Origin of the sequence: Pseudomonas sp. 58(2021) (assembly GCF_017491585.1) — a bacterium.
Lineage (GTDB): Bacteria > Pseudomonadota > Gammaproteobacteria > Pseudomonadales > Pseudomonadaceae > Aquipseudomonas > Aquipseudomonas fluorescens_BT.
Genome location: NZ_JAFGYZ010000006.1, coordinates 171,346 through 228,022 on the forward strand (window position 1 = coordinate 171,346; position 56,677 = coordinate 228,022).

53 protein-coding genes and 1 pseudogene (2 of these 54 running past the window's edge) are annotated in these 56,677 nt (G+C 60.6%); 30 read left to right on the plus strand and 24 right to left on the minus strand.

What is annotated here, in order from left to right; translation table 11 throughout:
• Together J5M72_RS09100 and J5M72_RS09105 are read left to right on the plus strand one after the other, a co-directional pair.
• A protein-coding gene (locus J5M72_RS09100) for a glutathione peroxidase (RefSeq protein ID WP_007959082.1) crosses the window boundary here: on the plus strand, window positions 1–449 show its 3' portion. The gene continues 34 nt to the left of window position 1, outside the view; the window shows 449 of its 483 coding nt (coding positions 35–483); its start codon lies beyond the left edge, outside the window; its stop codon occupies window positions 447–449.
• Between the two features lie 157 nt (window positions 450–606).
• A complete protein-coding gene (locus tag J5M72_RS09105; RefSeq protein WP_207865250.1) occupies window positions 607–1,710 on the plus strand; it encodes an NADH:flavin oxidoreductase in 1,104 nt (367 codons plus the stop codon).
• Here J5M72_RS09105 and J5M72_RS09110 read toward each other — a convergent pair.
• Together J5M72_RS09110 and cysZ are read right to left on the minus strand one after the other, a co-directional pair.
• Complete coding sequence (locus J5M72_RS09110; RefSeq protein WP_207865252.1) at window positions 1,679–2,899, minus strand: glycosyltransferase family 1 protein; 1,221 nt, start codon at window positions 2,897–2,899, stop codon at window positions 1,679–1,681. The two genes, J5M72_RS09105 and J5M72_RS09110, sit on opposite strands and share 32 nt — an antisense overlap.
• Before the next feature lie 42 nt (window positions 2,900–2,941).
• On the minus strand, window positions 2,942–3,694 hold the full coding sequence (cysZ, locus tag J5M72_RS09115; protein WP_169428893.1) for a sulfate transporter CysZ: 753 nt from the start codon (window positions 3,692–3,694) through the stop codon (window positions 2,942–2,944).
• Between the two features lie 312 nt (window positions 3,695–4,006).
• Between cysZ and trxB the strand changes: the two genes are divergently transcribed.
• Entirely contained in the window at window positions 4,007–4,969 is a 963-nt protein-coding gene (trxB, locus tag J5M72_RS09120; protein ID WP_039769336.1) for a thioredoxin-disulfide reductase, read from the plus strand.
• A 63-nt stretch (window positions 4,970–5,032) separates the two neighbouring features.
• Here trxB and J5M72_RS09125 read toward each other — a convergent pair whose 3' ends face one another.
• The 6 genes from J5M72_RS09125 to J5M72_RS09150 form a co-directional block, all read right to left on the minus strand.
• On the minus strand, window positions 5,033–5,371 hold the full coding sequence (locus tag J5M72_RS09125) for a HopJ type III effector protein (RefSeq protein WP_207865254.1): 339 nt from the start codon (window positions 5,369–5,371) through the stop codon (window positions 5,033–5,035).
• Window positions 5,364–5,660, minus strand: coding sequence for a DUF1244 domain-containing protein (locus tag J5M72_RS09130; protein WP_207865256.1), 297 nt, complete (start codon window positions 5,658–5,660; stop codon window positions 5,364–5,366). Before J5M72_RS09130 ends, J5M72_RS09125 begins: the two co-directional genes overlap by 8 nt.
• Before the next feature lie 68 nt (window positions 5,661–5,728).
• Window positions 5,729–6,100 carry a dihydroneopterin triphosphate 2'-epimerase gene (gene folX / locus J5M72_RS09135; RefSeq protein WP_007957207.1) on the minus strand — a complete coding sequence of 124 codons (372 nt, stop codon included), beginning with the start codon at window positions 6,098–6,100 and terminating at the stop codon, window positions 5,729–5,731.
• Window positions 6,101–6,661 carry a GTP cyclohydrolase I FolE gene (gene folE / locus J5M72_RS09140; RefSeq protein ID WP_207865258.1) on the minus strand — a complete coding sequence of 187 codons (561 nt, stop codon included), beginning with the start codon at window positions 6,659–6,661 and terminating at the stop codon, window positions 6,101–6,103.
• Window positions 6,662–6,683: 22 nt separating this feature from the next.
• Window positions 6,684–7,394 (minus strand): dihydromonapterin reductase, encoded by a 711-nt coding sequence (gene folM, locus J5M72_RS09145; protein ID WP_207865260.1) that lies wholly within the window; start codon window positions 7,392–7,394, stop codon window positions 6,684–6,686.
• 56 nt (window positions 7,395–7,450) lie between these two features.
• Window positions 7,451–8,020, minus strand: coding sequence for an antibiotic biosynthesis monooxygenase (locus J5M72_RS09150; RefSeq protein WP_207865261.1), 570 nt, complete (start codon window positions 8,018–8,020; stop codon window positions 7,451–7,453).
• A gap of 213 nt (window positions 8,021–8,233) precedes the next feature.
• Here J5M72_RS09150 and J5M72_RS09155 point away from each other — a divergent pair, with 213 nt between their 5' ends.
• Window positions 8,234–9,193: a MerR family transcriptional regulator gene (locus J5M72_RS09155; protein ID WP_207865263.1), complete on the plus strand. Its 960-nt coding sequence runs from the start codon at window positions 8,234–8,236 to the stop codon at window positions 9,191–9,193.
• Window positions 9,194–9,196: 3 nt separating this feature from the next.
• On the opposite strand, the gene J5M72_RS09160 is transcribed toward J5M72_RS09155, so the two are convergent.
• Both J5M72_RS09160 and J5M72_RS09165 read right to left on the minus strand, forming a co-directional pair.
• On the minus strand, window positions 9,197–9,802 hold the full coding sequence (locus J5M72_RS09160) for a hypothetical protein (RefSeq protein ID WP_207865265.1): 606 nt from the start codon (window positions 9,800–9,802) through the stop codon (window positions 9,197–9,199).
• A gap of 54 nt (window positions 9,803–9,856) precedes the next feature.
• Window positions 9,857–10,333, minus strand: a complete 477-nt coding sequence (locus tag J5M72_RS09165; protein WP_207865267.1) for a PAS domain-containing protein — start codon at window positions 10,331–10,333, stop codon at window positions 9,857–9,859.
• 152 nt (window positions 10,334–10,485) lie between these two features.
• On the opposite strand from J5M72_RS09165, the gene J5M72_RS09170 reads away from it, so the two are divergent.
• Entirely contained in the window at window positions 10,486–10,941 is a 456-nt protein-coding gene (locus J5M72_RS09170) for a flavodoxin (RefSeq protein ID WP_169428902.1), read from the plus strand.
• Here J5M72_RS09170 and J5M72_RS09175 read toward each other — a convergent pair.
• A complete protein-coding gene (locus J5M72_RS09175; protein WP_207865269.1) occupies window positions 10,931–11,818 on the minus strand; it encodes a LysR family transcriptional regulator in 888 nt (295 codons plus the stop codon). The two genes, J5M72_RS09170 and J5M72_RS09175, sit on opposite strands and share 11 nt — an antisense overlap.
• A 96-nt stretch (window positions 11,819–11,914) precedes the next feature.
• Here J5M72_RS09175 and J5M72_RS09180 point away from each other — a divergent pair, with 96 nt between their 5' ends.
• From J5M72_RS09180 to J5M72_RS09225, 10 genes are all read left to right on the plus strand, one after another.
• Complete coding sequence (locus tag J5M72_RS09180) at window positions 11,915–12,301, plus strand: CidA/LrgA family protein (RefSeq protein WP_169428904.1); 387 nt, start codon at window positions 11,915–11,917, stop codon at window positions 12,299–12,301.
• Complete coding sequence (locus J5M72_RS09185) at window positions 12,291–12,977, plus strand: LrgB family protein (RefSeq protein WP_207865271.1); 687 nt, start codon at window positions 12,291–12,293, stop codon at window positions 12,975–12,977. Before J5M72_RS09180 ends, J5M72_RS09185 begins: the two co-directional genes overlap by 11 nt.
• A gap of 131 nt (window positions 12,978–13,108) precedes the next feature.
• A complete protein-coding gene (locus J5M72_RS09190; RefSeq protein ID WP_169428906.1) occupies window positions 13,109–13,891 on the plus strand; it encodes a class II aldolase/adducin family protein in 783 nt (260 codons plus the stop codon).
• Window positions 13,891–14,793, plus strand: coding sequence for an alpha/beta hydrolase (locus tag J5M72_RS09195; protein WP_207865273.1), 903 nt, complete (start codon window positions 13,891–13,893; stop codon window positions 14,791–14,793). Before J5M72_RS09190 ends, J5M72_RS09195 begins: the two co-directional genes overlap by 1 nt.
• Window positions 14,794–14,945: 152 nt before the next feature.
• Complete coding sequence (locus J5M72_RS09200) at window positions 14,946–15,857, plus strand: SDR family oxidoreductase (RefSeq protein WP_169428908.1); 912 nt, start codon at window positions 14,946–14,948, stop codon at window positions 15,855–15,857.
• 62 nt (window positions 15,858–15,919) lie between these two features.
• Window positions 15,920–16,159 carry a hypothetical protein gene (locus J5M72_RS09205; RefSeq protein ID WP_207865275.1) on the plus strand — a complete coding sequence of 80 codons (240 nt, stop codon included), beginning with the start codon at window positions 15,920–15,922 and terminating at the stop codon, window positions 16,157–16,159.
• A 231-nt stretch (window positions 16,160–16,390) separates the two neighbouring features.
• The gene (locus J5M72_RS09210; protein ID WP_207865277.1) at window positions 16,391–18,184 is read left to right on the plus strand and encodes a DUF1302 domain-containing protein; all 1,794 of its coding nucleotides are present in this window, start codon (window positions 16,391–16,393) and stop codon (window positions 18,182–18,184) included.
• Between the two features lie 14 nt (window positions 18,185–18,198).
• A complete protein-coding gene (locus J5M72_RS09215) occupies window positions 18,199–19,575 on the plus strand; it encodes a DUF1329 domain-containing protein (RefSeq protein WP_169428911.1) in 1,377 nt (458 codons plus the stop codon).
• 139 nt (window positions 19,576–19,714) lie between these two features.
• The gene (locus tag J5M72_RS09220; protein WP_207865279.1) at window positions 19,715–22,267 is read left to right on the plus strand and encodes a LuxR C-terminal-related transcriptional regulator; all 2,553 of its coding nucleotides are present in this window, start codon (window positions 19,715–19,717) and stop codon (window positions 22,265–22,267) included.
• Window positions 22,268–22,409: 142 nt separating this feature from the next.
• Window positions 22,410–25,841, plus strand: coding sequence for a hypothetical protein (locus J5M72_RS09225; RefSeq protein WP_207865281.1), 3,432 nt, complete (start codon window positions 22,410–22,412; stop codon window positions 25,839–25,841).
• Window positions 25,842–25,864: 23 nt separating this feature from the next.
• Here the strand turns inward: J5M72_RS09225 and J5M72_RS09230 are convergent, their stop codons facing one another.
• On the minus strand, window positions 25,865–26,650 hold the full coding sequence (locus tag J5M72_RS09230) for an IclR family transcriptional regulator (RefSeq protein ID WP_207865283.1): 786 nt from the start codon (window positions 26,648–26,650) through the stop codon (window positions 25,865–25,867).
• A gap of 163 nt (window positions 26,651–26,813) precedes the next feature.
• On the opposite strand from J5M72_RS09230, the gene hmgA reads away from it, so the two are divergent.
• The 4 genes from hmgA (at window position 26,814) to J5M72_RS09250 (ending at window position 31,607) form a co-directional block, all read left to right on the plus strand.
• Window positions 26,814–28,109 carry a homogentisate 1,2-dioxygenase gene (hmgA, locus tag J5M72_RS09235; RefSeq protein WP_207865285.1) on the plus strand — a complete coding sequence of 432 codons (1,296 nt, stop codon included), beginning with the start codon at window positions 26,814–26,816 and terminating at the stop codon, window positions 28,107–28,109.
• Window positions 28,110–28,112: 3 nt separating this feature from the next.
• A complete protein-coding gene (gene fahA, locus J5M72_RS09240) occupies window positions 28,113–29,417 on the plus strand; it encodes a fumarylacetoacetase (RefSeq protein WP_207865287.1) in 1,305 nt (434 codons plus the stop codon).
• A gap of 12 nt (window positions 29,418–29,429) precedes the next feature.
• Entirely contained in the window at window positions 29,430–30,065 is a 636-nt protein-coding gene (gene maiA / locus J5M72_RS09245) for a maleylacetoacetate isomerase (RefSeq protein ID WP_207865289.1), read from the plus strand.
• Window positions 30,066–30,209: 144 nt separating this feature from the next.
• Window positions 30,210–31,607, plus strand: a complete 1,398-nt coding sequence (locus tag J5M72_RS09250) for an aromatic acid/H+ symport family MFS transporter (RefSeq protein WP_207865291.1) — start codon at window positions 30,210–30,212, stop codon at window positions 31,605–31,607.
• On the opposite strand, the gene J5M72_RS09255 is transcribed toward J5M72_RS09250, so the two are convergent.
• A complete protein-coding gene (locus J5M72_RS09255; protein ID WP_207865293.1) occupies window positions 31,531–32,334 on the minus strand; it encodes a transglutaminase family protein in 804 nt (267 codons plus the stop codon). The two genes, J5M72_RS09250 and J5M72_RS09255, sit on opposite strands and share 77 nt — an antisense overlap.
• 184 nt (window positions 32,335–32,518) lie before the next feature.
• On the opposite strand from J5M72_RS09255, the gene J5M72_RS09260 reads away from it, so the two are divergent.
• Window positions 32,519–33,538 carry a Glu/Leu/Phe/Val dehydrogenase gene (locus J5M72_RS09260; RefSeq protein WP_169428922.1) on the plus strand — a complete coding sequence of 340 codons (1,020 nt, stop codon included), beginning with the start codon at window positions 32,519–32,521 and terminating at the stop codon, window positions 33,536–33,538.
• A gap of 185 nt (window positions 33,539–33,723) precedes the next feature.
• Here J5M72_RS09260 and J5M72_RS09265 read toward each other — a convergent pair.
• Window positions 33,724–33,963 (minus strand): annotated as a pseudogene (locus J5M72_RS09265) (YebG family protein); the annotation flags it as partial.
• 293 nt (window positions 33,964–34,256) lie between these two features.
• Between J5M72_RS09265 and J5M72_RS09270 the strand changes: the two are divergent.
• A complete protein-coding gene (locus tag J5M72_RS09270) occupies window positions 34,257–34,757 on the plus strand; it encodes a phosphate-starvation-inducible PsiE family protein (RefSeq protein ID WP_003221775.1) in 501 nt (166 codons plus the stop codon).
• Here J5M72_RS09270 and J5M72_RS09275 read toward each other — a convergent pair.
• The 3 genes from J5M72_RS09275 to J5M72_RS09285 form a co-directional block, all read right to left on the minus strand.
• Window positions 34,754–35,071 (minus strand): DUF3509 domain-containing protein, encoded by a 318-nt coding sequence (locus J5M72_RS09275; protein WP_169428924.1) that lies wholly within the window; start codon window positions 35,069–35,071, stop codon window positions 34,754–34,756. The two genes, J5M72_RS09270 and J5M72_RS09275, sit on opposite strands and share 4 nt — an antisense overlap.
• A 199-nt stretch (window positions 35,072–35,270) precedes the next feature.
• Entirely contained in the window at window positions 35,271–36,572 is a 1,302-nt protein-coding gene (locus tag J5M72_RS09280) for a serine/threonine transporter (RefSeq protein ID WP_207865297.1), read from the minus strand.
• 63 nt (window positions 36,573–36,635) lie between these two features.
• Window positions 36,636–38,012, minus strand: a complete 1,377-nt coding sequence (locus J5M72_RS09285) for an L-serine ammonia-lyase (RefSeq protein WP_207865299.1) — start codon at window positions 38,010–38,012, stop codon at window positions 36,636–36,638.
• A 135-nt stretch (window positions 38,013–38,147) separates the two neighbouring features.
• Between J5M72_RS09285 and J5M72_RS09290 the strand changes: the two genes are divergently transcribed.
• Together J5M72_RS09290 and J5M72_RS09295 are read left to right on the plus strand one after the other, a co-directional pair.
• Window positions 38,148–39,095 carry a LysR substrate-binding domain-containing protein gene (locus J5M72_RS09290; RefSeq protein ID WP_169428927.1) on the plus strand — a complete coding sequence of 316 codons (948 nt, stop codon included), beginning with the start codon at window positions 38,148–38,150 and terminating at the stop codon, window positions 39,093–39,095.
• Between the two features lie 200 nt (window positions 39,096–39,295).
• Window positions 39,296–39,703 carry an HPF/RaiA family ribosome-associated protein gene (locus J5M72_RS09295; RefSeq protein WP_011332524.1) on the plus strand — a complete coding sequence of 136 codons (408 nt, stop codon included), beginning with the start codon at window positions 39,296–39,298 and terminating at the stop codon, window positions 39,701–39,703.
• 70 nt (window positions 39,704–39,773) lie between these two features.
• On the opposite strand, the gene fecA is transcribed toward J5M72_RS09295, so the two are convergent.
• The 3 genes from fecA to J5M72_RS09310 form a co-directional block, all read right to left on the minus strand.
• Entirely contained in the window at window positions 39,774–42,107 is a 2,334-nt protein-coding gene (gene fecA / locus J5M72_RS09300; RefSeq protein WP_207865301.1) for a TonB-dependent Fe(3+) dicitrate receptor FecA, read from the minus strand.
• 134 nt (window positions 42,108–42,241) lie between these two features.
• A complete protein-coding gene (locus J5M72_RS09305; protein ID WP_207865302.1) occupies window positions 42,242–43,171 on the minus strand; it encodes a FecR family protein in 930 nt (309 codons plus the stop codon).
• Window positions 43,168–43,656, minus strand: coding sequence for a sigma-70 family RNA polymerase sigma factor (locus J5M72_RS09310; protein WP_169432595.1), 489 nt, complete (start codon window positions 43,654–43,656; stop codon window positions 43,168–43,170). Before J5M72_RS09310 ends, J5M72_RS09305 begins: the two co-directional genes overlap by 4 nt.
• Before the next feature lie 175 nt (window positions 43,657–43,831).
• Here J5M72_RS09310 and J5M72_RS09315 point away from each other — a divergent pair, with 175 nt between their 5' ends.
• From J5M72_RS09315 to J5M72_RS09330, 4 genes are all read left to right on the plus strand, one after another.
• Window positions 43,832–44,137: a DUF3649 domain-containing protein gene (locus tag J5M72_RS09315; RefSeq protein ID WP_169428931.1), complete on the plus strand. Its 306-nt coding sequence runs from the start codon at window positions 43,832–43,834 to the stop codon at window positions 44,135–44,137.
• Between the two features lie 66 nt (window positions 44,138–44,203).
• A complete protein-coding gene (locus J5M72_RS09320; RefSeq protein WP_119426751.1) occupies window positions 44,204–44,770 on the plus strand; it encodes an RNA polymerase sigma factor in 567 nt (188 codons plus the stop codon).
• Window positions 44,767–45,756 carry a FecR family protein gene (locus J5M72_RS09325; protein ID WP_207865303.1) on the plus strand — a complete coding sequence of 330 codons (990 nt, stop codon included), beginning with the start codon at window positions 44,767–44,769 and terminating at the stop codon, window positions 45,754–45,756. Before J5M72_RS09320 ends, J5M72_RS09325 begins: the two co-directional genes overlap by 4 nt.
• 207 nt (window positions 45,757–45,963) lie before the next feature.
• Entirely contained in the window at window positions 45,964–48,393 is a 2,430-nt protein-coding gene (locus J5M72_RS09330) for a TonB-dependent receptor (RefSeq protein WP_207865305.1), read from the plus strand.
• Here the strand turns inward: J5M72_RS09330 and J5M72_RS09335 are convergent, their stop codons facing one another.
• Complete coding sequence (locus tag J5M72_RS09335) at window positions 48,394–49,269, minus strand: AraC family transcriptional regulator (protein ID WP_169428935.1); 876 nt, start codon at window positions 49,267–49,269, stop codon at window positions 48,394–48,396.
• Window positions 49,270–49,408: 139 nt separating this feature from the next.
• On the opposite strand from J5M72_RS09335, the gene J5M72_RS09340 reads away from it, so the two are divergent.
• Complete coding sequence (locus tag J5M72_RS09340) at window positions 49,409–50,311, plus strand: DMT family transporter (protein WP_207865308.1); 903 nt, start codon at window positions 49,409–49,411, stop codon at window positions 50,309–50,311.
• Window positions 50,312–50,331: 20 nt separating this feature from the next.
• Here the strand turns inward: J5M72_RS09340 and J5M72_RS09345 are convergent, their stop codons facing one another.
• From J5M72_RS09345 to J5M72_RS09355, 3 genes are all read right to left on the minus strand, one after another.
• Window positions 50,332–50,841 carry a DUF2165 domain-containing protein gene (locus J5M72_RS09345; RefSeq protein ID WP_169428938.1) on the minus strand — a complete coding sequence of 170 codons (510 nt, stop codon included), beginning with the start codon at window positions 50,839–50,841 and terminating at the stop codon, window positions 50,332–50,334.
• 135 nt (window positions 50,842–50,976) lie between these two features.
• Complete coding sequence (locus J5M72_RS09350; protein ID WP_207865310.1) at window positions 50,977–51,951, minus strand: D-glycerate dehydrogenase; 975 nt, start codon at window positions 51,949–51,951, stop codon at window positions 50,977–50,979.
• Between the two features lie 655 nt (window positions 51,952–52,606).
• Window positions 52,607–53,575 carry a LysR family transcriptional regulator gene (locus J5M72_RS09355; RefSeq protein ID WP_085711718.1) on the minus strand — a complete coding sequence of 323 codons (969 nt, stop codon included), beginning with the start codon at window positions 53,573–53,575 and terminating at the stop codon, window positions 52,607–52,609.
• A gap of 182 nt (window positions 53,576–53,757) precedes the next feature.
• On the opposite strand from J5M72_RS09355, the gene J5M72_RS09360 reads away from it, so the two are divergent.
• Both J5M72_RS09360 and J5M72_RS09365 read left to right on the plus strand, forming a co-directional pair.
• On the plus strand, window positions 53,758–55,257 hold the full coding sequence (locus J5M72_RS09360) for an efflux transporter outer membrane subunit (protein ID WP_169428942.1): 1,500 nt from the start codon (window positions 53,758–53,760) through the stop codon (window positions 55,255–55,257).
• 139 nt (window positions 55,258–55,396) lie between these two features.
• Window positions 55,397–56,677, plus strand: partial view of an FUSC family protein gene (locus tag J5M72_RS09365; protein ID WP_207865312.1) — the 5' portion only. 912 nt of this gene lie beyond the right edge of the window; the window shows 1,281 of its 2,193 coding nt (coding positions 1–1,281); it begins with the start codon at window positions 55,397–55,399; its stop codon lies beyond the right edge, outside the window.

Genomic DNA, 56,677 nt, shown 5'->3' on the forward strand with positions numbered 1-56,677 from the left:
TGGATGGTCAGGAGCTACCGCTGGCACCCTTCAAGGGCCAAGTCGTGCTGGTGGTCAACGTCGCCTCCAAATGCGGCTTGACCCCACAGTACGCGGCGCTGGAAAACCTCTATCAGCAATACAAGGGCAAAGGTTTCAGTGTGCTGGGCCTGCCGTGCAACCAGTTTGCCGGTCAGGAACCGGGCAGCGAGCAGGAGATTCAGGAATTCTGCAGCCTCAACTATGGCGTGAGTTTTCCGTTGTCGAAAAAGCTCGAAGTCAACGGTCACGATCGCCATCAGCTGTACCGGCTGCTGGCGGGCGAGGGGGCCGAATTTCCCGGTGACATCACCTGGAATTTCGAGAAATTCCTGCTCGGCAAGGACGGTCGCGTGCTGGCGCGCTTCTCGCCGCGCACGGCGCCGGATGATCCTTCGGTGATCACGGCGATCGAAAAAGCCCTGAGCTGAAACACAAAAATCGCAGCCCTCGAGCTGCGATTTTTTTCGCCTGCCTTTTGACCCTTAATCATTCAGATCAATAGTGCTATCGATGGGTTGAAACTCCGCATATTATCGCCGTCATATGAATCGCATGCCCGTCGATCAATTTTTCGTGGAGCCTCCCATGCCCGTGCAAGCCCTGTTCAAACCGTTCCAGCTCGGTGCCCTCGAACTGCCGACCCGCGTGGTCATGGCGCCGATGACCCGTTCGTTCTCTCCGGGCGGCGTACCCAATTCCAAAGTGATCGAGTACTACCGTCGTCGGGCGGCAGCGGGCGTCGGCCTGATCATCACCGAGGGCACCACCGTTGGCCATCAAGCCTCCAATGGTTACCCGAATGTGCCGCAGTTTTTCGGTGAAGCGGCACTGGCCGGCTGGAAGAAAGTCGTCGATGCGGTGCATGCCGAGGGCGGCAAGATCGTCCCGCAACTGTGGCACGTCGGCAGCGTTCGCCGCATCGGCACCGAGCCGGATGCCAGCGTGCCGGGTTATGGCCCGACCGAGAAACTCAAGGACGGTCAGGTCGTGGTGCACGGTATGACGAAGCAGGATATTCAGGACGTGATCGCAGCCTTCGCCCAGGCTGCCAAAGATGCCAAGAGCATCGGCATGGACGGCGTGGAAATCCACGGCGCCCACGGTTACCTGATCGACCAGTTCTTCTGGGAAGGCAGCAACCAGCGCACCGACGAATACGGCGGCAGACTGGCCAACCGTTCGCGTTTTGCCATCGAGCTGATTCAGGCCGTACGCGCAGCTGTTGGCGAAGGTTTCCCGATCATCTTCCGCTTCTCCCAGTGGAAGCAGCAGGACTACACCGCACGTCTGGTGCAGACCCCGGAGGCGTTGGGCGAGTTTCTCCAGCCATTGTCCGACGCCGGTGTGGATATTTTCCACTGCTCGACGCGCCGTTTCTGGGAGCCGGAATTCGACGGTTCCGAACTGAACCTGGCCGGCTGGACCCGCAAACTGACCGGCAAACCGACCATCACCGTTGGCAGCGTCGGCCTCGATGGCGAGTTCCTGCAGTTCATGGTCAACACCGACAAGGTGGCACAACCGGCCAGTCTGGAAAAACTGCTGGAGCGTCTGAACAACGATGAGTTCGATCTGGTGGCAGTGGGGCGTGCGCTGCTGGTGGATCCGGACTGGGCGCAGAAAGTGCGCGAAGGCCGCGAGCAGGACATTCTGCCGTTCAGCCGTGAGGCGTTGATGACGCTGGTTTGATCGCAGTGGGGGGCTTGTCGCGCAGGTCGCGGCAAGCTCCCTGCAGATGGTTTTCAAACTGCTCGATGATCGCCGCCCAGCCTTGGCGACTGGCATGCTGGCGGGCGTTCAATCTGACGCAGCGCAAGGTTTCATCCTCTTCCAGCAGCCACTGCGCTGCATCGCAAAACGCTTCTTCATCCCCCGGCATCGCCAGCACGCCGTTGTAGCCATGGCGGATATGTTGTGCCGCCGCTGCCTGATCGTAGGCCACCACCCCAAGACCTGAAGCCAGTGCCTCCAGCACGACGTTGCCGAAGGTTTCGGTCATGCTCGGAAACAGGAACAGATCACCGGACGCATAGTGCGCCGCCAATGCTTCGCCGCGTTGCGAGCCGCAGAAAATCGCGTTGGGCAATTCCTTTTCCAGGGCTGCGCGCTGCGGTCCGTCACCGACGATGATCAGTTTCAGATTACGTTGCGGGTACGCGCCGGCGAGTTTGTCGAAGCAACGTTTGAGCAGGGCAAGATTTTTTTCGGGGGCAAGGCGTCCGACATGAATCACCGCAATGTCCTGCTCGTTCAGTCCCCATTGCTCGCGCAAGGCGTTCAGCCGTTTGGTCGGGTGAAACAACTGGCTGTCGACCCCTCGGGACAGCAGTGCCAGACGATCGAAATGCCGCCGCTCCAGCTCCAGGCGCTGGCTGACGCTCGGCACCAGGGTCAGGGCCGAACGATTGTGAAACCAGCGCAGATAGTGGGTCAGCAAACGCGTCAGCAAGCCGAGGCCGTACTGGTTGGTGTACTGCTGAAAATTGGTGTGGAAGCCGCTGACCACGGCAATACCCAGGCGATGTGCGGCTCGCAGTGCAGACAACCCGAGGGGGCCTTCGGTGGCGATGTAGAGCACGTCCGGGCGTTGGCGAGTCCAGCGTCGCAGCAACTTGTGCATCGACGACTGACCCCACTGCAACCCCGGATAGCCGGGCAACGGCCAGCCCCGGCACAACAGCAGCGCATCGTCTTCACTGCGCTGCGGATCGTCACCTTGACGCGGCCGCACCAGTTCCACCCGATGCCCGCGTGCGCGCAAACCGTCGCACAAGCGGCCAAGGGTATTGGCCACCCCGTTGATTTCCGGTGGGAAGGTTTCGCTGATCAGGGTGATATGTAGAGCTGTCGTCATGGCCTCAGTGTCGGCTGAGGCCATGTCGCGCTTGTGACGTTCGGATGATGGATTTGTGACGCGGACTCAGCGTTGCGTCACAAGATTTTCGGCCCCGCGTTCGCGCACCCAGAACAACGTCGCTCCGGCCACGGCGGCAGGCATCATCAGGATGTTGACCACCGGAATCAGCAGCGCCAGGTAGACGATCCCGCCGAAGCTCATGCTCTGCCAGCGCTTCTGGCGCAGCCAGGCGAGCATCTCATTCCAGCCCAGTTTGTGGTTGTCGGCCGGGTAGTCGATGTACTGGATCGCCATCATCCATACGCCGAACAGCAGCCACAGCGGCGCGGCGATAATGTTCACCATCGGGATGAACGACAGGATGAACAGGCCGATCGCCCGGGGCAGGAAGTAACCGAGCTTGCGCATTTCCCGGGCCAGGGTGCGCGGGATCATGGCGATCAGTTCGCCCCAGCTGAAGGCCGGGAAGTCGTCGGTGCCGCGCACCACCACTTCAACCTTTTCCGCGAGGAAGCCGTTGAACGGCGCCGCGATGACGTTGGCCAGCAGGGTGAAGGTGAAGAACACCATCAACGCCACCAGCACCACGAACAGCGGCCACAGGATGTAACTGAGAAAACTCAGCCAGTCGGGGAGCGATGGCATCAGGGAGTCGACCCACAGGCTGAACTGGTGTCCGGCGAAATAGATCAATCCGACGAACAGCACCAGGTTGATGGCCAGCGGCAGCAGCACGAACAGGCGCAGGCCCGGGCTCAAGACCAGTTTGAGGCCTTCGCGCAGGTATTGCGGGCCGGACAGAACAGGGGCGGGCATAAGGTGCTCCGAGCAAGGGAAAACGCGCCGACCTTACCGACTTTGCAGAACCTGTGAAAGCGCGGCAGCGGGATCGACATTCACTGTAACAAAGACGTCCATCTCGTCAGTGTGTCGGCATAGAGACCACCTATGAGCTGGATTGTTAAACCGTATTTCCTTAATCTTGCCCCCCTCGATACGCTGCACCCAACTTTTTACAGGACTGTCGAGCTCACGCCTTCCCCAAGGTTATCCACAGTCCTTTTTTATTCTCGCCGGCAGTCCGGCGTCCGCGCCTGATGTATCGGCCGGTCAACAGGAGACAGGTTCATGTCTGAAGTCCGTCATTCGCGAGTGATCATTCTCGGTTCCGGCCCTGCCGGTTACAGCGCTGCTGTCTACGCTGCCCGTGCCAACCTCAAGCCGCTGCTGATCACCGGCATGCAGGCCGGCGGTCAACTGACCACCACCACCGAAGTCGACAACTGGCCGGGCGACGTCCACGGTCTGACCGGTCCGGTGCTGATGGAGCGCATGCGCGAGCACGCCGAGCGTTTTGAAACCGAGATCGTCTTCGATCACATCAACGCCGTGGACTTCGCTTCCAAGCCATACAGCCTGACCGGCGACAGCGGCACTTACACCTGCGACGCCCTGATCATCGCCACGGGCGCCAGCGCTCGTTACCTGGGCCTGCCGTCGGAAGAAGCGTTCATGGGCAAAGGTGTTTCGGCCTGCGCGACCTGCGACGGTTTCTTCTATCGCAACAAGCCGGTGGCCGTGGTCGGTGGCGGCAACACCGCTGTTGAAGAAGCGCTGTACCTGGCCAACATCGCCAGCAAGGTCACCCTGATCCACCGTCGCGAAACCTTCCGCGCCGAGAAGATCCTGATCGACAAGCTCAACGCTCGTGTGGCCGAAGGCAAGATCGAGCTGAAACTGAACGCGACCCTGGACGAAGTGCTGGGCGACAACATGGGCGTGACCGGTGCGCGTCTGAAGAACAACGACGGCAGCTTCGACGAAATCAAGGTCGACGGCGTGTTCATCGCCATCGGCCATACCCCGAACACCTCGCTGTTCGAAGGTCAGTTGGAGCTGAAGGACGGCTATCTGGTCGTTCAGGGTGGCCGTGAAGGCAACGCCACCGCGACCAGCGTCGAAGGCATCTTCGCTGCCGGTGACGTGGCCGACCACGTTTACCGTCAGGCCATCACCTCGGCCGGCGCCGGCTGCATGGCGGCACTGGACACCGAGCGTTACCTGGACGGTCTGCAGAACGCTTCGTTCTAAGAACGCAGGCATGAAAAAACCGGCCAATTGGCCGGTTTTTTCATGCCTGCGATTCGCTCTAAATCAGCGGCGGGTCAGCGGCTGCGCGGTGAATTTCACGCCTGCCAGACCGTGGGCGATCAAGGCGCGGATATTGCCGTGATCGCTGCCTTCAGGCGTTGCCACGACCGAGCGGTAGTGTTCGCCGAACGCCAGCAGCGCTTCCTCATCGCTCAGGCCTTCCAACAGCGCCAGACCCAGGGTCTTGCACGAACCTTCGTTCTGCCCGGCCGCGTTTTCCACGCCGCCGTTGTTGAACGCCTGAGGCTGGTAGTCGTAACCGGCGGCGATGAAGGACAGGGTGTCGGCAAAAACGTGTTCGCCGCTCTTGAGGCTGGCGCGCAGGGTGTTCAGATCACTCATGGGGTTTTCCTTTGGCGAACGCCGCTTGTTGTTCGGCGCTGGCTTCTTGCTGATATTGGGCTTTCCAGTCGGCGTACGGCATGCCGTAAACCACTTCGCGAGCTTCGTCGAGGCTGACCTCGATCTGGCGCTCGTCGGCGGCAGCCTTGTACCACTTGGACAGGCAGTTGCGGCAGAACCCGGAAAGGTTCATCAGGTCGATGTTCTGCACGTCCTTGCGGCTGTCCAGGTGGGCGACCAGCCGGCGGAAGGCGGCGGCTTCGAGTTCGAGGCGTTGTTGCTCGGTCATGATGGGCTCTGTGCAGTCAAATCGTGGCGCGGATGATAAAAGTCTGACGCCCGGAGCGCCAGACGCACTCAGCGGCTGGCGGCGAGGGTGATCGACACCGACTCGGCAAAACGCAACGCGTGAGGCTTGTCGACCTCGACCTCGGCGTAGAGCACCGATTCATTGGCCATTACCAGATCCAGCAGCTCCTGGGTCAGGCGTTCGAGCAGCGCGAAGCGATTGCCCTCCACATGGGCGATGATCGCCTTGGTGATGGTGCGGTAGTTCAGCGCGTGGTCGATGTCGTTGTCACGCACCGCTTCCTGCGCGGCGTACAGGATGGTCAGATTGATCAGCACATCCTGCTTGTTGAGGATTTCGTCCTCGTTGATCCCGATAAAGGTGCGCAGGCGCAGATCCTTGACCCGGATGCGCGCCATTCCCGGTTGAAGTTGTGGCATTTACTTGCTCCGTCCAATCAATTGCAGGAACTCCTGGCGGGTGTTGCTCGACTCGCGGAAGGCGCCGAGCATGACCGAGGTGTTCATGGTCGAATTCTGTTTCTCGACACCGCGCATCATCATGCACATGTGCCGGGCTTCGATCACCACCGCGACACCGGCGGCGTCGGTGACTTGCTGGACCGCCTCGGCGATCTGCCGGGTGAGGTTTTCCTGGATCTGCAGGCGGCGGGCGAACATGTCCACCAGACGCGCGATCTTCGACAGTCCCAGTACCTTGCCTGTCGGAATATAAGCCACATGGGCCTTGCCGATGAAGGGCAGCAGGTGATGTTCGCACAACGAGTACAACTCGATGTCGGCGACGATGATCATCTCGTCGCTGTCGGAAGCGAACAGTGCACCATTGACGATCTCGTCGACACTTTGCCCATAGCCGTGACACAGATACTGCATGGCCTTGGCCGCGCGCGCCGGTGTGTCGAGCAAGCCTTCGCGGTCGGGATCTTCACCGAGGCCGATCAGGATCTCGCGGTAGTTTTCGGGCAGTGAACGGCTCATGGAGCATCCTCGCGGGGGCGTATTACTTGACGTGTCGCCCGCCGTTGACGGTCAGGGTGGTGCCGGTCACATAGGGGTTGTCGAGCAGGTAGCGCAGGCTCTGATAGATCACTTCGCTGCCGGGCTCGATGCCCAGCGCGGACTTGGCCAGCGCCTTGGCGCGGTACGCTGCGTCATCATCGGGATTGAACAATAGCAGGGCCGGGGCAATGCCGTTGACCTTGATTGATGGGGCGTAGCGCGCAGCGAAGGATAGCGTGAGGCTGTCGAGCCCGGCCTTGCTGGCGCAGTAACCGATGTGTCTGCTGCTGCCCTTGCGCGTGACGTCGTCGCTGATGTGGATGATGTCGGCGGGGCTCGAACGTTGCAGCAGATTGGCGCAATGCAGATTGATCAGGTACGGCGCCAGCATGTGGATGTTGAGCATGCGGGTGAAGGCTTCGGCTTCACCGTCCTCGTTTTCCGCCAGCCATTCGGAGGCGTTGTGGACGATGGCCCGCAGGCTGTCGGTGTGGGTTTTCAGTTCGGCGATAAACGCCAGGATGGAGGCTTCACTGGAAAAGTCCGCGAACAAGGCGATGGCGCCCAGATCCCTCAGCATCTTCACGCCCGGACGTTCGTTGCGGTAAGTGAAGATGACGCGGTGGCCGTCCTCCAGCAAACGCTGCGCACAATGCAGCCCGACGCGCTGGCCGGCGCCAGTGATAAGAATGGGAGCGGCGGAAGTGGTCATGAACGGCTCGCGTCGAAGTCTGAGCAAAAACTATAACAGCGACGCGAGCGATGGTTTCAGCGATTTTGCGTGGATGCCGCGTCAGGCAGTGGACGGGCCGGGGCGCTGTTGAGCCAGCCGGCCAGCAGACGCGTCGACAGCGGGATGAAGAAGTAGACCATCAGGGGTGTCAGGCACAGCGTGCTGGCGAACACGCGAGGCAGCAGGCTCATTTCACCGAGCAGCGGGCCCAGTACGAAGTTGAACAGCAGCGACACCGGGAAGAATGCCAGCCAGATTGCCACGGCCTGTTTCCAGCGCGGTGGGCGGACACCTGCTGCGCCGAACCAGCCCTCGATGCCGCTGACCCGATGTTCCTTCGGATGGGCGAACAGATCACTGCCACGGGACAGCCACGCGGTGCGCGATGCAGAATGCTCCCAGGCATGCAGAGTCTGTTCGTCGACAAAGCGGAAAATGATCTGGAATTCATTATCGCCGGGAGGTGGAGCCAGGACGCCGGACCCGAGATAGCCGGGAAAATCGGTGGCCAGTTGTTCGCCTTCGCGCAGCCAGGCGATCAGGTCCTGATAGCGGCCATCGGCGACGCGACGTGCAACCATCAGCGTGACGGGGGAAGTAGACATTGTGTATCTCCGTATTGCATTTGCGTCGCTCCGGGTAGGAACTTCGCCTGACGCAGCGCCGGGGTAGAGGGCTGCGCTTTTCGACAAGCAAGGATTATTCCTGATTATCGTGACAAAACCAGAGACTTTCGTCCCATTTCGTCGGTTGAACCGGGGAGGTGCATCCGGGGTAGAATGGGATCCAACTTCGCCACCAAGGAAGTGTCCGCCCCAATGCCTGTCATTACAGAAGTTCGTCCTGCTTCGCCGTTATCTGTTGCGCTGGAGCGCGAAGAACTTTTCCCGATACGTGAAGTGGCGCGTCTGACCGGGGTCAACCCTGTCACGTTGCGCGCATGGGAACGGCGCTATGGGTTGATCCAGCCAACACGCACCGAAAGTGGGCATCGGTTGTATTCGATGACCGATATCGAGCGTGTTCGCAGTATCGTCGACTGGATTGATCGTGGTGTGGCGGTGAGCAAGGTCGGCAAGATCCTGGCCAAGACCGAACCGATGAAAGTGCTGTCCCATCTCATCCCCGATGACCTGGTACAGGCGGACTACGTTCAGTGGCAGGAGCAGGTTCGGCAGGCAATCAGCTCATTCGACGATCAGTTGCTCGACCAGGTCTACGGCCAGATTTTCTCCTCCTATGCCTTGCCCGTGGTATTTCAGGACATCCTGATGCCGCTGTGGCTGCAACTGCTTCAGCGTCAGGACGCATTCGGGCAGACCAGTGAGTGGCTGTTCTTCGATGGTTTTCTGAGAGCGAAGGTGCTGCAGCGCATCGTTGTACTGCGCGGCTCGCAACCGCGCAAAGTGATCGTCAGCGCGCTGGCCGGTCAGTGTCGTGAGCTTGAATTGCTGGTGGCGGCGCTGTTTCTCAGCGGCAATGACGCAGGTGTTCGAGTGCTCACCACCGGCCAGCCGTTCGATGAGCTGACGCTGGTGTGCGAAAAGACCAGGCCCGAGGCGCTGGTGCTGTTTTCCAATCACGCGCCGACCGCAGAGCTGCCACGACGTCTGAATCGTCTGGCCTTGAGTCTTGATTGTCAGTTGATGCTGGCGGGCGATGCCGCCGATCTGGCGCAGGACAGCCTGGCCGGATCATCGGTGGGCTGTCTGGGCAATGAAGGATCGACCATGCGTCAGCGCATGAATCAGTTCCTCGCAGGCACGCTGGATACCTGAGACTCAGGCGTGCAGGGCAGGGTGGGTAAGACGATGCTGTTGCAGGATGAACTGGCGCAGACGTTCGGTTTCGTCGGCATCACTCTGACTCAAATCGTAGGCGAAGAAACCGCTTTCGGTTTCCCGTTCGAAAGTGCCGCGCAGGGAAATCCGCTCATAGCCTGAAGGGCTGAACCACAGGGCAAAATGCCGGGGCGGTTTGGTCTTGTTGCGCACTTCCAGCAACACGCCTTTGTGCGAAACCTCGTGAACCCACAACATGCCCGGTTGCCCTTTGGCATTCTCCAGGGCTACCGGTTCTTCCAGGGTCAGACGCCACGGGCGCACCATCGGCCCGTCTTCATAGATGCTCGGTACGCCCAGACGCAGATGCAGCGCGTGGAATTCGTCTTCCACCAGATGCAACGGAAAAGTCATCTGCTGGTTTTCGAAACTGGCCTGGATGGTGATCTGTTCGTGGGCCGCCAGTCGCGTGAGCAGGTCACGGATCTGCGAACCACCATTGACCAACAGGCTCGACGTCGCATCCCGCACATTGAGCTGCGGGTTGTGTTGCATGGTCTGGATGAAATCCAGCTCATCCTGGGTCAGGAGGGCGTCGCGTTGCATGGCTAGCTCGAAATAAATAATTACAAAGTCATTGGTGATTGTAGTTACTGACACTTAGTTCGCAGTTTTGTTTGCGCCGTTCGTCGCTTTCAGGGCGGCAAGCTCGGCTTCGAGTGCCGTGACCTGGGCCTCCAGCTGTGCAACCCGCTGCTGCGCCTTTACCTGAACGGTGACATCCTTCTGCACGCCAATAAAGTATGTCTGTCCGTCATCAGCGTTTTTTACCGTCGACAGCGACAGTTCGTTCCAGAACGGCGTGCCGTCCTTGCGATAGTTACGGATGATTTCCCGACACGAACCGTTGCTGTGCAAAGCTTCGCGAATCAGCGACAGATTTTCCTGGTTCCGGTCTCCGGCCTGCAGAAAACGGCAATCCTGATAGAGGATTTCCTCGCTGGTGTAGCCCGTCAGGCGCTCGAAAGCCGGGTTCACGTAAATCAGGATGTTGTCTTCCTTGCCTTCTCGCTCGGCCACCACGATTCCGTCGTTCGACGCATTGATCACCATTTGCAGCAGGCTGGCATTGATCATCTTTGAATCCCGTCAAGGTTGTCGGTGTCAGGCATTCTAGAAGATCAATCGGCGCTGTCTACTGGCCATCAATCGTATCGAGAGCCAATCGCAACATTGCAGCGGCGGCTGTTACTATCGCCGCTCTTTTTTTCAGTTTCAGGATCAGATTGATGAAAGTCGCCATCCTCTCCGGCTCGGTGTACGGCACGGCCGAAGAAGTCGCTCGCCACGCGCAAAGCCTGCTGAAAGCCGCCGGTTTTGAAACCTTCTACAACTCGCGCGCCAGCCTCGCCGATCTCCAGGCCTTTGGCCCTGACGCCTTGCTCGCCGTGACTTCGACTACAGGCATGGGCGAGTTGCCGGACAACCTGCAACCCCTGTACTCGACCCTCCGTGATCAGTTGCCCGCTGCGTGGCGTGGTCTGCCTGGCGCTGTGATCGCCTTGGGTGACGCCAGTTACGGCGACACCTTCTGCGGCGGCGGTGAGCAGATGCGTGAATTGTTTGGCGAACTGGGCGTACGGGAAGTGCAGGACATGCTGCGCATCGACGCCAGTGAAAGCGTCACTCCGGAAACCGACGCCGAGCCTTGGCTGGAACAGTTGATCGCCACCCTCAAGGGCTGATCCCACGCTCGCGCAACAGTGCGAGCCAGGCCTGCGCAGCCTTCGACAGATAGGCGCCCCGGCGCCAGATGAAGGCGATGTCCCAGCGTAAATAGTCCGGCGCGTTCAAGGTCAGGCGCACCACGCCTGGCCGCACCAGACCGCGGGCCACCACGCGGGGCAGCAGCACCACGCCTTGCCCGGCGGCAACCAGTGCCGCGAGAAAATCCGCCTGACCGCTGCGGCCACCTTCTTTCGGAGTGAAGCCCATCTGCTGGCACGCCTGAAGCAAACGATCGTTGAGCACGAAACTGCGCTGATATAAAAGGAACGGCGTCTCGGCCAACTCCTCCAGACCGATTTCGCCTTTTGCCGCCAGCGGGTGATCCACCGGAAGCAGCGCATCCAGCGGTTCATCACAGAACGGCTGAAAGTCGAACTGCGGATCTTTCGGCAGCAGGCTGCCACCCAACTCCAGCTCCCCACTGAGCACCGCCTGTTCGATATTACGGCTGCCGCCTTCAAGCAACTGCACGCTGATGTTCGGGTAGCGCCGGCGGTATTCGGCGAACAGCCCGGCAAACAACGCATCGCTGCCCAGCAAGGGCAAACCCAGGCGCAACTCGCCACGCGCCAGATGGCTGAGATCGTCCAGTTCCGTGAGCAATTCATCACGCAGGCGCAGCATGCCTTCGGCCCGTTGCAGCACCACACTGCCGGCGGCGGTCAGGCGTATCTGCGAGCCCAGGCGATCGAGCAGCGGCGTGCCGAGGCTCTGTTCGAGCTGGGCGATCTGCTTGCTCACGGCGGACTGACTGATGTGCAAAGTTTTCGCGGCTTGGGTGAAACCGCCCTGATGCATGACTTCGACGAAGCTTTTGAGCTGTTTGAATTCCATGGCCTGATTCCTGATTGGAATGGCTTTGAGTCTAACAATTCGCTTCGGAGATGGCAGTCGGGTTCGTAAAATAGGCACCTGACAAGGAGCCCACCTATGAAAGCCACGACCCTCAAATATCTCTCTCGCCTGCTGGCCGAACTGGCCATGCTACTGGGGCTCTATCTGCTCGGCTGCCAGTTGGCCGCATGGCTGGCATGGCCGATCCCCGGCGGCGTGATCGGCATGGCGTTGCTGCTGTTGGCTTTTGCGTTCGGCTGGATCAAGCCGGCGGCGCTGCAAATGGGCGCAGGACTGTTGATGGCCGAGATGCTGCTGTTCTTCATTCCGGCGCTGATGAGCCTGCTGGATTACGGCGCCTTGCTGCGTGATGACGGCTGGCGGATTCTGCTGGTGATCGCGGCGAGCACGCTTATGGTGATGCTGGTGACGGCGTTCACCGTTGAACTGGCCGTGCGCCTGAGGCGGTCCCATGAAGCTTGAGCTGATGCCGATGTTCTGGCTGGCGTTCACCTTGCTGGCCTATCTGCTCAGTCGCTGGCTGTATCGCCGTACCGGGCGTTACGTGCTGTCGCCGCTGATTCTGGTCCCCGCCTTGCTGTTGGCGCTCGCAGTGCCGATGCACACGGCTTATGCCGAGTACTCCAGCAACACCCACTGGCTGATGCTGGTACTCGGCCCGGTCACCGTCGCGTTTGCAGTGCCGATCTGGCAACAGCGACGGTTGCTGGTCCGGCACTGGTCGGCGTTGCTGCTGGGCATGCTGGCCGGCAGTGCTGCATCGATTGCTACCTCGTTCGGTCTGGCCAGAGCTTTGGCGCTGGACAGCTCGGTGACGCTGTCGCTGGTGCCACGCTCGATCACCACGCCGTTTGCCATGCCGCTGGCGCAGGACCTGGGTGGCGTGCCCGAGCTGACAGCGGTGTTCGTGATGGTCACCGGGGTGTTCGGCGCGATGCTGGGCGGGGTGCTGCTCAAATGGCTGCCACTGCGCAGCGCCCTGGCACGTGGCGCGTTGTTTGGTGTCGGCGCCCATGGCGCGGGCGTCAGTCGCGCCCATGAAGTGGGTGGCGAAGAAGGCTCGGTTGCAGGGCTGGTCATGGTGCTCACCGGACTGCTCAATCTGTTCGCCGCCCCATTGTTGGCGTCGTTGCTTTGACATGGATCCAAGCGGTTTGCGCCGCTGACTCGCACAGTCATCAAGCTGGCTGCCAATGCAACTACGCGAAACCCCGGGGCTGACTAGACTGCTGACACCTGCCGAAAAAAACAAAAACAGAGGTGCATACAGTGAGCGTAGCCCCCGTCTCTTCTTCCTTGAGTGTCAAAGACCAGGTCAGTGCCGCGGAGTGGCAGACCCGGGTCGATCTGGCCGCCTGCTATCGACTGGTCGCCCTGCATGGCTGGGACGATCTGATCTTCACCCACATTTCGGCCAAGGTGCCCGGCACCGAAGATTTCCTGATCAACCCGTTCGGAATGATGTTCCATGAGATCACGGCCTCGAGCCTGGTGAAGGTCGACCAGGCCGGCAACAAACTCATGGACAGCCCTTACGAAATCAATCCCGCCGGCTACACCATCCACAGCGCCGTGCACGAAGTGCGGCACGACGTAGCCTGCGTGCTGCACACCCACACCGCTTCTGGTGTCGCGGTGTCGGCGCAGAAGCAGGGCGTGTTGCCGATCAGTCAGCAATCGTTGTTCGTGCTCTCGAGCCTGGCCTTTCATGCGTATGAAGGTGTGGCCCTGAATCATGAAGAGAAAGCGCGGTTGCAGGCCGATCTTGGTGACTGCAATTTTCTGATGTTGCACAACCACGGTCTGCTGACCTGTGGCGGCACCATCGCCGACACGTTCCTGATGATGTTCACCTTTCAGCGCGCCTGCGACATCCAGGTCATGGCGCAGACCGGCGGTGCCGAACTGATCGCCATCGAACCGCAGATACTGGCAGGCGCCAAGGCGATGATCGCCGGCGTCACCAAAAGTGCTCAAGGCATGGGTGGCGCGCTGGCCTGGCCGGCGCTGCTGCGCAAACTCGATAAACAAGACCCGGGGTATAGACTCTAATGCCTCTCGCCGAGATCCCTCTGAGTGTCTGGCGCAAACGCGGCCAGACGTTTGTCTTCCATGGTCAGCCGATCCGCTACTGGACGGCCGGGCAGGGCGAACCGCTGCTGCTGATCCATGGCTTTCCGACGGCCAGTTGGGACTGGCACTACCTTTGGCAGCCGCTGGCCCAGCGCTTTCGGGTAATCGCCTGCGACATGCTCGGCTTCGGCGACTCGGCCAAACCGCTGAACCACACCTACAGCCTGCTGGAGCAGGCCGATCTGCAACAGGCCTTGCTGGCGCATCTGCAGGTCGAACAACCGGTGCACATTCTGGCCCACGATTACGGCGACAGCGTTGCCCAGGAGCTGCTGGCCCGGCATTACGAAGAGAAGATCGACGTCGCCAGTTGCGTGTTCCTCAATGGCGGGCTGTTCCCGGAAACCCATCGGCCACTGCTGGCGCAAAAACTGTTGCTCAGCCCGTTGGGCTGGATGATCGGCCGCGCGTTTACCCGCGATGCGCTGGTGAAAAGCTTCCGGCAGATCTTCGGTCCGGACACCCGGCCCAGTGAAAGTGAAATGGATGATTTCTGGAGCCTGATCGAGTGCAACCGCGGGCCGCGAATCATGCACAAGCTGATCACCTACATTCCCGAACGCAGGGTGCAGCGTGATCGTTGGGTCGCGGCGATGCAGCGCGGCGAGGTGCCGTTGCGGGTGATCGATGGCGAGGTCGATCCGATCTCCGGCGCGCACATGGTCGAGCGTTATCGCGAGTTGATACCCGACGCGGACACCGTGCTGTTGCCCGGCATCGGTCATTACCCGCAAAGTGAAGCGCCGGTGCAGGTGCTCAAGCACTACCTCGAATTTCGCGATCACTTCGTGTTGCCGCCGCGCAAGGTGGCGTGCTCTTGAGTGAGTGCCGTAGGCGCCTGGCGCCTCGGCACGTTTTCATCATCCCCCAGCCTTATCGCGCACCATTCAGCCCCAGCCGTGTTCGTTGTGACCGAGCGCGTCGTGCCTGACACTCGGGGACACTGTCCCTCAGGCCTGCTGGAGTTGCCCCGATGAATGAGTCTGTGCGTTTCGAAGATAAAGTCGTGATCGTCACCGGAGCCGGTGGTGGCCTGGGGCGCGCTCATGCCTTGCTGTTCGCCAAGCAGGGCGCCAGGGTGCTGGTCAACGACCTTGGCGGCTCGACCCAGGGCGAAGGCGCCAACGCTTCGGCCGCCGACCGGGTGGTGGCGGAAATTCGCGAGGCCGGCGGCATTGCCGAAGCCAACCATGACTCGGTGACCGACGGCGACAAACTGGTGCAGAACGCTCTCGATGTGTTCGGCCGCGTCGATGTGGTGGTCAACAACGCCGGGATCCTGCGCGACAAGACCTTCCACAAAATGGAAGACGCCGACTGGGATCTGGTCTATCGCGTCCACGTCGAAGGCGCCTACAAGGTGACGCGCGCCGCATGGCCGCACCTGCGTGAGCAAAACTACGGGCGAGTGATCTTCACCGCATCGACCTCGGGCATCTACGGCAACTTCGGCCAGTCCAACTACGGCATGGCCAAACTCGGTCTTTACGGCCTGACCCGCACCCTGGCCATCGAAGGTCGCAAGAACAACATCCTGGTCAACGCCATCGCTCCCACCGGCGGCACGCGCATGACCGAAGGCCTGATCCCGCCGCAAGTGTTCGAGCAACTCAAACCGGAACTGGTCAGCCCGCTGGTGGTGTATCTGGCCAGCGAACAATGCCAGGAAACCTCGGGCCTGTTCGAAGTCGGTGGCGGCTGGATGGGCAAGGTGCGCTGGGAGCGCAGTCTGGGCGCCGGGTTCGATCCGCGCGTGGGGTTTTCACCGGAAGATGTCGCGGCGCACTGGCAGCAGATTTGTGATTTCGAAGGGGCGGCGCATCCGAAGGACAATATCGAAGCGCTGAAAGAAATGATGGCGAATCTGCAGAAACATTCGCTCTGACGCCTTTGAGTCGTCTGGCAGGACTCGTCCGAGTCCTGCCGTTCCCGCCGAATATCCCCGCCTTGGCGTTCCTGCAAAAAACACCGCCCATAAAAAAGGCCGCTGCAAACGCAGCGGCCAAGGTAAGACGTTGGATCAAGGAGCTACAAATCAACGTCAGTGAACACCTGGGCGATGGAGCGAAAAACGCTTCAATCCATCAGAAATCGGTTGCCGACGACTCGGTCGTGGACTTCGTGCTTGGCGGCGCCGTGCCGTTAAAGCCCGCTCAGAATAAGCGTCCGGGGCCCAAGGAAAAATAGCGATTCCGGACATGCACTGTTACCGGGCATGCAACAGTGTGCGGGTGCAGTGACGCCATCATGCGTTCCATTGATCGCAGGTCATCCAGCCGGTTCATGGGCGGCGCAAAGCCTTGCTGCAGGCGGCGATTCATCCTTTCGAGCGACAGCGCGAATACCTCCTTGGTGCGCTTATCGTCCCCGTGTGGCGGCAGTAGGGTGGGGCCTCCTGTCACTCACCGGGGAAGACGCATGACAAAAACAACAATGCGCGCCATCTTCAAACCGCAGGCACTGGCGGCTGCGGTCGCCTTGGGCTGTTGCGCCCAGGCCCATGCGGTCGATTTCAACATCGGCGAAATCGAAGGCACATTCGACTCATCACTCTCGGTCGGCGCGAGCTGGGGCATGCGTGATGCGGACAAGTCGCTGGTCGGCACGGTCAATGGCGGTACGGGCCAGTCTTCGACCGGTGATGACGGGCGCTTGAACTTCAAGAAGGGCGAGACCTTTTCCAAGATCTTCAAAGGCATTCACGACCTTGAGCTCAAGTACGGTGACACCGGTGTGTTCGTGCGCGGCAAATACTGGTACGACTTCGAACTCAAGGACGAAGACCGCGAGTTCAAACCCATCAGCGACAAGGGCCGCAAGGAGGGCGCCAAGTCTTCCGGCGGGCAGATTCTCGATGCGTTCGTCTATCACAACTACTCCATCGCCGATCTGCCGGGCACCGTGCGCGCCGGCAAGCAGGTGGTGAGCTGGGGCGAAAGTACCTTCATCGGCAACTCGATCAACAGCATCAACCCGATCGACGTCTCGGCATTTCGCCGGCCCGGCGCGGAGATCAAGGAAGGCCTGATTCCGGTGAACATGCTGTTCGGCTCGCAAAGCCTGACGGACAAACTCTCGGTCGAGGGCTTCTATCAACTGGAATGGGACCAGACCGTTCTCGACAACTGCGGCACCTTCTTCGGTGTCGACGTGGCGGCGGACGGTTGCAACAACGGTTACACCGTCGGCAGTCCCGCGATTGCACCGCTGGCGCCGTTGGCCGCTGCCTTCGGGCAACCCATCCAGGTCACTCGCGAAGGCGTGGTCGTGCCCCGTGGCGGTGACCGAGATGCGCGGGATTCCGGGCAATGGGGTACGGCGTTGCGCTGGCTCGGCGACGATACCGAATATGGCCTGTACTTCATCAATTACCACAGCCGTACGCCCACGGTCGGCACCACCACAGCCGGGTTGTCGACCCTGGCGGCACTCCCGGGGATGGTCAGTACCGCCAATCGCCTTGCACCCGGCAGCGGGTCCGGGCTGGCGCAAAGCGTGATGCTCGGGCGCGGTCAGTACTACCTCGAATACCCGGAAGACATCCGTCTGTATGGCGCGAGTTTCGCCACCACACTGCCCACCGGCACCGCATGGACCGGCGAGCTCAGCTACCGGCCCAATGCTCCGGTGCAGGTCAACACAAACGACCTGACTCTGGCCTTGCTCAATCCGATCGCCGGCGGCGCGGCGTCGCCGCTGACCACGTCGCCAGGCGCCGACAACAAAGGCTATCGGCGCAAGGAAGTGACGCAACTGCAGAGCACCCTCACGCACTTCTTCGATCAGGTGCTGGGCGCCGAACGCCTGACCGTGGTCGGCGAGGCTGCGGTGGTGCGGGTCGGCGGACTGGAGTCGCGCAGCAAGCTGCGTTACGGCCGCGACTCGGTGTACGGCCAGTACGGTTTCGGTGGTGACACCGGCGGCTTCGTTACTTCGACTTCGTGGGGCTATCGCGCCCGGGCCATCCTCGACTACGCCAACGTGATCGGCGGGATCAACCTCAAGCCCAACCTGTCCTGGTCCCACGACGTCTCCGGTTACGGGCCCAACGGTTTGTTCAACGAAGGCGCCAAGGCCATCAGCGTCGGCGTCGATGCCGACTACCGCAACACCTACACCGCCAGCCTCAGTTACACCGATTTTTTTGGCGGCGATTACAACGTCCTCACTGACCGTGACTTCGTGGCCCTGAGCTTCGGCGTGAACTTCTGATCTGCCCGAGAAGGATGAAATCCATGCGCAAGATGATTCTGCAATGCGGTGTCCTGGCCCTGAGCCTGCTGGCTGCCAACGTGATTGCGGCGGTGTCGCCGCAAGAGGCCGACAAGCTCGGCACCAGCCTGACGCCACTCGGCGCCGAGAAGGCCGGTAACGCCGATGGCTCGATTCCGGCCTGGACCGGCGGCATTCCGAAGAATGCCGGGGCGGTGGACAGCAAGGGCTTTCTGGCTGACCCGTTCGCCAATGAAAAGCCGCTGTTCACCATCACCGCCGCCAACGTCGATCAGTACAAGGACAAGCTGTCCGAGGGACAGGTGGCGATGTTCAAACGCTATCCGCAAACCTACAAAATTCCGGTCTACCCAACACACCGCACCGTCGCCGTGCCGCCGGAAATCTACGAATCGGCCAAGCGCAGCGCGTTGAACGTGACCACGATCAATGACGGCAACGGCCTGGCCAATTTCACCGGCAATCGCTACTACGCCTTCCCGATTCCGAAGAACGGCGTCGAGGTGTTGTGGAACCACATCACGCGTTATCACGGTGGCAATCTGCGACGGATCATCACTCAGGTGACACCGCAGACCAATGGCAGCTACACGCCGATCCGCTTCGAGGAAGAGATCGCCGTGCCGCAGTTGATGAAGGACCTGGACCCGCAGCAGGCGGCCAACGTACTGACCTTCTTCAAACAGTCGGTGACCGCCCCCGCACGCCTGGCCGGCAACGTGCTGCTGGTGCACGAAACCCTCGACCAGGTGAAGGAACCGCGTCTGGCGTGGATTTACAACGCCGGCCAGCGTCGGGTTCGCCGTGCGCCTCAAGTGGCGTATGACGGACCTGGTACCGCCGCCGATGGCCTGCGGACTTCGGATAACTTCGACATGTTCTCCGGCGCACCGGACCGTTATGACTGGAAGCTGATCGGCAAGAAGGAAATGTACATTCCGTACAACAGCTACAAGCTCGATTCGCCGAAGCTCAAGTACGACGACATCGTCAAGGCCGGGCACATCAATCAGGATCTGACCCGCTATGAATTGCACCGGGTCTGGGAGGTGATCGGCACGGTCAAGCCGAGCGAACGGCACATCTACGCCAAGCGCCACATGTACCTCGACGAGGACAGCTGGCAAGTGGCGCTGGCCGATCACTACGACGGTCGCGGGCAGCTGTGGCGGGTCGCCGAAGGGCATGCCCAGTACTACTACGATCACCAGACTCAGGCCTACACGCTGGAAGCGCTCTACGACATCATCGCCGGTCGCTACATCGCCCTCGGGATGAAGAACGAGGAGAAGCACAGCTTCGAATTCGGCTTCGAAGCCAAGGTCGCCGATTTCACGCCTTCAGCCCTGCGTGCCGAGGGCGTGCGCTAGGGTTTTCGATGCACCGGCAAGACAAAAGGCGACCGTGCGGTCGCCTTTTTTATGGGTCGCAATCAACGTACTGAATACTCGTCAACAAGCGTCGGGGAGAGGGCTAGGGTGAGCGTACAACGATAAAAAGGCGCAGCCGATGACCGCCATGACCCCCTGTCTGGATCGACCGGATTTTTTCCCGAGACTGTCTCCCCATCATTTGCCGCGTCCGCGCCTTTGCGAGGTGTTACTCGAGTCAATGGCCCGGGTCCGGTTGATCTGCGCGCCTCCCGGCAGTGGCAAGACTGCGCTGCTCACCGAATGCCTGCTGCAGGCGCCGGTCAATTGCACGGTCTGCTGGTTACCGATGGCGGGTGCCTCTCTGAACGTCGGTGAGTTCTGCGAGCGGCTCGGGCGCGCGATCGGGCTGGCGGTCGCGGATGAAGCGTCGCTGCTTCATGAGGTGGCACGGCGGTCTTCTGCAACCTGGGTGTTTATCGACGATTACTGCCGCAATCCGCAGCCGGCGCTGGACGCATTGCTCGACCGGCTGCTGGCGGTCAGCAGTCCCGCCCTGACGTGGTGGATCGGTACGCGGCGCCGTCCACCCTGCAACTGGCCGCGCCTGCTGCTTGATGACGCACTGTACGAATGTGAAGGCGCAACGCTGGCGTTGACCCAGAGCGAGATCGCCCAAGTGTTGCATCACTTGCCGCCAGCGCAGGCCGACAGCGTGGCTGCTCGTATTCATCAGCGCAGCGCAGGCTGGTGCGCCGGAGTGCGGATGCTGATGATGCAAAAATGCGACTGGTCGCAAAAGACCTGGCCGCAGCAGCGCATGGACACTTTGCTGGACTATCTGCAACACGAACTGTTCAGCAGCCTGAGTCCGGAACTGGCCGAAGCCTGGCGGGTGCTGGCGCATTTGCCGCGCTTCAATGCCAGCCTGTGCGATCACCTGTTCGGTGCCGGGGACGGGGCGCAATGGATGCGCAGTCTGCAAACCCTCGGGTGTTTCATCGAACCCTGGCATCAATCTCCGGACTGGTTGCAGGTATGTGCTCCACTGTCGCGCTTGATGCGTGATGAACCCTGGCCGGCCGGACGCTCCTGGCATCGCCGGGCCTGTCAGTGGTTTGCCGCCGGACAGCATTGGAAATGCGCCTTTGAGCAGGCGTTGCTGGCCGAGGAGTACGAGGTCGCGGTGAGCCTGTTGCAACACTTCAGTTTCGAGCATTTGTTCGAGGAGCAGACAGTCGTGCTGTTACTGCGTCTCTATGAACAACGCGGCGAAGAGCTGTTGCTCAGTTCGGCACAGCTGGTCGGGTTGATCACGGCAGCGCTGTTGTTCGCCGGACGATTTGCGCAGGCGGCGGATTGCATCGGGCAACTGTCGCGTTTTTTGCCGCCACCGTCGGCTGGCCAGCAACGGCAATTGATCGCGCGCTGGCAGGCTCAGCAAGGCTGGCTGTTGCATCTGCAAGGGCGGATGGAGGAGGCGCGTGATCACTTTGAGCAAGCCTTGAGCGATCTGTCGCCGAAGGCCTGGACTGCGCGTCTGCTGTGCCTCTCGGGACGTACACAGCAGGCGTTGCTGTGCGGTGAGCTGGAGTTGGCGCATTCGATCAATCGTGAAGCGCTGTGTCTGGCCCGGGCAGAGGGCTCATTGCTGTTCGAGGCGTTGCTGGAACTTGATCACGCCCAATTGCTGGAACAGCGAGGGGCGTCGGCCCGCGCCGAAGCATTGCTGGCCAATCTTTGCGAAATGCTCGCTTCGTCCGTCGAGCGACCGACGCCGCTGCTGGGGCGTATCGCCCTGCGCCGGGGGCAACTGGCACTGAGCATGGGGCAACAGGGGCGGGCGGCCGAGCTCTTTCAACTAGGGCTCGACGACTGCCTGCGAAGCTTTGACAAGCGCGTGCTTTACGGCTTTATCGGACAGGCGCAACTGGCCGCCAATCAGGGCGATTACGCTCAAGCCTTCATGCGACTGCGGGACGCCGAACGATTGATGCAACAGCGACAGATTCCGGACACGGTTTATCGCGGTGTTCTGTTGCAGGTCAGCAGCCAATTCTGGTTACAACAAGGGCGACCCGAACTGGCTCACGAGGCGTTGAGCCGGGTGCTCAGACATTATCGTGGCCCACGTGCTCGGCAGGCACCGCCGGCGACGCTGGAGCTGATTCCACGTATCGAATGTCTGCTGGTTTTGGCCGAGACCCGATTGGATCAAATGCAAGCGCCTCTGATTCGGCTGGGTGCCTTGCTGGCGTCGGCTCAGGCTCGCGGGCTGACCAGACTGGAGGCCGAGTTGCTATTGACGCTGACCGAAGTGGCGCTGGTCCTCGGCGAGCCGGCCCAGGCCAGAAAGTTCTTCGAACAGGGTTGCCAGATCATCAAGCGTTGCAACCTGCAGCAAATGTTGGCCGAGTTATATGCCCGATGCATGGAGATTCCCTTGCACTGGCGTGTTGTTGAAACAGCGGTACATGTGGAAGAACAAAGTACACCGCTCAATCCCCTCAGTCAGCGAGAACTTAAAGTTCTGGAGTTGATTGCGTCCGGCGATTCCAATCAGCAAATTGCCGAGAAGTTGTTCATTTCATTGCATACGGTTAAAACTCATGTTCGACGCATACATGGGAAGTTGGGGGTTGAACGCCGAACTCAGGCGGTGGCCAGGGCAAAGTTGCTGAATTTGTGTTGAGTGATTAAGGCTGGGTGTTGCTGTTCAGATATATTGAAATAACCAGTGTCTTCCGCTTTTAAATCAAATGAGTAATCGTGGGTCCTGTAAAGGAAGTGGCATGAAGCCGTTTCCGCGTTGACGAACCTACAGGATGTGTCCAATGGGTATGATGTTTAAAACTTTAATGGCCGGTGCTGTTCTGAAAAGTGCGGATGGTCAGGTAGCGCTGGAAAATGTGCAGCGGGCGGGGGATGAGTTGAGAGCGATGCTGGAGCGTTCTCCATCCTTGAGGGATGTTTTACGGAAAAAGCTCTCGGAGCGATTCGAGCGACGGGGAAAGTCTATTGATGTAGAGGGGCTTTATATCAATGTCGGTGATGCCCCGCATGAAGTCGAGAACAGGCCGTCCGGTTCGATACTTGATGTTTTTTTTGATTGTCTGGGGCGCGGTACTTATACCTCTTATGTACAGGGTCTTGATTTTGTCTATTTGCGTCCGGGTACAACAGATGCGCGCTTGAAAGTCGACAATATCAAAATTTCAGATGTCGAGGATGTTTTGATTCAGGCGTTGCAGGAGGTGGCAACTGATCAGGCGAGTGCACTTCGTCAATACTGGAACAGCCCGGCCCGCAGCGAATCCGGGGAATCGACAACTCACAAGGCATTGTTGGAAGTTGCCTTTGCCGAAGCATTGCAGGCCGAGTTGGCTTTGACGGAAGTGGCGGGTTCGCTTAAAAGCTTCCAGGCTCTGCGCGCCAGCGAGTTGCTGAAGACGAAGTTATCCGGGGGCTACAAAATCAGTCTCCGTCAGGCGTCTGGCATTGAGCGGGATATGGTATCCGCTTTTGTCATGCCCTATTCGAACAACACAACTTCCGAAATCAAGTTATCCGGCGATGCTTACGGCTGGTTCCTTTACACGCCGGCCAACGGTTTTGAATATTTCTCCAGCAGTGCCGACCTGCATGCAGCAATGTGCAGCCGACTGGCTGTTGCTCCCGATGCAATCAGGTATCCGGCATTGTCGGTCAGCGTGTTCTCGCACTGTGTGGGCAGCCGGCTCAAGGATCAGGAGGCACAATTTGCTGCGCGAATCAGGTCCGGTGAGCCACGCGAAGAGGGATTTGTCCGCGAACTGGACAATATTCATCAGGTTTTTGCGATGCACTCTGACCTGTACCAGCGGATCAGCGCGCTGCGCATATTGGTCAAGCGCCTGGAGTGGCCAGACTGGTTAAAATCGGCCGGTGAGTCGATACGCAATACTTACGAATCCCTTGAGGCTTCGAAAGAGGGGTATGAGTTCGAATATGCCCAGGTATCCGATCGGCTGTTTTCGCTGCACGATTTTGTCGTGGAGCGTTTCGGTCTGTGGTGTGACAGCGCGTTGGGAATGCGGCTTGACTCGGATGCAATCAAGGTCCATAGCCTGTACCAGATAGAAGTCGGCGGACGTACGATCAAGCAGGAAGATATTCGCACGCTGACCGAGTTCATCGTGATCGGCCTGCATGATGCAGACAATCGCGCGACCCTGCGTATCGAAGGTGCCCCGGCGGACAGTGGGTTGACCGTTGCCAAACTGGAGGGTTGGCTGGCCAACCGGGATCTGCGTGTGGAATTCAGCAGATCCTTGCCTTCCAGTACTCCGCAGGAGTTTCGCGAGGCTTATTTCAACTATCTGCATAGTCAGGCGGAGTTTGCACTGTTCGTTGCTCAACATTCTGCACGTTTCAATGCAGCAGATGTTGCGTTGATCAAACGCACCCTGGAAGGTGATCCCTCCGTGGAAATACGGGGAGTGAAACTGAAATACCGGCCATCGGTATTGCAAAACGTACTGTTGTTCACGCCGCGCACAGCAGCAACTCGTTATGCGCTGATGAAGATGCCCGACGGCCAGTTCGACTATGTGAAATTCGCCGACATCTACCAGTTCAATCGTTGGATGGAGTCCATGCTGTCCGATGATCGTGCTTATGCCGAATCGTTGATCCCGCCTGACGAACTGGCCACTGTCGGTGTATTGAGGGGGGGAGGCGCTACCCCGTTACACTACATGTATGAATTGGATTCGGTGCCGGGACTCATGGCGTTGAATGCCGGTGAGCCGTTGTTCAGTCATAGTGAAGTGGCTTACGCGGGTGAGGTCGCCCGTGTCCGAGCGTTGGCGTCGGTTACCTACTCCTTTGTCGGGTCACAGGCGCGGCAAAGATACGCCCGCCTCAGTACTGAACTCAAAGCATTGTCGATGGTGGACTCCCGGGAGAACGGCTATCCGACTTTCGAGCAGTTTTCCCGTGATCTGGTCAAGCAGCGGATTGAAGAATTGTTGTTGACTCGGGGCCAGAAGGTTCAGGTCGACCCCGACAAAATCATGATTCAGACCGACGATTTCCATCTGGATCTGACTACTGTGCTGATTGAAGGCCGCTACTTTGAAGTGCCGGCGACGCCTGGCCGGTCGATCGATGACAATCCGAAGTTCTACGTGACGGGTGGGCATCCGTCGATTGAAAAACTGGATATCAGGGATCTTTCCAGTTGGTCGAAAACCTTGCGTCCCGGGGACCACTACACCCGGTTTTTACGAAACGATTACCTGGATCGCAAACACCCGGGCTATGAGTTCAAGCGGGCGGTGCATGCCACGAAAATCCGCTGTGAGATGCACTACGACGCCTGTCATCAGTATTTCTCCGGGCAACTTTCCACGGAAGTTTTCAAAGGGATTCAACGCCTGGTCGACAACCTGAGCCAGACTGCAGGCAATGACGCTTCTCCGTTTGCATCGAATACAAACGAAGGGATCTACAAGCTCCGCTTGCAAAGCCGTCGAATTGTCGAAGGTGTCTATATTTTCCGGATTTCCATTTATGGAAAATTCTATGACTATCTTTACACGCCGAACGCGCCTGACGATGTGGCTTTCCGTCCGGTCGAGGAATTTGTCGGTTCCATTCGTTTCCGCTACGGGCCGTTCCGGGATTACTACATCGCGCGGGTGAAGATTGAAGAACAAAAGGTTGTGAATGATTACTTCGACAATCTGGTTGCCACGGTCAACACCGTTGCTCCTCCTCAACCGGAAGGCCCTCTGCGGATGCTGGGCTTTGCTACGCTTCATGACGACAGGATCTATCGCGTTCTGAGCGACATCGATGCACGGACCACAAGCCTGAATGAGGTGATAGCCGGTCTGGTGTATGACAATGTGATTTTTGCCGCCAACATCATCAGTCTGGTGATTCCTCCGATCGGCGTCGCCGTCACCGCCGTGGAGGTATTCAAGAGCCTTTACGACGGTGCCAGAGCGTATGATCTGGGTAATTACTCGGCCGCCCTTGATCATGGAAAATCCGCGCTGATCGGACTGGTGAGTCTTGGAAAAGCAGCAGCAGCCGGCAAGCCGGTCAAGGTCACGCCTGCTCAAAAGACCTTGTTTGACCTGGGCAAGGATGCCAGGACTGTGGTGGGCTGGATGTCCAAGGCCACGGGGCAGACGCTGGGAGAAAAGCGTCTGGTCGAAATCATCGAGCAATTGATGAAGGATAATCAGAGTCGCAGCAGTCAGACCACAGTGCACTGATAAAGCGATCGAGCCTCAAGCGTTCAGGCTTGGGGCTCATGGCCCATTCGCCAACTCACGGCCCGTGTCGCCGCCAGCAACCGCTGCGCCGCCGGGCCGTTTTCGTCGGCGTGAAACAGCGACGTCGGGCCGACGATGGTCAATACCGCAGCGACCTGCCCGAGGGCGTTGAAAACCGGTGCCGACAATGCGTCGACGCCGGGCATCAGCAAGCCGTGGACATGATGCAGACCGCGTTCGCGGATCTGTTCGCACAACGCCGCATAAGCGTTTTCGTCCGCCAGCGGATGGCCGCCGCTGGCAATTTCCTGTTCGCGCAATTCATCGGTTTCCCGATGCGGCAGGTAAGCACCGAACACCAGACCGGTGGAGGAACTGAGCAACGGCAATACCGAGCCCAGTTGCGTCACCACCGTCACCGCGCGCACCGCCGGTTCGATGTGCACCACGGTCGCGCCCTGATTGCCCCACACCGCCAGGAAACAGGTTTCGTTGAGTTCGTCGCGCAACTCGGCCAGCGGCAGGGCGGCGACTTTCAGCACGTCCATACTGTTGAGTGCGGCCAGGCCCACGCGCAGCGCTTCACGGCCGAGGCCGTAGTGGTTGGTGGCGGTGTTCTGTTCGGCGAAACCGCTGGCGATCAACGCCTGCAGATAACGGTGAACCTTGCTCGCCGGCATCTGCACATGTTCGGCCAGACGCGACAGCGAAGTGGACGGCGACAACTCGGCCAGGGCCTTGAGGATGTCGGTGCCGACTTCGGCGGAGCGGACTTTCTGTTTGCCGTTGCTGTCGCTGGTTTTTTCCATGGTGCTGCCGTGTCCCGGAACGAATGGGCGTCTTTATAGCTTGACGCTGGATAGCGAGCAAATTACGTTATGCGTAATTGAATTACGATAAAAATAACCCCGGCGTGCCAAGACCTCTGATCCAGAGCGTCCGGCCATGCCGACTCCCTGTTCAGGAGGCTCCATGAACCTCGATTCAGCCCTGGCTTACCAGTCCGGTTTCGGCAACGAATTCAGCTCCGAAGCGTTGCCCGGCGCACTGCCTGTCGGCCAGAACTCCCCGCAGAAAGCCCCTTACGGTCTGTACACCGAACTGTTCTCCGGCACCGCGTTCACCATGACCCGCAGCGAAGCGCGGCGTACGTGGATGTACCGGATCCAGCCGTCGGCCAATCACCCGGCATTCGTCAAGCTGGAGCGGCAACTGGCGGGCGGCCCGTTGGGTGAAGTGACACCCAATCGTCTGCGCTGGAACCCGCTGGACATTCCGGCCGAACCGACCGATTTCATCGACGGTCTGGTGAGCATGGCCGCCAACTCCGGCGCCGACAAACCCGCTGGCATCAGCATCTATCACTACTGCGCCAACCGTTCGATGGAGCGCGTTTTCTTCAACGCCGACGGCGAGCTGCTGCTGGTGCCGCAACTGGGTTCCCTGCGCATCGCCACCGAACTGGGTGTGCTGGAAGTGGCGCCGCTGGAAATCGCCGTGCTGCCACGGGGGTTGAAATTCCGCGTCGAACTGCTTGATCCGCAAGCGCGCGGCTACGTCGCCGAGAACCATGGCGCACCGTTGCGCCTGCCGGATCTGGGACCGATCGGCAGCAACGGCCTGGCCAATCCGCGGGATTTCCTGACCCCGGTCGCCGCCTACGAAAACCTGCAGCAACCGACCACCCTGGTGCAGAAATTCCTCGGCCAGTTGTGGGGCACCGAACTCAATCACTCGCCGCTGAACGTGGTCGCCTGGCACGGCAACAACGTGCCGTACAAATATGATCTTCGCCGCTTCAACACCATCGGCACCGTCAGTTTCGATCACCCGGATCCGTCGATCTTCACCGTGCTGACCTCGCCGACCAGCGTCCACGGTCTGGCCAACCTCGACTTCGTGATCTTCCCGCCGCGCTGGATGGTGGCCGAGAACACCTTCCGTCCGCCGTGGTTCCATCGCAACCTGATGAACGAATTCATGGGCCTGATCCAGGGCGAATACGACGCCAAAGCGGAAGGTTTCGTGCCTGGCGGCGCGTCCCTGCACAGCTGCATGAGCGCCCATGGTCCGGACGGTGAGACCTGCACCAGAGCCATCAACGCGGAGCTGAAACCAGCGAAGATCGACAACACCATGGCCTTCATGTTCGAGACCAGCCAGGTGTTGCGCCCAAGCCGCTTCGCCCTCGAATGTCCGCAACTGCAATCCACTTACGACGCCTGCTGGGCCACGCTGCCCGCCACGTTCGACCCGACCCGGAGATAATCCATGACTCAGAATTCCATCACCCGCAGTTGGGTCGCTTCGGCCAACGGCCACACCGATTTCCCGCTGCAGAACCTGCCGCTGGGCGTATTCAGCCTCAACGGCTCGGCGCCGCGCGCGGGCGTGGCGATTGGCGAACACATCTTCGATCTGCAAGTGGCGCTGGAGGCCGGGCTGTTCGACGGCGTCGCGCGCAGTGCCGTCGAAGCCATGCGCGGCGGCCAGTTGAACGCCTTCTTCGAGCTCGGCCGCGACGCCCGCGTTGCCCTGCGCGAGCGCCTGCTGGAACTGTTCAGCGAAGGCAGCACCCACCGCGGCAACATCGAGGCCCAGGGCGCGAAACTGCTGCCGCTGGCCGCCGATTGCCAGCTGCACCTGCCGGCGCGCATCAGCGACTACACCGACTTCTACGTTGGCATCGAACACGCGCAGAACGTCGGCAAACTGTTCCGCCCGGACAACCCGCTGCTGCCGAACTACAAACACGTGCCGATCGGTTACCACGGTCGCGCCTCCACTGTGCGCGCCTCGGGTACCGACGTACGCCGTCCGAAAGGCCAGACCCTGCCGGCCGGTGCGACCGAGCCGACCTTCGGTCCGTGCGCTCGACTGGACTATGAATTGGAACTGGGGATCTGGATCGGTCAGGGCAACGAGATGGGCGAGCCGATCGCCATTGGTGACGCCGCTGAACACATCGCCGGTTTCTGCCTGCTCAACGACTGGTCGGCCCGTGATATCCAGGCCTGGGAATACCAGCCGCTCGGCCCGTTCCTGTCCAAGAGCTTCATCACCAGCGTCTCGCCGTGGGTGGTAACCGCCGAAGCGCTGGCGCCATTCCGTACCGCGCAACCGGCGCGTCCGCAAGGTGATCCGCAGCCGTTGCCGTACCTGCTCGACAAGCGCGATCAGGATGGCGGAGCCTTCGACATCGAGCTGGAGGTGCTGCTGCTCACCGAGAAAATGCGCGAGCAGAACCTGCCGGCCCATCGCCTGACCCTGAGCAACACCCGCTACATGTACTGGACTGTCGCGCAAATGGTCGCGCACCACAGCGTCAACGGCTGCCAGTTGCAAGCCGGTGACCTGTTCGGTTCGGGCACATTGTCCGGCCCTGAAAACGGCCAGTTCGGCAGCCTGCTGGAAATCACCGAGGGCGGTAAAAAGCCGATCGAACTGGCGTCCGGTGAAGTGCGCAAATTTCTTGAAGACGGCGACGAAATCATCCTGCGCGCCCGCTGCGCCCGCGAAGGTTTTGCCTCGATCGGCTTCGGCGAATGCCGTGGCACTGTGCTGGCGGCACGCTGACGGGAGCGGCTCATGGACCTCTACACCTACTACCGTTCCACCTCGTCGTACCGGGTGCGGATCGCGCTGGCACTCAAGGGCCTCGACTATCAGGCGTTGCCGGTCAATCTGATCGCACCGCCCGGTGGCGAACATCGGCAACCGGCGTACCTGGCGATCAATCCCCAGGGGCGGGTGCCGGCGCTGCGCACCGATGACGGAAAATTGCTGATTCAGTCGCCGGCGATCATCGAGTACCTGGAAGAACGTTATCCACAGGTGCCGCTGTTGCCCGAAGACCTCGTCGCCCGTGCCCAGGTGCGCGGCGTGGCAGCGGTGATCGGCTGCGATGTGCATCCGCTGCATAACGTCAGCGTGCTCAATCGCCTGCGCGGTTTGGGCCATGACGAGGCGCAGGTGAACGAGTGGATCGGCCACTGGATCAGTCAGGGGCTGGCGACGGTGGAGCAGTTGATCGGTGACAGCGGCTTCTGTTTCGGTGAGTGGCCGTGCGTGGCGGACGTGTACCTGATTCCACAGCTGTACGCGGCCGAACGGTTCAACGTTTCGCTGGAGGCGTATCCACGGATTCGTCGGGTGGCCGCGTTGGCCGCTGAACATCCGGCGTTCATTGCGGCGCATCCGGCGAATCAGCCGGACACGCCGTAACCTCTGTGGGAGCGAGCCTGCTCGCGATAGCGGTATCTCTTTCACATCGATCGTGGATGTGCCGCCGTCATCGCGAGCAGGCTCGCTCCCACAAGGCTCTCGTTGCGGCACCAATAATCATAAAAACAAAACAGGTACCTTGCGATGCACAACCAGATTGCCAGCTTTCGGGCGGCACTCGACGCCCGTCCTGTGTCCCGCTTTCAGTGGTTGCTCCTGATCCTGCTCGCCTTGCTGCTGGTCACCGACGGCTATGACGCCCAGGTGCTCGGTTACGTGGTGCCGGCGCTGGCGCAGGACTGGGGCCTGGAAAAATCCGCGTTCGGTCCGGTCTTCAGCGCCAACCTGCTGGGGCTGACCCTCGGTTCGCTGGCCGTGACGCCACTGGCCGACCGCTTCGGCGTGCGGCGGATTCTGCTCGCCTGTGTGCTGATCTACGCCAGCCTCACCGTGCTGATGGTGTTCGCCGATTCCCTGAACACCCTGATGATCGCGCGTTTCATCTGCGGCATCGGCATGGGCGGTGCGATGCCCAGCGCCATGGCGTTGATGTCGGAATATTCACCGCCGCGCTTGCGTACGCTGATGGTGACGCTGGCGGCCTGCGGCTTCTCTTTCGGCGGTGCGGCGGGTGGTTTTGTCGCGGCGGGTTTTATCGACCGATTCGGCTGGCAAGCGGTGTTCCTCGCCGGCGGTGTTACACCGCTGCTGTTGTTCCCGTTTCTCTGGTGGATGCTGCCGGAATCCTTGCCGCGACTGCTGCGGGATGCGCCGCCCTATGCGCGCCTGCGCAAGGTCACCGCGCGGATGCTGCCGGGCTGGCAACCCCCTGCAGCATCGGTCGAGCAGAACGAACGCGAGCAGGGCAGCAAGTTGACTGTGGTGGAATTGTTCCGCAATGGTTACGCACGCCCGACCTTGCTGATCTGGTCGACGTTTTTCGTCAGCCTGATCCTGTTGTATTTCATGATCAGCTGGCTGCCGTCGCTGCTGCTGGAAAGTGGCCTGAAGCTCAATGAAGCGAATCTGGTGACGTCGATGTTCCTGTTCGCCGGCACGCTGGGCGCGATCTGCATGGCGTGGTTCGCCGACCGGTTGAAGAGCAAGGTGCGCCTGCTGTCCGCTGTGCTGGCCGGCGCGGCGGTGTGCACGATCCTGCTGGGCCTGAATCACGACAACCCGCGTTATCTGGTGGCCTGTGTGTTTGCGGCGGGGTTCTGCATCATCGGCGGGCAACTGACGCTCAATGCCTTCGCCAGCAACTTCTATCCGGCACACGTGCGCGCTACTGGTACCGGTTGGGCCTTGGGAGTAGGGCGCTTCGGGTCGATTCTCGGACCATTGTTCGGCAGTCTGTTGCTGGCGATGCACATTCCGGTGCAGCAGATTTTCTTCTTCTGCGCGATCCCGGCGGTGATTGCGGCGTTGTTGATCATTCAGGTGCGTTCGCCTTCAGCGGCGTCAGTCAGTGCACCACCGAATTGGGCGGCAGATGCCCCAGCCGTTCCGTCAGGCGAAGTCGCTGAATCGGGTCGTCACTGAGCAATAGCGCGTGCTCCAGATCGAAGCGCTCGGCGTTCGGGCAGTCGAGACGCTGATACAGACTGGCCCGGGCCAGATAGTCGGCGGCACTGGCATTGCCCAGTTCGAGCACGCGCTCGGCATCGATCAGTGCCGCGATGAAGTCATCGTGGGTGACGTGCAGCTGGCGCAGATTGCGCGACAGGCGCTGCAGCATCTGCAGCGGTGTGGCGGTCAGCAGGTGGTCGGCATTGAGTTGCATCTGGTGGCCGTATTGGCGATGCAGCAGTTCGCGGCAATCGTTCGGATACAGGCGCCGTCCACCGCACGGATCGAGCAAGTGATCGGCGCCGGGAACCTTCAGCAGGAAATGCCCGGGGAAGTTCACACCCACCAGCGGAATCTCCAGGCCTCGGGCCAGCTCAAGAGCAATCAGCGCCAGAGCCAGCGGTTGGCCGCGTCGAGTGTGCAACACCTTGTTGACCATCGCAGCCTGCGGGCGCAGCGGCACAAAATCGTCCTGCGCGAATCCCAGTTCTACCATGCGTCGCAGCAACGGTTGCGCCAGCTCGCTGACCGGCAACAGCGGCAAGCCGGAGCTGACCCGTTGTTGCAGCTCGATGAAGTCCTGCAACAGTGCTTGGGGCTCGACATGTTTATCGTGTTCGGCGGCCATCCACAACGCTGCCTCCAGCAGCGCAGGCGGTGAACGGTGCAGACAGTCGAAAAAACGTTGGCGCGGACTCATCAAAATCTCCGGAGAATGCCTCGTTTTAGCCCCGTCTCTGTCATTCGTCCAGTATCGCGCCGCTCTGCCATCGGGTTATGCCGCAACGCATTGGTCGCTGTCGGGCCTTATTCCCGTGCGCTTCAGCAATTTTTGGGCGCAAGCCTATACTGGCGACTACCAGAAGTGATTCGGGAGCCTGCCGATGTTCGCTCTCATGCAAAGCACTCGCCTGGAATCGCTGCACCTTAGCGTTGATCCGGTGTCCGGATTGAAGGCGGTCATTGCCATCCATAACAGTCGCCTGGGGCCAGCCCTGGGCGGGTGTCGTTATCTTGCCTACCCGAACGACGAATCCGCGGTCGAGGACGCCGTACGCCTGGCCCAGGGCATGAGCTACAAGGCTGCGTTGGCCGGTCTGGCCCAGGGCGGCGGTGTCGCCGTGATCGTGCGGCCGCCCCATGTGGAAAACCGCGCCGCCCTGTTCGAAGCCTTCGGCCGTTGCATCGATCAGCTCGACGGGCGCTACATCACCGCCATCGACAGCGGCACCTCGGTGGCGGACATGGATTGCATCGCCCAGCAGACCCAACATGTCACCAGCACCACATCCGCTGGCGACCCGGCGCCCCATGCGGCAATGGGGGTGTTCACCGGAATACGCGCCACCGCCATGGCGCGGCTGGGCAGCGACAACCTTGAAGGCTTGCGCGTGGCGATTCAGGGGCTGGGCAATGTGGGTTATGCCTTGGCCGAACAGCTGCACGCCGCCGGTGCCGAACTGCTGGTCAGCGACATTGATCACGGCAAAGTGCAACTGGCGATGGAACAGCTCAACGCCCACCCGATCGCCAACGACGCCTTACTCAGTACGCCGTGCGACATCCTCGCACCGTGCGGTCTGGGCGGTGTGCTCAACAGCCACACTGTCACACAGTTGCGCTGTTCGGCGGTGGCGGGATCGGCCAACAATCAGCTGACGCATCTGGACGTCGCCGATCAACTGGAACGGCGCGGCATTCTGTATGCGCCGGATTACGTGATCAATGCCGGTGGGCTGATCTACGTTTCCCTCAAGCACCGGGGCGAAGAGCTGACCACGATCACCGCCCACCTGTCGAAGATCAGTTCGCGCCTGACCGAAGTGTTTGCCCACGCCCAGGCGGAAAAACGATCACCGGCGCGGGTGGCGGATGAACTGGCGGAGAAGGTGTTGTACCGCTGAGGTTTTTCCGGGCATGAAAAAGCCCCTGAGTCTTTCAACTCAGGGGCCATTCAATTCAGAGGCTTCAATTCAGGTGTCGATTACTTCGCAGCCTTTGCCGCCTTGGCAGGTTTGACTGGCGCTTCTGCCGGTTCAGCCACGTCTGCTGGCTCGGTTGCCACAACCGGTGCCGCCGGTGCGTTGATCAGCTCCGACAGGGCATCAGGCTGGCTCTTGAACGCCCGGGCGAACACATCGCGGTTCTTCGCCATGAAGATCCCGACTTCTTCCACTTGCTGCTCACTCAACGAAGGAACGGCTTTTTCCAGCACTTCGGCCAACAGTTCGGCCAGTTCGAGCATTTTGTCATGACGGTCAGCTTCGGCTTTATCCATGAACAAGCGCTCCAGATCTCGGCTGCTGCGGTATACCACTTCGACGGCCATTCACCACCTCACATGCCTTCACATTAAGTTGTCTTTGCGACTACTGTATCTATATACAGCGAAAAGGATAAGCGAATCCCTGCGCTTTGGGTAGTGGCTTTTTAATGTAGACCGGATTCGGAGTTTGTCAGCCCGGTGCCTGCGTGCAGGTGCGACCAAACGCCACGGCGCGGGTTTCGCGGGGGCTCGCCATGATGGCGTGGCCTCTTTTCTGCATGCATCTGCGTACGTGCGCAATAACTGTCACGTCCAGCACGCAACATCCGCTCGAACCGGGCTAAGGAATCTTCATCGTGAAAATCAACTGGGCCGAGAAACTGCGGCAAAACGTGCATCAACTGGCCGAGTCCCTGGGCAATCTGTTCGTCGAGACCTTCCATTACCTGGCGCTGTTCGCCATCGGTGCGGTGACCGCGTGGGCGGCGGTGATGGAATTTCTCGGGATGCTCGAGGAAGGGCACATCAAGATCGATGACATTCTGTTGCTGTTCATCTATCTGGAACTGGGGGCGATGGTCGGGATTTACTTCAAGACCAACCACATGCCGGTGCGGTTCCTGATCTACGTGGCGATCACCGCATTGACGCGCCTGCTGATCTCCAACGTCTCGCACCACAACCCGCCGGACATGGGCATCATCTACCTGTGCGGCGGGATTCTGTTGCTGGCGTTCTCGATTCTGGTGGTGCGTTACGCCTCGTCGCAATTCCCTTCGGTGAAAATCGAGAAGCCGCAACGCAAGCTCGGTGCGGGCTCCGGTGAACACCCCGAGATCGAGAAAGGCGAGCTCTAAAGACCGATCGATGACGGGTGCCGGGCCTTGATCTGGCGCGGTGGCGGGGTGATTCCGTCGCCGCGGGTCATGGCTTCAAGGATCGCCATGGCGCTGTGGCCCTGTTCGATGGCGATGCCGAACTGAATGCTTTGCACCAGGCGCTTGAGGCGCTTGGGGTCGTTGCGTTGTTCGGCACTGATCATCCGTTTGGCGACGATCCGGCCGCCATTGGAGAGGGTCAGCATGATGCTGCCGTCGAGGCCCTGAATGCTCAGGTTGATCTGATAGTCCGGCGCGAAGGCATCGGTAATGATCTGAAAAGGATTGTCCATGATGCGTCACCGCCTGATTGAACGTGCAGTTGTTGACCGGCCTTGATCGGGTTGGTTCGCCAAAACTGACCATCGGCCCTTCCGTGGTCCTGTCTCCTTCAGCGATGTAGCAAGGGACATGCCGGGAATATTGTCGAACAATGAAACCGGCCAAAAAGAAGGCGAGCCCATGGCTCGCCTTCTTGGTTTGCGGCCCGTTTCAGGGCAGAACCGAGTAGATGATCGCTGACAGTGCAATCAGGCCGATCAGCACCACGAACACGTTGGACGCCTGGCCCGAATACTGGCGCAAGGCCAGCACGCGGCGGATCGCGTACATCGGCATCAGGAACAGCAGACAGGCAATCACCGGCCCGCCGAGGGTTTCGATCATGCCGAGAATGCTCGGATTGAAGGTCGCCACGGCCCAGCAGCTGAGGATCATGAACAGTGCGGTCGCACGGTTCAGCCAGCTCGCCGACATCACCCGGCCACGGCTGCGCAGGCTTTTGACGATCATGCCCTGGAAGCCTTCGCTGGCGCCGATGTAGTGGCCGAGGAAGGATTTGGTGATTGCCACCAGCGCAATCAATGGCGCGGCGTAAGCGATGACCGGGGTCTGGAAGTGGTTGGCCAGGTACGACAGGATCGAAATGTTCTGTGCCTTGGCCGCTGCCAGATCCGCCGGCGACAGCGCCAGCACGCAGCTGAAGCAGAAGAACATCACGGTTGCCACCATCATGCCGTGAGCCATGGCGAGGATGCCGCTGCTCTTGCGTTCGGCCTGATCGCCGTAGCGTTGTTTTTGCTCGACGGCGAAGGCGGAGATGATCGGCGAATGGTTGAAGGAGAACACCATCACCGGGATGGCCAGCCACAGGGTCTTGAGGAACACCGACATCGGCATGGCTTCCTGGGCGCTGGCGAAGAATGCGCCGTTCCAGTTCGAAATCAGGCTGATGCCGAGCAACAGCAACGCGGCGACGAACGGGTACACCAGCACGCTCATGGCTTTGACGATCACGCTCTGACCGCAACGGACGATAGTCATCAGACCGAGGATCAGCACCAGAGACAGCACCGCGCGCGGCGGCGGGGCGATGTGCAGCTGATGTTCTAGGAAGCTGCTGAGGGTGTTGGTCAGCGCCACGCTGTACACCAGCAGGATCGGGAAGATCGCGAAGAAATACAGCAACGTGATCAGTTTGCCGGCACCGATGCCGAAGTGTTCTTCCACCACTTCGGTGATGTCACCGGAACGGCCCGACAGCACGAAGCGGGTCAGGCCCCGGTGCGCGAAGAAGGTCATCGGGAACGCCAGCAACGCCAGGATCAGCAACGGCCAGAAGCCGCCGACACCAGCGTTGATCGGCAGGAACAAGGTGCCGGCACCGATGGCCGTGCCGTACAGGCCGAGCATCCAGGTGGTGTCGAATTTGCTCCAGCCCTTGTGGGCGGTTTCGTTATTGCGTGTGCGGTCTACAGCGGGATTTTCGGCAGCAGGTGTGCGTACATCGGTCATCGTTTTTGCCTCGTTATTATTATTGCTCGGGCTCACGTGTTACGGGCGGTCGGGGAGCGCTCCTCAGCACTCCACCCAGCTCACGGCCAGGCCGCCCCGTGAAGTCTCTTTGTATTTGTCATGCATGTCGGCGCCGGTATCGCGCATGGTGCGGATCACCCGGTCGAGGGAGATGAAATGTTTGCCGTCGCCGCGCAGGGCCATTTGTGTGGCGTTGATCGCCTTCACCGCCGCGATGGCGTTGCGCTCGATGCACGGCACTTGCACGAGGCCGCCGACGGGATCGCAGGTCAGTCCGAGGTTGTGTTCCAGACCGATTTCGGCGGCGTTTTCCAGCTGCTCCGGTGTGGCGCCAAGCACATCGGCCAGACCCGCAGCGGCCATCGCACAAGCGGAACCGACTTCGCCCTGACAGCCGACTTCGGCGCCGGAGATCGAAGCGTTTTTCTTGCACAGGATGCCCACCGCTGCCGCGCCCAGAAAGAACGCGACCACGTCATCGTCCGACGCATCCGGATTGAATTTCATGTAGTAGTGCAGGACGGCCGGAATGATCCCGGCGGCGCCGTTGGTCGGCGCGGTCACCATGCGCCCGCCGGCGGCGTTTTCTTCATTGACGGCAAGGGCGAACAGGTTGACCCACTCCATCGCCGACAGGGTCGAACTGATGACGTTCGGCTTGCCGATTTCCAACAGGCTGCGGTGCAATTTCGCTGCGCGACGGGGAACATTCAGACCGCCGGGCAGGACGCCTTCGTGACGCAGGCCTTGCTCGACGCACTCGCGCATCACCGACCAGATGTGCAGCAGTCCCTTGCGGATCTCGGCGTCGCTGCGCCAGGCCCGTTCGTTGGCCATCATCAGTTCGGAAACCCGCAGGTTGTGCTGCTTGCACAGCGCCAGCAGTTCGACGGCGCTGGAGAATTCGTAGGGCAACTCGACGTCGCTGGCCGGCGCTACACCGGATTCGGCTTCGGCCGCTTCGATGATGAAACCGCCGCCGACCGAGTAGTACGTTTGCTCGAACAGTTGGCCGGATGCACCGAAGGCTGTCAGCGACATGGCGTTGGGGTGGTAGGGCAGGCTCTCGTCCAGCAGCAGGAGATCGTGCTGCCAGATGAAGGCAATCGAGCGTTTACCGGCCAGAGACAGTTGGCCGGTCTCGCGCAGTTGCTGGATGCGAGGCTCGATGGTCGACGGATCGATGCTGTCCGGCCATTCGCCCATCAAACCCATGACCGTCGCGCGGTCAGTGGCATGGCCGACGCCGGTGGCCGAAAGCGAGCCGTACAAACGGATTTCCACCCGTTGCACATCGTTCAGCAAATGCTGATCGATCAGGGCCTGGGCGAAGGTCGCGGCGGCGCGCATCGGGCCGACGGTGTGGGAACTGGACGGACCGATGCCGACTTTGAATAGATCGAAAACACTGATAGCCATGCTAAACCCTTACAAGCGATGGAGTAGGAATCGCTGCCATTTTTTGTAGGACAAGCGCAATGTCGGCGATACTGCCTACCTCGCTTCAACGTGACTAACGAAACTTCCTAAGTAAGCCTTTAGCAGGACTAAACCATGAGCCGTCAATTGCATGCCCAGACTTACGTCTGGCTGCAGGTGTTTTCCTGTGCCGCACGGCACTTGTCATTCACTCGCTGTGCCGAGGAACTGCACATCACGCCGGGGGCGGTGAGTCAGCAAATCCGACAGCTGGAAGAGCGGCTGGGGTTTCGCTTGTTTCACCGCCGCGCCCGGGGCGTGGAGTTGAGCGCGGAAGGGCAGCGACTGGCGATCACGGTCAACGAGGCTTACGGCAGCATCGATGCGGAATTGCGGCGCCTGGATGCGGGAATGATCAGCGGGATTCTGCGGGTGCGTTCGATTCCGTCGTTCCTCAGCAAATGGCTGACCCCGCGTTTGCCGCGCCTGCAACAGCGTTACCCGGACATCCAGTTGCGACTGGTGGCCGAGGACAGCAGCGTGCCGTTGCATGAAGGGGATTTTGACTTGGCCATCGATTTGAACGACGGCAGCTATCCGGGACTGTTATCCACAGCCTTGCTCGACGAGCAGATTTTCCCGGTGTGCGCGCCGGGCCTGCTGCGGGGACGGCCGCCGCTGCACGGGCCGGCGGATCTGGTGCATTTTCCGCTGTTGCACGACATTACCGCCTGGCGCGGCAGTTATGAGTACGCGGAGTGGGAGTTTTATCTCAATGCCATCGGTTTCGAGGGCGCCGATGTGCGGCGCGGGCACACGTTCAATCGCAACCACTTGACCATCGAAGCGGCGATTGCCGGCATGGGCGTAGCGATTGCCCGGCGCACGTTGCTCAACGACGAGCTGGAGCGGGGGACGTTGATCGTGCCATTCGGGATTTCAGTGCCCAATCACAAGCGCTATGTCTTGCTTTATGCGCCGGGGGCGTTGAGCCATCCGGGTGTGCGGGCGGTGCATGATTGGCTGGTGGAGGAGGCGGGAATTTTTCGCAGCCTTCACCCGCTGCGTGATGGCCAATTGTGAGCAGATTTTACGGGGTGCCGGGGCGACCCAACTCCCGACCTTACCAGCGCTTCACTCGGTTGTCCGGCTTTTTTTGCGTATGAATATTTATCTTTTTTCAGGGGTTGAAATGTTCGTCAAGCGGGCCGATTGTTGTAATCAAGAGGTCACGAAATCCTGTTCCAGGCCTCTTGCGAGCTAGCTGAAATAAGGGATGAACTATGCAAATCCAAGTCAACAGCGACAACCATATTCAAAGCAGCAAACGACTGGAGGAGTGGGTACGCACCACAATTGAGAGCACGCTCGACCGTTATGAGGAAGACCTGACCCGTGTCGAAGTCCATCTGAGCGACGAGAACGGTGACAAGCCGGGTCCCCATGACTTGCGCTGCCAACTGGAAGCGCGGCCGAAAGGCCATCAACCGATTTCCGTCACCCACAAAGCCGATTCGCTGGAACAGGCGATCGATGGTGCAGCCGAAAAACTGGAGCACGCGCTGGAGCACCTGTTTGGCAAACTGCGCGGCAAACCGCGAGCCGCTGTGGTGCCATTCACAAGCAAGGCCAATGACAAGCTATTGGCGGAAGAGTTTGACGAGAACGAACAGGCAGCGATCAACAGTTGATGCGCTGATTTTCCAAGCCACCCAATGAGAAAGGGCCTGCAATTGCAGGCCCTTTCTGTTTTCAGCAGGATCAGAAAGCCACGGAGGTCTGCACGTACACCGTGCGCGGCTCACCGACATACTTGCCCTTGTTGTTGTCATCGAACGAGCGGGTGAAGTATTGCGTGTTGAAGATGTTTTTCACCCCCACCGCCACGTTCAGGTCCGACAGCTGCGGGCCGAAGTCATAACCGGCACGGCTGCTGAACAGCATGTAGCCGGGGATCTTGCCGGTGCTGCCGTCGGCGCTTTCTTTCGAGGTGTTGGCGTTGTCGGCGAACTGGTCGCTCTGGAAGCTGCTGTCCAGGTTCAGTTTCCACGGCCCTTTGGTGTAACCGACGCCGATCGTGCCTTTGTGTTTCGACGAGAACGGCACACGATTGCCCTTGTTCGGCCCATCTTCACGGATGGTTGCGTCGACATAGGCGTAAGTGGCGTAGACATCGAAGCCGGCCAGCGCCGGGCTCAAGTCGTCGAGAGCGTAGTTGACGCTGGTTTCGATGCCCTGATGCCGGGTTTCGCCACGGGCGATCACCGAATCGTTGGTCTGGTTGCTTTCGTATTGGTTGTCGAAGTTGATCAGGAATGCGCCGATCTCCGCTCGCAGGGCACCGTTGTCGTAGCGGGTGCCGACTTCCCAGGTGCGGGCCTTCTCCGGTTTCACTTCGCCGCTGCTGACGCGGTTGGGCATCTGGCTGTATTGCACGCTGCCGAAGGAGCCCTCGGTGTTGGCGTACAGGTTCCAGCTGTCGGTCAGGTGATACAGCACGTTCAACGCTGGCAGCGCGGTGTTGTAGTCGCCCTTGTATTTGACGTTGGTCAGGTTGTTGGTCTGCTGCGACTCGATCATTTCGTAGCGCACGCCCGGGGTGATCGTCCACTTGCCGATGTCGATGCGGTCATCGACGAAGAACGCATTGGCCTCGGTGCCGCCGCGAGTGTCACGGTCGTTGCGGCTGTTGGTGGTCGGGTATTCATTGCTGGCGATCGGGGTGCGATAGCGCAACTCGTGACCGGCCTCGTTGATATAGCGATAGCCGACGCCGACTTCATGGGTGGTCGGGCCAAGGTCGAAGCCTTGGGCGAATCGGGTTTCCAGACCGCGAACCCAGTATTCACGTGGCGACAGCGACAGGAACGTGCCCTGATCCAGATAACCGCTGCGCAGGGTCTTGGTAAAGAAGGTGTTGGCGGTGAATTCGCGGCGATCTTCCTGGTAGCGATAGCCGACATTGAACATCGTGCGACGGCCCCAGAACTGGTCTTTTGGCCGGGTAGACTGGTACGGGTCGGCATCGTAGTCGGCGACATTCAGGCCGCCGGGCATGTCGGCCTTGCCTTCGTAATACTGGGCCATGGCGTTGAAGCTGTTGGCTTCGTCGAGCTGGTATTTGCCCTTGAGGATCAGGTCGTCGATTTCCGTGTCGCTGTGTTCACGCCAGTCGCCACCGCGCGTGCCGGAGTACAGCAACGCGCCGCCCAGACCGTTGGCATTGGTGCCGCCGGCCAGCAGGTTGGCGCTGGTCTTGAAGCCGTCATGGCTGGACGATGGACTGGTTTCAGTCTGGAAGCCGCCCTTGACGGTCGGCTCATCAGGGATCGCCCGGGTTACGAAGTTGACCACGCCGCCGACGTTCTGCGGGCCGTAACGCACGGCGCCGCCGCCACGCACCACGTCCACCGCATCCATGTTGCCCATGCTGATCGGTGCGAAGGACAACTGCGGCTGGCCGTAAGGCGCGAACGGCACCGGAATGCCGTCCATCAATACCGTCGAGCGTGCAGCCAGGCGCGGGTTGAGGCCGCGAATGCCGAAGTTCAGCGCCATGTCGTGGCTGCCGGTGCCGTTGTTTTCCGGGGCATTGACCCCGGGAATGCGGTTGAGCACATCGCGGGCCTGGGTCGCGCCCTGGCGTTCGAATTCTTCGCGACGGATCACGTCACGGGCGCCGGGGTGCTCGAAGACGTTGACCTGTTCGGCTTCACCGAGCCAGTCGCCAACCACTGTCGAAGTGTCCAGCTCGAGCGCCGTATCGCTCGACGGTTGCAGGCTGAAAGCATTGCCGCCTTCGGCCCGGGCCCGCAGGCCGGTGCCTTCGAGCAGCGCGTTCAGGCCTTGCTCCGCGGTATAGCTGCCTTCCAGGCCGCGGCTCTGCACGCCGCGGGTGACTTGCGAGCCGAACGAGATCAGCACACCGGCCTCACGACCGAACTGGTTAAGGGCGTTTTCCAACGACGACGGGGCGATGTGATAAGCCTTGGTTTCAGCGGCCTGCGCGAGGGGCAGGGCGCTGAAGCTCAGGCTGGCGCCGAGGACGAGATTGCGCAGGTTTCGGGCCAACGGCGTGAGGCGGGTGGGGTGCATGGAGGACGGTCCTGAGAAGGTTGAATCAAGGGGGCTTTCCTTCTCTGTCACGCCAGATCTGAAAAACGGCTCATTTATTTTTTGCAGGGGCGCGGAGCGACCGGGTTGAGTTCCCACGCAGAGCGTGGGAGCGATCAGGCTCTGGCTTCGACCGTCACCCAATAGCGAGTAAAACGCTTCACTCTCACCGGCAGGCTGATTGCCAGCAGATCGAGAATCCGCTCGCTGTCGTCCAGTGGATAAGTCCCTGAAATCAGCAGGTCAGCCACTTTCGCATCGCAATTGAGCTGCCCGCGACGGTAGCGACCCAGTTCATCAAGGAAGTCGCCCAGGCGCATGTGCGCGGCCACCAGCATGCCGTCGGCCCAGGCGCCGCTGTTGGCGTCCAGCGGTTTTGCCGCACTGACGCCGGTGGAGCTGAAACTGAGTTGTCGGGCGACCGGCAGCAGCATCGGCGCGCGACCTTGCGCATTCAATTCGACCCGACCTTCAAACAGCGCAACCTGCGTGCGGTCGGCAAACTGCCGCACGTTTATTCGCGCGCCCTGGGTTTTCAGCAGGCCCTGGGCGGTTTGCACTTCGAAGGATTGTGTGGCGGTCAGCAGCATTTCGCCTTCGAGCAAGCGAATCAGACTATCGCCCCGGACATCCGCCGCACTCGCGGTGTTGAGTTGCAATTGACCGCCCGCGCCGAGCGATATCTTGCGTCGCTGACCGACCGGGCTGCGGTAATCGGCCAGCAGCGACGGCAACGGATTGTGCTCGCGCATTCCCCAGGTGACCGCCGAGCCGGCGCCGAGAATCAGCAACAACTTCAGCGCCTGACGCCGGCTGGCGGATTTCGGCGCATTCAACGCGGCGTGGGCCAGTGGCGACGACAATCCGCGCAGCCGCGAATTGACCCGCTGAATGTGTTCCCACGCACGGCGGTGTTCGCTGTGGGCGTCGATCCATTGTTGCCAGGCTTGTTGCTGGCGCGGATTCAATGGGCCCTGCTGCATTTCCAGCAACCAATGCACCGCCTGCTCGGCGACCTGCGCGGAAAAATCCATCGGCGGGTTCACCGGGCGAAGTAGCAGCGCATCGCCGCTTTATTCAGATGACGTTTGACCGTGGCCACGGAGATACCCAGTTCAGCGGCGATCTGTGGATAGGTCAGGCCATCCACTTGTGCCAGTAGAAAGGCGCGTTTGACGACGCGCGAAAGGCCGTCGAGCAACTGATCCAGCTCCATCAGGGATTGCAGGATGATCGCTTTCTCCTCTTCCGAAGGTGCGACCATTTCCGGCATCTGCGCGAGGGTGTCGAGGTAGGCGCGCTCCAGGTCCTGACGGCGGTAATGGTTGAACAGCACGCGCTTGGCCAGAGTGGTGAGGAACGCACGGGGTTCGATGATCACCGGCGGCTCGCGGGCGGTCAGGACGCGGATGAAGGTGTCCTGGGCCAGATCGGCGGCGCTGTCCGGGCAGCCGAGTTTGCGCCGCAGCCAGCCGGTGAGCCAGCTGTGATGGGCCTGGTAGAGCGATTCGACAGGATGGGCGGACGACAACGGCATCACTCCGGGCGCATGCAGGATGCGTTAGAGAACAAGAATGGTTCGCATTGTAGGGCTGTGCGTAAGTGCCGGCAATCAGACTCTTTTGCGTATGAGAATATTTATCATTAATATTGTTTGCCTGTCGTCTGGCTGGTTGGCCGGGCGTTAACCGTTTCAGGGTCGAAACATGAAAGCCAAACTCGCCGCACTTCCCATGTCCTATCGTCTGGCTGTCACGTCGCGGGTGCTCGCGGCGGTGTTTGGCGGCTATCTGGTTGCGGCGCTGGCCAGTGTCACGCTGACCCTGTGGTTACCGCTGAACCGCGCCGAAGCAGTCGTTACCGGGATGACCGTCTCGTTTCTGGTTTACCTGGTGGCCGTGCTCTGGTGTTTCGCCTGCCGCAGCGCGTGGGCCGCGTGGGTCGGGCTGCTGGTGCCGAGTGTGATTCTGGCGACGATCTCCGGCGCTGCTCGGGGGCTGGGTTACGCATGAAAGAGGATTCAAGGCAGGCAATGACCGGCCCACTACCGCTCACTGTCGCAGGGTTCTTGAACTGAGATGCTGATCAGCCATCCGCCCGAGTCCCGCGACGACGAGCCCCACGGCGCCCGCGCGCACTTTCTGCAGGTGTTTCTGTCCCAACGTTCGCAAATGGAAGCGCTGGTGAACCGGCGCGTCGGTTGCAGGGCGACGGCAGCGGATCTGGTGCAGGATCTGTTCCTGCGTTTCTGGCGCCGGCCGCTGGTGCAGGTCGAAGAGCTCAGCACTTATCTTCTGCGCTGCGCCGGCAACATTGCGATCGACCACTTGCGCAGTGAAGGCACGCGGGTTCGGGTCAATGAAGGCTGGCAACCGGACGAACCGGACAGTAGCGCCAGCGAGCCACAGGCCGCGCTCGAAGCGGGTAATGATCTGCGCCACGTCGAAGCAGCGTTGCGCGCCTTGCCCGAGCGCACGCGGCAGATCTTTTTGCTCAATCGCATCCACGGGCGCAAGTACGCCGAGATCGCCAAGGCCATGGGCCTGTCCCAAAGCGCCGTGGAAAAACATATGATGCGCGCCCTCGAGGCCTGCAAGGCCAGCCTGCGCGAACCCGCGCCACGCCTGCCAGGGAAAGCACCGTGAACCACACTGACCGCGTCACCCCGACGCCCGCTCAGGAGCAGGCGGCTTTTGCCTGGCTGAGCCTGTTGCATGACCGCCCCAGCACCGGTGATCAACTGACCTTCAGTCAATGGCTGCATGCCGATCCCGCGCATGCCGAGGCATACGCCCAGGCGCAGGTCATCTGGGAGTTGAGCGAAGGGCCGGCGCGTACTCTGGCCGATGAAGACGCTCTGGCGTTGCAGGGATTGCTCAATGCGATGAACCGACCGCGCCGTGCGCCCCTTCGACGCTGGGCCGGTGGGCTGGCCATGGCGGCCTGTCTGTTGTTGATGATCAGCCTCGGCACCGGTTGGCAGCCGCAGCGTTGGGTCGATGATCTGGGCGCCGATTATGTTTCGGCTCCCGGCGAAATCCGCACCGTGATCCTGGCCGATCAATCGCAGGTGACGCTGGACGCCGACAGCGCTATCGCCGTGGATTTCAGTCACGGCGAGCGGCATGTGCAATTGCGCCGCGGCGCCGGATTTTTCAGCGTGACTCACACCGGCGAGTCGTTCGTGGTCGAGGCCGAGAGGGGCCAGGCGCGGGTGCTCGGTACTCAGTTCGAAGTACGCCTGCAACCTCGTGGGGCTCAGGTCACCGTGTTGTCCGGACGCGTCGGTGTGACGGCGGCAAGAGACGCCGAACAACAGATTCTCACTGCTGGCCAACAGGTTGCGTATGGCGAAGGTTCGGCGCAAAAACTGCACGCCGTGGACAGCGAAGCGCAACTGGCCTGGCGTCAGGGCTGGCTGACTTACTACAAGTCGACACTGGCCGATGTGGTGCAGGATCTGCGGCGCTATTTTCCCGGACGGATCGTGTTGCTCAACGACGAACTGGGCGCGCGCAAAGTCAGCGGCAGCTTTCCGAGCAAGGACCCGCAAGCGGTGCTGAACTCGCTGCAAGGGGTGTTGGGATTCGAGCAGCATCAATTGCCGGGAAATCTGATAATTCTTCGTTGATCTCACTGGCCCTTTCGCGAGCAAGCTGGCACAGGGAAGTGCATTTCAGGGTGAGAGTGAGCTTGCTCGCGAAGGCGTCGGCACTGACAAAATCTCATTCTGAAAATATTTTCAATTTTGTGGTGAGGTAAATCCCGATGCCATCCGTGTAGTGACTGAAACTGCGAGTCATTCGCATCCGTTGCGGTTCTACACAGGTCATGAGCAATGAAGTCCAGGGCAAAATCGGGTTCGGTCAAACAGTGGTTCGGCGCCTCGGCGCTGAGTTTTGCGGCGTTGGCATTACTGCCGATGAGCGTGGCGCAAGCCGCTGAAAGCAACAGCAGCCAGCCTCAGAAACAATTCAGTTTTTCCCTGACCGCCAAACCGCTGCCGCAGGCCTTGAGCGATTTCAGTCGCGTGACCGGCCAGAGCGTGGTCTACACCGTCGAAGCGCCTTACGGCCTCGACGCGCCGGCAATCAATGGCCAGATGAGTGCCGAACAGGCGCTGCAACGTCTGCTCAGCGGTTCCGGCCTGACCTTCCGTCGCACCGACAGTCATACGTTGATGCTCGAACCGCAGCCCATCGAGGGCGCACTGAACCTCGGTGCGACCACTATCACCTCGATGGAAAATCAGCCGCTGAGTTACCAGCCACCGGAAACCAGTTCTGTGATGCGCTCCTCCGCTTCGCTTCAGGAAATCCCGCAGACCGTCAACGTGATCCCGACCCAGGTCATTCGCGACCAGGCGCCACGCAATCTTGATGACGCCCTGGCCAACGTCAGCGGCATCACCCAGGGCAACACCTTGGGCAGCACCCAGGATTCGGTGATGACCCGTGGCTTCGGCGATAACCGCAACGGCTCGATCATGCGCGACGGCATGCCGGTAGTGCAGGGCCGTGGCATGAACGCCACCGTGGATCGCGTCGAAGTGCTCAAGGGCCCGGCCTCGCTGCTGTACGGGATTCAGGACCCGGGCGGCGTGGTCAACATGGTCAGCAAGAAACCCGAACTTGAGCAGTACAACGCCCTGACCCTGCGGGGCTCGACTTATGGCGACGGCAAGAACGGCAGCGGCGGTTCGTTCGACAGCACCGGTGCGCTGGGTGATTCCGGCCTAGCCTATCGCATGGTGCTGGATCACGAGGACGAGGATTACTGGCGCAACTTCGGTACGCACCGTGAATCGCTGATCGCGCCGTCGCTGGCCTGGTACGGCGAGCGCACCAAGCTGTTGTTCGCGTGTGAGCATCGGGAATTCCTGACGCCGTTCGACCGTGGCACGCTGATCGATCCACGCACCAACCATCCGTTGGACATTTCGCGCAACGAACGTCTCGACGAGAAATTCAACGACATGGAAGGGCGTTCGGACCTCTATCACTTCGAGGCCGACCACGAACTCAACGATGACTGGAAAGCCCATTTCGGCTACAGCTGGAACCGCGAAACCTACGATGCCAGCCAGGTCCGCGTAACCGCCATCGACACCAAAAAAGGCACCCTGACCCGCAGCATGGACGGCACCCAGGGCGCGATCAGTACCGACCGTTTCACCACTGCCAGCCTCGAAGGCAAGGTCAAGGTGCTGGGCATGCAGCATGATCTGGTGTTCGGCGTCGACGACGAGTACCGCAAGATCTACCGTGCCGACCTGATCCGCCAGAAAAGCCTGAGCACCTTCAGTTACGTCAATCCGGTCTATGGCCGCGAAGTCGAAGGCACCACCGTCAGCCCGGCGGACAGCGCGCAGACCGATCTGCTGCGCAGTGATTCGGTGTTCCTGCAGGACTCGATCCACCTCAACGACCAGTGGATTCTGGTGGCCGGCGGGCGGTTCCAGGAGTACGACCAGTACGCCGGCAAAGGCGTGCCGTTCAAGGCCAACACCGACAGCAACGGGCAGAAGTGGGTGCCGCGTGCCGGTCTGGTGTATCGCTATACCGACGCGTTGTCGTTCTACGGCAGCTACACCGAGTCGTTCAAACCGAACTCGACCATTGCTCCGCTCAGCGGCAGCAGCACCGTGCTCGACGGCAGCATCGCTCCGGAAGAAGCCAAGTCCTGGGAGCTGGGCGCACGCCTCGACATTCCGGGCCGCGTCACCGGCAACATCGCGCTGTTCGACATCAAGAAACGCAACGTGCTGGTGGCCAATGCCGAAGGTCCGACCACGATCTACAGCGCCGCCGGTGAAGTACGTTCCCGCGGTCTGGAAGCGGACCTGACCGGCCAGCTCAGCGACCGCTGGAGCATGATCGGCAGCTACGCCTACACCGACGCCGAGGTCACCGAAGACCCGGACTACAAAGGCAACAAGCTGCAAAACGTGGCGAAGAACACCGGCTCGCTGTCGGCGGTCTATGACTTCGGCAGCGTGATCGGCGGTGATCAACTGCGTGTCGGCGCCGGCGCGCGGTATGTCGGCGAGCGAGCGGGTAACGCGGTGAATGATTTCGAACTGCCGAGCTACACCGTGGCCGACGCGTTCGCCACCTACGACACCAAAGTGGAAGGGCAGAAGGTCAAGTTTCAGCTTAACGTGAAGAACTTGTTCGACCGCACCTATTACACCTCGGCGGCCAGCCGGTTCTTCGTGTCGATGGGCGATTCGCGGCAGATTTCGTTGTCCAGCACGCTGGAGTTCTGATCAGCGCAAAAACGCCTGGCGATACTCGCCGGGCGTTCCACCCAGCACCTGGCGAAAGCGGTTGGTGAAGTGGCTGGCACTGGCAAATCCGCATGCCAAGGCAATCTCCCCCAACGGCAACGCCGTGCCCCGCAACAACTCCCGCGCCCGGTTCAAGCGCCGTGCCAGCACATACTGATGCGGCGGCAGGCCGAAGCTCACCCGGAACATCCGCGCAAAGTGGTATTCCGACAGCGCACACAACCCCGCCAATTGGCCAAGGCTGATCGGCTCTGCCAACTGGCTGTCGATGAACTCCACCAGTTGCCGACGTTGATGCGGCGCCAGTCCACCCTTGAGGCGCAAACCCTGACGTACGCCGACCTGACTCAGCAGGGTGTGGCTGATCAGTTCGTGGGCCAGGCTGCTGGTCAGCAGACGCTCGCCGGGTTCGTCCCAGTTCAGGGTCAGCAACTGGCGAAACCGGTGGGCCTGTTGCGGATCTTCGAGGAAAGTCTGTTCGCGCAGCTGCATTTCCCGAGGCTCGCGATCCAGCAGCGTGACGCAACCCAAGGCAAATTGTTCGGCGCTGAAGTACAGGTGAGCCAGGCGAATATCACCGTTGATGACCCAACCTGATTCGTGATCGGCGGGCAGGATGCACAGCTTGTCCGGGCCGCCCTTGTTGCCGGGCTCGCCACGACGGAAGGTGCCGGTGCCGCCGGCGATGTAGCAGGAAAGGGTGTGATGACTCGGCGCTTCGTATTCCTGGGCGTCGTGGTGATTGGTCCACAAGGCCGCGGACAAGCCGTCACCCAACTCGGCGCTGTGCACAAGGCGTGCATTGGGCGAGCTGTTGAGGGCTTGAAAGACTTGCAGGGTATCGATGGCGGCCATGATCGGTTCTCTTCAACGCCTTGCATCCTACTCCGCAGAATTCGCGCTGCCAGCCTGTGGCCCGACAAAAGCGCAAGTTTATGCAAGCGTCAGTGGATGGCGCGGGCGGACACTGAAACCCAATCGAGGAGTGTCTGCCATGAACCTGTCGTTGTATTTGTTGACCGTGCTGATCTGGGGCACCACCTGGATTGCCCTGAAGTGGCAACTGGGCGTGGTGGCGATTGCGGTGTCGATCGTCTATCGCTTCGGCCTTGCCGCGCTGGTGCTGTTTGCGCTGTTGCTGCTCAGCCGTCGTCTGCAACCGATGAACCGGCGCGGGCATCTGATCTGCGTGGCGCAGGGCTTGTGCCTGTTCTGCGTCAACTTCATGTGCTTCCTGACTGCCAGCCAATGGATTCCCAGCGGTCTGGTGGCGGTGGTGTTTTCCACCGCGACCTTGTGGAACGCGCTGAATGCACGGGTGTTCTTCGGTCAACGCATCGCGCGCAATGTGCTGATGGGCGGGGCGCTGGGGCTGGGCGGACTGGGCCTGTTGTTCTGGCCGGAACTGGCCGGGCATCACGCCAGTCCGCAAACCTTGCTCGGCCTCGGTCTGGCGCTTTGCGGCACTTTGTGTTTCTCGGCGGGCAACATGCTCTCCAGCCTGCAACAGAAGGCCGGCCTCAAACCGTTGACCACCAATGCCTGGGGCATGGCCTACGGCGCGGCGATGCTGTCGGTGTGGTGCCTGATCAAAGGCATTCCGTTCGAAATGGAATGGACGTCGCGCTACATCGGCGCGCTGCTGTACCTGGTCATCCCCGGTTCGGTGATCGGTTTCACCGCTTACCTGACCCTGGTCGGTCGCATGGGGCCGGAGCGCGCAGCCTATTGCACGGTGCTGTTCCCGGTCGTGGCGCTTAATGTTTCGGCATTTGCCGAGGGCTACCAATGGACGGCGCCGGCGTTGGCGGGGTTGGTGCTGGTGATGTTGGGCAATGTGTTGGTGTTCCGCAAACCCCGCGCACCGATACGGCCGACTCAAGGCAAACTGGCCTGAGGTTATTGGGCGCCGGATATTCAGCGCTCAATTTTTATGGCGATGTAAATCAATAATGGAAATATAAAGTCGACAATGTGTCGGGCCCAGTCCTTGGCATTCCATGTTTGTGAAGTATCCATGTCGAACCATTCAACGCCAATGGTTTGCAGGCCGACATAATAAACAAACATGGCGATCATCAAACCAATGATCGAGAGTTTCTTGGCTTCGTGGAAGGCGTCTGCCGATTCGTTGATTTTTCGATAAAGGTGGTAAGTGCCCAGCAGGCAACAAATGGTGTAAATCACTTCAAGGGTAATGATCAACCAGTAAATACGGTGGTGCAGCATGGGCGAGGTAATTGCCCGATGTCGTATGTTTTCGTTGATCTGAGTGGTGTCCATGCTGAGGATGTGCCCGACATATTCATAGTTTGATGGATAGTCGGTGAAGTTGCTGTACATCACTAGAATGCCGAAAAAACTGATGTAAGCCATCAAGATGACTTTGCTGTAGCGGATGAGTTGGTCGGTGCCGAGGTTTCTCAAGGTTAATGTCTCCAGAAAGTTTTAATTTTTGGAGATTCTATAGCGGAAGGAACTGATCAGTTATTCAGTTCAATTGCAAGTTATGTGCGTCAGATCAGTGATCGGGCAAGTACTGCACAGTACTTGCCCGATTTATTATCCGCGCCAGACTTGCGGATTGACCAGATCCTGCGGCCGTTCGCCAAGCAGGGCGCTGCGCAGATTGGCCAGTGCACGGTTGGCCATGGCTTCGCGGGTTTCATTGGTCGCCGAGCCGATGTGCGGCAAGGTCACTGCATTTTTCAGCTGGAACAGCGGCGACTCGGTCAGCGGCTCTTTTTCGTAGACGTCGAGACCGGCGCCGCGTAGGCGGTTGTTCTGCAACGCTTCGATCAAGGCTGGCTCGTCGACCACCGGGCCACGGGAGATGTTCACCAGAATGGCGCTTGGCTTCATCAGTGCCAGTTCGCGATGGCTGATCAGGTGGCGGGTCTTGTCGCTGAGTGGCACGACCAGGCAGACGAAGTCGGCTTCGGCCAGCAGTTGGTCAAGGCTGCGAAATTGTGCGCCGAGTTCCTGTTCCAGTTCGGTCTTGCGGCTGTTGCCGCTGTAGATAATCGGCATGTTGAAGCCGAAGCGTCCGCGACGGGCGACGGCGGCGCCGATGTTGCCTATGCCGACGATGCCCAGGGTCTTGCCATGCACGTCGCAGCCGAACAGTGGTGCGCCGACGCTGGCTTGCCACTGGCCGGCCTTGGTCCAGGCGTCCAGTTCGGCGACGCGGCGGGCGCTGCTCATGATCAGGGCGAAGGCCAGGTCGGCGGTGCTTTCGGTGAGGACGTCCGGGGTGTTGGTGAGCATGATCCCGCGTTCGTTGAAGTAGGCGAGGTCGTAGTTGTCGTAGCCGACGGAGACGCTGGAGACGACTTCAAGTTTTGCGGCATTTTCCAGTTGGGCCTTGCCGAGTTTGCGACCGACGCCGATCAGACCGTGGGCGTGGGGCAGGGCTTCGTTGAACTGGGCGTTGATGTCGCCGTTTTTCGGGTTGGGGACGATGACGTCGAAGTCCTGTTGCAGGCGTTCGATCATGGGCGGGGTGATGCGGCTGAAGGCCAGGACAGTCTTTTTCATCGTTGTTGGCTCTTGTTCGGGCTTGATACCAAGCACGCTAACATTTCTGCCTTGGGGTTGTCTTGGCGGCCTCTGGGCCGACCAGGTTTTGGGTGGTGTTGGGTTTATATCCGTTTTTTGGGTGATGGCGGCTTAGGGTTCCGCCCTTACGGCGGGTCACTTTTGACAAACGCCTCAAAAGTAACCAAAAACGCTTGCTCCTGCGTGCGGCCCGCTCGCTGGGGCTCGGGGTTCCTTCGCTCCGGGATTGATCCGGGCGCAGCGTCTACGGTTTGCTTCGCTGCAACTCCTCTCGCTGTGTTTGGCTTCGCCAAACGGTCGCTGCGCTCCCACGCCCGGATCAATCCCTCCACTCAGCCTTCCGACGTCGCCGGTAGATCAAGATCAAGAGCAGGCGAGCTGACACTCGGCCTATTGAGTGGTGAAGAGCGCGGCGCGCTTGGCTTTGGGTTTGTGGTGTTCTTGCCCCTCACCCCAGCCCTCTCCCGAGGGAGAGGGGGCCGATTTGTGTGCTTTTCAATACCTGAGTTCAACGCGGTATCGCACGTCGGCGTAGGTCTGCCAAACAACTCGGTCAGTCCCCTCTCCCTCTGGGAGAGGGTTAGGGTGAGGGGTTGGCGCCCTCAACATCCCCCCAGTTTTCAGGACAGCCAATTCAATTCGCCACCCGCACCCCCGCCAGACTTCCACTCATCTCATAAGCCGCCAACTCCGCCTGATGCCCCGCCAGAATCTCCGGCAACGACCCACGCAGATACTCGACCCAGGTCTTGATCTTCGCATCCAGGTACTGCCGCGACGGATAGATCGCATACAGGTTCAGTTCCTGCGAACGGTAGTTCGGCATGACCCGTACCAGCGAGCCATTGCGCAAGCCTTCAATCGCGGCATAGACGGGCAATACACCGACACCCATCCCACTGGTGATCGCGGTTTTCATCGCGTCGGCGGAGTTCACCAGGAAGGGCGAGCTGTTGATGGTGACCATTTCCTGGCCTTCAGGGCCGTCGAAAGCCCATTTTTCCAGGGGGATCACCGGGCTCACCAGGCGCAGGCAGGCGTGGTTCAGCAGGTCACTGGGTTTTTGTGCGCAGCCGTTGGCTTTCACATAGGCCGGGGAGGCGCAGACGATGCTGTAGGTGATGCCCAGGCGTTGCGAAACGAAACCCGAATCCGGCAGTTCGCGGGCCAGGACGATGGACACGTCGTAGCCTTCGTCGAGCAGGTCCGGCACGCGGTTGGCCATGGTCAGGTCGAAGGTCACGTCCGGGTGGGTCTTGCGATAGCGGGCGATGGCGTCGATCACGAAGTGCTGGCCGATACCGGTCATGGTGTGCACTTTCAATTGTCCGGCCGGGCGGGCGTGGGCTTCGCTGGCTTCGGCTTCGGCCTCTTCGACGTAGGCGAGGATCTGCTCGCAGCGCAGCAGGTAGCGCTTGCCGGCTTCGGTGAGGGCGATGCGCCGGGTCGTGCGGTTCAGCAGGCGGGTTTGCAGGTGGGCCTCAAGGTTGGAGACCGCGCGCGAGACGTTGGCAGTGGTGGTGTCGAGTTGCACGGCGGCGGCGGTGAAGCTGCCCGCTTCGGCCACACAACTGAAGGCGCGCATGTTTTGCAAAGTGTCCATGGGGTGCTCTCAAGGGAGATGGCAAATTGTGACACGAAGTTTCAGGGACTGAGACCCCCGACCAAGGGATTATCTCGTTAACCGTAACAAAGATTCGCAGAAAACCCAGCTTATCGCCGTTCAGGGCGCCCCCTAGAATTGCGCACACCTCGAAACATCCCCCACCTCAGGAATTCGCAGCAGTGCCGCGTCGCATCAACAGAGCGCTTTTATCGCTCAGTGTTCTGGCTATTTCGTTAGGTCTCAGCGGCTGCATCGGAACCGGAGGCATTGCTCCGCAGGGCAAGGCTCTGGAGGCCAATGAACTGGCCACCGACGAGGCCATCGCCCACGCCGCCCGTGACGCAAACTGGCCCACCGCCCAATGGTGGCAGGCCTATGGCGACCCGCAACTCAACCGCTGGATCGACCTGGCCGTGCAAGGCAGCCCGACGATGGCGATGGCCGCCGCGCGAGTGCGTCAGGCGAGATCCATGGCCGGTGTCGCCGAAGCTGCCGAGTCGTTGCAGATCAATGGCGAGTCGACCCTCAAGCGCCACAACTGGCCGACCGACCAGTTCTACGGTCCCGGTGAGCTGGCCAACAGCACCACCTGGGACAACAACGCCGCGCTGGGTTTCAGTTACGCCCTCGACCTCTGGGGCCGTGAAAGCAACAGCACCGAGCGTGCGGTCGATCTGGCGCACATGAGCGCTGCCGAGGCGCGTCAGGCGCAGCTGGAATTGCAGAACAACATCGTGCGCGCCTACATCGAGTTGTCGTTGCACTATGCCCAGCGCGATATCGTCGCGGCGACGCTCAAACAGCAACAGCAGATTCTCGAGCTGGCGCAGAAGCGTCTGGACGGTGGGATCGGCACCCACTTCGAAGTCAGCCAGGCCGAAACCCCGCTGCCGGAAACCCATCGGCAACTGGATGCGCTGGACGAAGAAATCGCCCTGAGCCGCAACCAGATCGCTGCACTGGCCGGCAAAGGGCCGGGCGCCGGCGCGCAGTTGCAACGGCCGACCCTGTCCCTCGGTGCGGCGCTGAAGTTGCCGTCGGCACTGCCTGCCGAACTGCTCGGCCAGCGTCCGGACGTGGTCGCCAGTCGCTGGCAAGTGGCGGCGCAGGCTCGCGGGATCGATGTGGCGCACGCCGGGTTCTACCCCAACGTCGATCTGGTCGGCAGCCTCGGCTACATGGCCACCGGTGGCGGGGCGCTGGAGTTTCTGACCGGCAAGAAGCTCAACTACAACGTCGGGCCGGCGATCTCGCTGCCGATCTTTGACGGTGGGCGACTGCGTGCCGAACTCGGTGAAGCGTCAGCGGGTTATGACATCGCCGTGGCGCATTACAACCAGACCCTGGTCAATGCGCTGAAGAACATCTCGGATCAGTTGATCCGCCGCGAGTCGATGGACAAGCAGCAGACGTTCGCCGCCGAATCGGTGGCTACGGCGCAGAAAACTTACGACATCGCAATGATCGCCTACCAGCGCGGGCTCACCGATTACCTCAACGTGCTCAATGCGCAGACCCTGCTGTTCAAGCAGCAGCAAGTGCAGCAGCAGGTGCAGGCGGCGCGCTTGAGTGCCCATGCGGAACTGGTGACGGCATTGGGCGGCGGCCTTGGTGCGGGTAAAGACGTCCCGACTTTTGAGCAGACCGCCGCACCGAAAACCCCGGCCCTCCTGCGTTGAACACACAACCCCTGTGGGAGCGGGCTTGCTCGCGAAGAGGGAGTGTCAGACAGCCCATTTGTTGTCTGACACAGCGCATTCGCGAGCAAGCCCGCTCTCACAGTTTCTCCGGTTCGACTGACTTTTTGAGCAAGACCAAATGACTCACCTGCCCGCACCTTTGCGCTGGCTCTACTCCCTGGAATGGCGCCGGGGCTTCTTCGACTGGGCACGCAGCGACGGCGTGACCTGGGTCTACATCTTCAAGGTGTTGATCGCCGCATTCCTGACCCTGTGGCTGGCGATGCGCCTGGAACTGCCGCAACCGCGCACGGCGATGATCACCGTGTTCATCGTCATGCAGCCGCAGAGCGGCCAGGTGTTCGCCAAGAGTTTCTATCGCTTCCTCGGCACTCTGGCCGGGTCGGCGATGATGGTCACGCTGATTTCCTTGTTCGCCCAGAACACTGAACTGTTCCTCGGCTCGCTGGCGATCTGGGTCGGGATCTGCTCGGCCGGCGCCGCTCGTTGCCGCAACTTCCGTGCCTACGGTTTTGTGCTGGCCGGGTACACCGCCGCGATGGTCGGCCTGCCGGCACTGGCGCATCCTGACGGCGCGTTCATGGCGGCGGTGTGGCGGGTGCTGGAAATCTCGTTGGGGATTCTCTGCTCGACCCTGGTCAGCGCCGCGATCCTGCCGCAGACCGCCAGCGCGGCGATGCGCAACGCCTTGTATCAGCGCTTCGGTGTGTTCGCGTTGTTCGTCACCGACGGCTTGCGCGGGCGCAGCAAACCGGAGGCGTTCGAGGCCAGCAACGTGCGCTTCATCGCCGAAGCGGTGGGGCTGGAAGGGCTGCGCAGCGTGACCGTGTTCGAAGACCCGCACATGCGTCGCCGTAACGGTCGGCTCAGTCGCCTGAACAGCGAATTCATGGGTATCACCACCCGTTTCAACGCCTTGCATCAGTTGCTCGAACGCCTGCGCCGCAACGGTGCCGACCATGTGGAAGCAGCGATCAAACCGGGTCTGCAGGATCTGGCCGAAGTGCTCGACGGCTTCAGCGGCCGCGCCCTGACCAGCCCGGATGCGGCGCGTCTGGTGACGGCGCTGACGGCTTACAAGGAAGGGTTGCCGGCGCGGGTGCGCAGTCTGCGGGCGGCCTTCCAGGAGAGCGATCCGAGCGACGCCGAGCTGCTGGATTTCCACACCGCGTACGAATTGCTCTATCGCTTCGTCGATGACCTGCACGGTTATGCACAGACCCACGCCTCGCTGGCCGATCACAGCCACGAGCGCGAACGCTGGGACGAACCGTTCACCCCGCAAACCAGTTGGTGGGCGGCCGCGGCTTCAGGGATTCGAGCCGCGTTTATCCTCGTCGTACTCGGCAGTTACTGGGTCGCCACCGCGTGGCCGAGTGGCGCGACCATGACCCTGATC

Bases quoted from the DNA above. Each gene is read 5' to 3' on its own strand.
- J5M72_RS09105 (WP_207865250.1), top strand. From the start codon at position 607: ATGCCCGTGCAAGCCCTGTTCAAACCGTTCCAGCTCGGTGCCCTCGAA.
- J5M72_RS09110 (WP_207865252.1), bottom strand. From the start codon at position 2,899: ATGGCCTCAGCCGACACTGAGGCCATGACGACAGCTCTACATATCACC.
- cysZ (WP_169428893.1), bottom strand. From the start codon at position 3,694: ATGCCCGCCCCTGTTCTGTCCGGCCCGCAATACCTGCGCGAAGGCCTC.
- trxB (WP_039769336.1), top strand. From the start codon at position 4,007: ATGTCTGAAGTCCGTCATTCGCGAGTGATCATTCTCGGTTCCGGCCCT.
- J5M72_RS09125 (WP_207865254.1), bottom strand. From the start codon at position 5,371: ATGAGTGATCTGAACACCCTGCGCGCCAGCCTCAAGAGCGGCGAACAC.
- J5M72_RS09130 (WP_207865256.1), bottom strand. From the start codon at position 5,660: ATGACCGAGCAACAACGCCTCGAACTCGAAGCCGCCGCCTTCCGCCGG.
- folX (WP_007957207.1), bottom strand. From the start codon at position 6,100: ATGCCACAACTTCAACCGGGAATGGCGCGCATCCGGGTCAAGGATCTG.
- folE (WP_207865258.1), bottom strand. From the start codon at position 6,661: ATGAGCCGTTCACTGCCCGAAAACTACCGCGAGATCCTGATCGGCCTC.
- folM (WP_207865260.1), bottom strand. From the start codon at position 7,394: ATGACCACTTCCGCCGCTCCCATTCTTATCACTGGCGCCGGCCAGCGC.
- J5M72_RS09150 (WP_207865261.1), bottom strand. From the start codon at position 8,020: ATGTCTACTTCCCCCGTCACGCTGATGGTTGCACGTCGCGTCGCCGAT.
- J5M72_RS09155 (WP_207865263.1), top strand. From the start codon at position 8,234: ATGCCTGTCATTACAGAAGTTCGTCCTGCTTCGCCGTTATCTGTTGCG.
- J5M72_RS09160 (WP_207865265.1), bottom strand. From the start codon at position 9,802: ATGCAACGCGACGCCCTCCTGACCCAGGATGAGCTGGATTTCATCCAG.
- J5M72_RS09165 (WP_207865267.1), bottom strand. From the start codon at position 10,333: ATGATCAATGCCAGCCTGCTGCAAATGGTGATCAATGCGTCGAACGAC.
- J5M72_RS09170 (WP_169428902.1), top strand. From the start codon at position 10,486: ATGAAAGTCGCCATCCTCTCCGGCTCGGTGTACGGCACGGCCGAAGAA.
- J5M72_RS09175 (WP_207865269.1), bottom strand. From the start codon at position 11,818: ATGGAATTCAAACAGCTCAAAAGCTTCGTCGAAGTCATGCATCAGGGC.
- J5M72_RS09180 (WP_169428904.1), top strand. From the start codon at position 11,915: ATGAAAGCCACGACCCTCAAATATCTCTCTCGCCTGCTGGCCGAACTG.
- J5M72_RS09185 (WP_207865271.1), top strand. From the start codon at position 12,291: ATGAAGCTTGAGCTGATGCCGATGTTCTGGCTGGCGTTCACCTTGCTG.
- J5M72_RS09195 (WP_207865273.1), top strand. From the start codon at position 13,891: ATGCCTCTCGCCGAGATCCCTCTGAGTGTCTGGCGCAAACGCGGCCAG.
- J5M72_RS09200 (WP_169428908.1), top strand. From the start codon at position 14,946: ATGAATGAGTCTGTGCGTTTCGAAGATAAAGTCGTGATCGTCACCGGA.
- J5M72_RS09210 (WP_207865277.1), top strand. From the start codon at position 16,391: ATGACAAAAACAACAATGCGCGCCATCTTCAAACCGCAGGCACTGGCG.
- J5M72_RS09215 (WP_169428911.1), top strand. From the start codon at position 18,199: ATGAAATCCATGCGCAAGATGATTCTGCAATGCGGTGTCCTGGCCCTG.
- J5M72_RS09220 (WP_207865279.1), top strand. From the start codon at position 19,715: ATGACCGCCATGACCCCCTGTCTGGATCGACCGGATTTTTTCCCGAGA.
- J5M72_RS09225 (WP_207865281.1), top strand. From the start codon at position 22,410: ATGGGTATGATGTTTAAAACTTTAATGGCCGGTGCTGTTCTGAAAAGT.
- J5M72_RS09230 (WP_207865283.1), bottom strand. From the start codon at position 26,650: ATGGAAAAAACCAGCGACAGCAACGGCAAACAGAAAGTCCGCTCCGCC.
- hmgA (WP_207865285.1), top strand. From the start codon at position 26,814: ATGAACCTCGATTCAGCCCTGGCTTACCAGTCCGGTTTCGGCAACGAA.
- fahA (WP_207865287.1), top strand. From the start codon at position 28,113: ATGACTCAGAATTCCATCACCCGCAGTTGGGTCGCTTCGGCCAACGGC.
- maiA (WP_207865289.1), top strand. From the start codon at position 29,430: ATGGACCTCTACACCTACTACCGTTCCACCTCGTCGTACCGGGTGCGG.
- J5M72_RS09250 (WP_207865291.1), top strand. From the start codon at position 30,210: ATGCACAACCAGATTGCCAGCTTTCGGGCGGCACTCGACGCCCGTCCT.
- J5M72_RS09255 (WP_207865293.1), bottom strand. From the start codon at position 32,334: ATGAGTCCGCGCCAACGTTTTTTCGACTGTCTGCACCGTTCACCGCCT.
- J5M72_RS09260 (WP_169428922.1), top strand. From the start codon at position 32,519: ATGTTCGCTCTCATGCAAAGCACTCGCCTGGAATCGCTGCACCTTAGC.
- J5M72_RS09275 (WP_169428924.1), bottom strand. From the start codon at position 35,071: ATGGACAATCCTTTTCAGATCATTACCGATGCCTTCGCGCCGGACTAT.
- J5M72_RS09280 (WP_207865297.1), bottom strand. From the start codon at position 36,572: ATGACCGATGTACGCACACCTGCTGCCGAAAATCCCGCTGTAGACCGC.
- J5M72_RS09285 (WP_207865299.1), bottom strand. From the start codon at position 38,012: ATGGCTATCAGTGTTTTCGATCTATTCAAAGTCGGCATCGGTCCGTCC.
- J5M72_RS09290 (WP_169428927.1), top strand. From the start codon at position 38,148: ATGAGCCGTCAATTGCATGCCCAGACTTACGTCTGGCTGCAGGTGTTT.
- J5M72_RS09295 (WP_011332524.1), top strand. From the start codon at position 39,296: ATGCAAATCCAAGTCAACAGCGACAACCATATTCAAAGCAGCAAACGA.
- fecA (WP_207865301.1), bottom strand. From the start codon at position 42,107: ATGCACCCCACCCGCCTCACGCCGTTGGCCCGAAACCTGCGCAATCTC.
- J5M72_RS09315 (WP_169428931.1), top strand. From the start codon at position 43,832: ATGAAAGCCAAACTCGCCGCACTTCCCATGTCCTATCGTCTGGCTGTC.
- J5M72_RS09320 (WP_119426751.1), top strand. From the start codon at position 44,204: ATGCTGATCAGCCATCCGCCCGAGTCCCGCGACGACGAGCCCCACGGC.
- J5M72_RS09330 (WP_207865305.1), top strand. From the start codon at position 45,964: ATGAAGTCCAGGGCAAAATCGGGTTCGGTCAAACAGTGGTTCGGCGCC.
- J5M72_RS09335 (WP_169428935.1), bottom strand. From the start codon at position 49,269: ATGGCCGCCATCGATACCCTGCAAGTCTTTCAAGCCCTCAACAGCTCG.
- J5M72_RS09340 (WP_207865308.1), top strand. From the start codon at position 49,409: ATGAACCTGTCGTTGTATTTGTTGACCGTGCTGATCTGGGGCACCACC.
- J5M72_RS09350 (WP_207865310.1), bottom strand. From the start codon at position 51,951: ATGAAAAAGACTGTCCTGGCCTTCAGCCGCATCACCCCGCCCATGATC.
- J5M72_RS09355 (WP_085711718.1), bottom strand. From the start codon at position 53,575: ATGGACACTTTGCAAAACATGCGCGCCTTCAGTTGTGTGGCCGAAGCG.